The sequence below is a fragment of the Chitinophaga sp. GbtcB8 genome, from assembly GCF_019091455.1.
Classification (GTDB): Bacteria; Bacteroidota; Bacteroidia; order Chitinophagales; family Chitinophagaceae; genus Chitinophaga.
In genome coordinates this window covers 1-43,860 of sequence record NZ_JAGXJN010000051.1, presented here as the reverse complement: position 1 = coordinate 43,860, position 43,860 = coordinate 1, and the positions used below count along the sequence as shown (strand labels likewise).

Below are 43,860 nucleotides of genomic sequence, written 5' to 3'. Positions count from 1 at the left end.
CCCTGCTATGGCAGTGCCGGTATCCCTGATCGGAACTTTTATGTTCATGCAGTTCTTCGGCATTACACTCAACCTCATTACCTTATTTGCATTGGTGCTTGCAATTGGTGTGGTGGTGGATGATGCCATTGTGGTAATTGAAGCGGTGCATGCAAAAATGGAGGAAGAGCATCTTTCGCCGTTAAAGGCTACCAAAAAAGCCATGCATGAGATCAGCGGGGCCATTATTGCTATCACCTTTCTAATGGCAGCGGGATTTATTCCGGTGGCATTTATGTATGGCCCGGTGGGCACCTTCAACCGGAAGTTTTCCATCACCATGGCCACCGCCATCATTCTTTCAGGTATAGTGGCCTTGACCCTTACCCCGGCTCTTTGTGCCATGATATTGAAGAATAATCATGGAAAGCCCAAAAAGAAAACGGTGGTAGACAAGTTCCTGGATGGCTTCAATAACTCATTTAACCGTACGCAGGGAAAATACCAGCAGCTGCTGGGAAAAATTGTCAGCAGGAGGGCGGTCACCTTTGCGGTGCTCATCGCTTTCTGCGCCGGCATATGGTTCCTGAATAAGAGCGTGCCTTCTGGTTTTATCCCGAATGAAGACCAGGGCATGTTCTATGCTATTATTCAAACACCCCCCGGATCCTCACTGGAAAGAACAAACGAAGTTGCGGAAAGGCTTCAAAAGCTTGCAGAGCACATTGAAGGTGTACAATCCGTTTCCTCCCTGGGAGGGTATGAGATCCTTACAGGAGGTACCGGGTCCCACTCGGGAACCTGCCTGATCAACCTGGAAAGCTGGGAAGACCGCAAACATTCTGTACAGGAAATCATTAGTGAGCTGGAAGAAAAATCGAAAGATATTACCGGCGCCACTATTGAGTTCTTTCAACCGCCAGCTGTACCGGGTTACGGTGCTGCCGGTGGTTTTGAATTGCGTTTGCTGGATAAAGCAGGATCAGGCGATTATAAAAAGATGGAAACCGTGAGCCGTGACTTTGTAAAGGAATTGAGCAAACGTCCTGAGCTGGCATCCGTATTTACCTTTTATAGCGCCAGCTTCCCGCAATACATGCTGCGGGTGGATAATGACATTGCACAGCAAAAAGGCGTGACCATTGACAATGCCATGAACACGCTTTCTACATTAATAGGAAGTAACTACGAGATCAGCTTTATTAAATATGACCGCCAGTATAAGGTGATCGTGCAGGCATCGCCGCAATACAGGGCATTGCCGGACGATATCCTGAAGCTGTACGTGAAAAATGACCGTGATGAAATGGTGCCTTTCTCCGCTTTCATGAAAATGGAAAAGGTGTATGGTTTGTCAGAGATCACCCGGCATAACATGTACAATGCATCGGAAATAAGCGGTTCATCCGCACCGGGATACAGTAGCGGTGAAGCTATTAAGGTGATTAACGAAGTAGCGCAAAAAACTTTGCCAAGAGGATTTGGGATTGACTGGGCCGGTATTTCAAAAGATGAAGTAGCCCAGGGTAACCAGGCAATTTATATCTTCCTGATCTGTCTTGGTTTCGTATACCTGATCCTGTCTGCACAGTATGAAAGTTTCATCCTGCCTTTATCGGTAATTCTTTCATTGCCGGCCGGGATCTTCGGCGCATTCCTGTTGCTGAAATTATTAGGATTGGAAAATAACATCTATGCACAGGTGGCCATGGTAATGCTGATCGGGTTACTGGGTAAGAATGCCGTATTGATCGTGGAGTTTGCGGTGCAGAAACACCGTTCAGGCGCCACCGTATTACAGGCTGCCATGGAAGGCTCAAAGGTGAGGTTCCGCCCTATCCTGATGACCTCATTCGCATTCATTGCGGGTTTGATCCCGTTGGTGTTTGCCTCCGGTCCTGGTAAGATCGGTAACAGAACCATCGGTACTGCTGCAGCAGGCGGTATGCTTTTCGGAACAGTTTTCGGCGTGCTGGTTATACCCGGGTTATACTACATATTCGGCAGAATTGCAGAAAGACGTATGCTTGTTAAAGAAGAAGAAGAAAATCCATTAACTGAAGAAATTGATCACAATGTATAAATCAAGGATACAACGATGGATTGGCCCACTGAGTATTTGCCTGGCTGTAGCAAGCTGCAAGATCCCCGCGATCATGCCGTCAAATGAGAACAGATCGGTTCCCGGATCCTACAATGATAGCCAGGATACGGTTAATATGTCGGCCACTCAATGGCGCAGCTTTTTTACGGATCAGAACCTGGTAAGCCTGATTGACACCGCGCTGAAGAACAACCAGGAGATGAAGATCACCCTGCAGGAAATTGAGATCGCTAAGAATGATATCCGGTCAAGGCACGCGGCATTACTGCCCACCGTGAATTTAAGGGCCGGGGCCGAGCTGGAAAAAGTGGGCAGGTATACCAGCCAGGGTGCAGGTGATGCATCTACTGATATCAAGCCAGGGACAGAAGTGCCGGAGAACCTGCCGAATTATATGATAGGCGCTTATGCGAACTGGGAAGCGGATATCTGGAAAAAATTGCACAACGCTAAGAAAGCTGCGGTTACCAGGTATCTGTCAACAGTGGAAGGCAGGAACTTTGCGCTGACAAACCTGGTAGCTGAAGTGGCCAATTCTTATTATGAGCTGCTGGCGCTGGACAACCAGCTGGGCATCGTAAAACAGAACATTGAGCTGCAAAAAAGCGCACTGGAAATTGTAAAGGTGCAGAAAGAAGCTGCCAGGGCAACTGAGCTGGGTGTTCAGAAATTTGAGGCGGAAGTGTTGAAATCCCAAAGCATGGAGTTTGACATTCTGCAAAGCATAAAGGAAACAGAGAACAAGATCAACTTCCTGTTAGGCCGGTATCCGCAGGAAATACCCAGGGATAAAAGCGACTTCCTGGGTTTGCTGCCACAGGCCGTTAGCTCCGGGATCCCTTCGCAGCTGCTGGCTAACCGCCCGGATATTAAACAGGCGGAGCTGGACTTAACCGCTGCAAAACTGGATGTAAAAGTAGCGCGGGCGGAATTTTATCCTTCACTCGGCATTTCAGCCGGAGTAGGGCTTGAAGCGTTTAAGCCTTCTTACCTGGTGAAATACCCTGTTGAATCGCTGCTTTATTCCCTGGCCGGTGATCTTGTGGCGCCGCTTATAAACCGGAATGCCATCAAAGCGGAGTTTAACAGCGCCAATGCACGGCAGCTGCAGGCTATATATAACTATGAGCGTACCATTTTAAATGCGTACCTGGAAGTTTCCACACAGCTTTCCAACATCAGTAACCTGGAACACAGTTATGATCTGAAGTCAAAGCAGGTGGATGCGCTCACCAGGTCAATCGATATTTCCAATGACCTGTTCAAGTCTGCCAGGGCAGATTACTTTGAAGTGCTGATGACCCAGCGCGATGCGCTGGAAGCTAAGCTGGAGCTGGTTGAAACTAAAAAAGAGCAGCTGAATGCTGTGGTTAATATTTACAGGGATCTGGGAGGTGGATGGAAGTAAGATGATCTTATCGTAAATGAAAAGAGCCGGCAAGTTATTGACCGGCTCTTTTTTTAAAAAAAAACTATTTAAGCTTTTTCTCTATCCATTTATTTGTTTCATCTACCAGCAATGACATCACATCTTTTTTGCCTGCCTTAAAAGAATGATCTGCCCCTTCCAGTTTTACCAGGGTTGCTTTTTTCAAAGACGCACATACTGTTTCAATCAGCTCCCAGGTAGCCAGGGTATCTTTGCTGCCCTGTAAAAAAAGCATCGGTATTTTCAGCGCTTTTAAATGGTCGGCGCGCTCCGTGGAGGGCTTGCCGGAAGGATGCAATGGAAAACCATAGAAAACAATGCCGCTAACGGCACTCTCCGGATGGGCTGCCAGGTATTGTGAGCTCATTCTTCCTCCGAAAGATTTGCCGGCAGCAAATAACGGCAGTTTGGGAGCTAGTTCACGCGCCTTTGCAATAGCCGCTTCTATTGTGGCGTGGGCAACTGCGGGAGTATCAGGCCGGCCTTTTTTTCCTTCAGCAAAGGGGAAATTAAACCGCAGCGTGGCAATGCCTGCCGCTGAAAGTGCATTGGCCAGCGTTTCCATAAACGAATGATCCATGCCCGCTCCTGCTCCATGTGCCAGCGTGAAAATGCACTTCGGTTTGTCCGGAGCGGTATATTTGGCAGAAACGGTGCCTGCCGTAGGGGAAACCGTTAGCTTTAAGGATTGTATACTCATGGTAAGATCAAAATTAATTCATCTCCACGTTAACCTTTCACCCTTTTTATCACGACGTTGATATACGTTTGGCTGCAGTTCATCAATCGGTTTTGTTTCGTTAAGGGTGAATAGCTACATTTAAGAAGGGCTAAGACCTGATTGTCCTTATACGCTAAACTTCCAGCAATGAAACACAGACAGGATCTTTCAAGGAGAGTTTTCCTGCGGAATGCCGGCTTATCCGGTATTGCCTTAACGATCGGCTATTATTGGCCGGCATTGGGGAAAAGTGTTGGCGAAATTATTCATGCAGGGAATGCGGAAAATGCAGCAACAGAGCTAATGTCGTGGATCTCAATAGACAATAGCGGCAAAGTAACCATTTTTAATCACCGTTCAGAAATGGGACAGGGCACCTGGCAATCCATCCCGCAAATTATTGCAGAAGAGCTGGAAGTTAGCATGGATCAGATAAGTATACGGTTTGCTGCTGCCAACAAAAAATATGGTCCGCAGCCGCAGGAAGGAAGTTTTTCCATACGTGGCTGGTACCAGCAGCTGTTGCGCATGGGCGCCAGTGCCCGGGAAATGTTGATTGAAGCAGCTGCAAAACAATGGGGTGTTGAGGCAACGGAATGTTATGCCGAAAATGCAGAGGTAATACATCGCAGCACGGGAAGAAAGCTCAGCTACGCTGAACTGGTAAAAGACGCTTCGCAAATAAAACCTCCAGAGCAGGTTAAGCTAAAGGAGCGCAAAGATTATAAAGTGATCGGCAAATCCCTGCGCCGTAATGATACCATGGCTAAGGTCAACGGCGCTGCGGTATTTGGGCTGGATAAAAAGCTGCGGGGTATGTTATATGCGGTGGTGGAGCGCAGCCCGCGTTTCAGGGGAAAAGTAAAAAGCTTTGATGATTCGGCCACAAGATCCGTTAGCGGTGTAAAACATGTATTTAAGGTACAACGGCCTGTTTTTGGTATGCTGTATGAAGGTGTGGCCGTAGTGGCAGATTCATTATGGACAGCTATGCGCGCACGCAAGCTGCTGAAGGTTGAATGGAATGATGATGGTTTTGAACACCTGGATTCCGAAATGCTTATTGCCAGGATGCAGGAGGATCTCCATAAGCCCTTGCCATCAGCTGTTTTTGAAACAGCTTTACAAAATACTGCTACCACTATTGAAGCGGAGTATGAAATGCCTTACCAATCGCATAGCTGCATGGAGCCGCTCAACTGCATAGCTGATGTAAAAGACAACAGCATTGAGATATGGGGTCCTATACAGGAAGCCCTCTGGATACAGGCAGATCTGAGTGAAAGAATGCACATTCCCATTGAAAACATTACAGTGAATATGACCTTTCTCGGCGGTGGTTTTGGAAGAAAGGCATTTCCGGATTACCCATATGAAGCGGCATTGATATCAAAAGAAATGAAAGCGCCGGTACAGGTAATGTGGACAAGAGAAGATGATATGAGCATGGGGCCTTTTCGTGGCGGAGCATTATACCGGTGCAGGGGTGGGGTGGATGCACAAAAGAAGATAGCTGCATTTCAAATTGTTACTGCTGCACAATACATGGGTGCAGGAACAGATAACGATGCGGAGCAGCAAACTGTAACAACGAATAGCGGCGGAATTGCCGGCCTTGCAAGTGACTATTATCAATCAATACCGCATTATAGTTTTGGAACGCTCCCCACAAAATCTCCTATACCCACCATGTGGTGGCGGGCTCCAGGCGCCAATGTTGATGCATTTGCCGCAGAATGTTTTATAGACGAGCTGGCGCACCTTGCTTCGCAGGATCCGCTTGCATTCAGAAAAGCGCATCTTAACTCGCCTCGTTACCAGGCTTTGGTAAATAAGCTGGCAGCCATCAGCAGCTGGCAATCGCGGCGCAGGAACGATGGATGGGGCGTAGCCATCACAGAATGTTTTGGCAGCATGGTAGGGCAGGTAGTGAAAATATCCCGCCGGCCGGATCAGAAGATTAAAATTGATAAGGTATTTGCCCTGATAGATTGTGGCTGGTATGTAAACCCCGATATTATCCGTGCCCAGATTGAAGGCAGCATTATAATGGGGCTGGGCGCAGCAATAAACCACGCCACACATTTTAAAGAAGGTAAAGCAGTGGAAAGGAATTTCAATACCTATTTAATGCCACGCATTAATGAAATTCCGGAAATAGAAGTGCATATTATGGAGAATGATGAAAAGCCCGGTGGTGTTGGTGAACCGGGGTTACCAGCCTTTGCACCGGCGTTATGTAATGCCATTTTTGATCTTACCGGTAAGCGTGTTCGTAAGCTGCCTTTTAGGTTGGAGGAGGTGTGAGGTTTTATGCATTACCAAAATTTCCACCAGGGTTTATTTTTTATTTGGACCTCTTTTGAAGAACTGTCCCTGTTTGGTGCCGTGTTCTTTGAGAAACGATAGCCTGTAAGAATAGTTTCAAATAGTAGATCGTCTGCGCTATCGAGTGATGTTCCAAAATAGCGGCTACTTATTTCAAAAACAAAATTTTCACCTACCTGGTCTTCTGTGAAAGGTTCCCCGGGAAATTCATCAAGTAAGTATATTCTATTGCCATGATCATCAATAGTTGATTTACTTAGTAATGCTTCTTCTTCTATTAAAGGGTCGCCATATTCCAGGAATGTACCATCGTCACTTGCTCCTGCTCTTGCCCGTATTTTTTGTCCGTTCTTTATTACAGCATATCCCCAGAGATTTACGGTACTATGTAATACAATGGCACAGATCTCAGCTTCCGGGCATTCGCGTATTAAAATTTTTTCAGCATCGGAGATGTGTTCTGTTAAAAAGGATGCTGGTATGTCAGGTACTGAAATGATCAGGCTGTCCTTATAAGAGCCTATATATACACTGTTGCCTTTGGGATTCAATGCAATCTCGAAGGGTTCGTCGTCAATGCTTTTCAGATCTGTGAGGCCCAAATTATTAAGCAGGCTTTCAACAGGTAAATTAGGCCGGGGTGTGATGATGATTGTTGATGTTTTCCATCCCATGGTATAGTGTTATAAGTAAGATGAAAAGTAATAAAAATTGAGCTTCCGGAACATAGGGAGAAGATTTAATAACTGTGTAAATAATAATTATCGAGCCATGAAAATTCATTCATAAACCCGTTAAATGATCGTCTAAATTTAGTACCATGTGGACTTCTGGTGCTTTTGAAGCAAAACAGGGGTTACAAAATCTGCTGTCCCAGATTGTTTACCACGATTTAGAAAACAGACATTATGGAACAGAAAAACAAATACTGTTTTGCATGTATTATACGCCAGTCACGGTTTTCGGCAGATGGGAAACAAAAAAGCCAGCAATTTGCTGACTTTTTTCCTTCGTAGCCCGGACAAGAATCGAACTTGTATCTAAAGTTTAGGAAACTTCTATTCTATCCATTGAACTACCGGGCCATTCCCAATACCCCTTTCAGCCAGGGCCAAAAGGAAAAGGGAGTGCAAAAGTATGTTTTTTCATGTCAAAATCCAACTCTCAAACAGCGGCACCGTCAAATGCTGCTTAAGCCAGCCGTATTACTGCAAATACCAACCATCTGCACATCTGCATATCCGCACATTTGCACATTTCTAGTTATACATCCCCTCAATCACCTTCCCATACTTCTCTAATATCACCTTGCGCTTCAGCTTCATGGTAGGCGTCAGCTCTCCGCCATCCACTGTCCACTCCTGCGGCATCAGCTCAAATTTTTTCAGCTGCTCCACATGGCTGAAGAACTGGTTATATTTTTCCAGCGCCTGCTGGAACAGCTCCTTCACTTCCGGGTTTTTCACCAGTGATTCATGCGTGGTAACGGCAATGCCCCGTTTCTCGCACCAGCCTTTCAGGTTGGTAAAAGAAGGTACGATCAGTGCTGAGGTGAATTTCTGATCCGCCCCTACTACCATGATCTGCTCTATATAAGGCGATTCTTTGAACTTATTTTCAATGGGCTGCGGCGCTACAAATTTGCCGCCGGAGGTTTTGAACAGCTCCTTTTTCCGGTCAGTGATCTTCAGGAATTTATCATTTACGATCACACCAATATCACCGGTATGGAACCAGCCGTCCTTGATGGCATCTGCTGTCAGATCCGGACGTTTGTAGTAGCCAAGGGTAATATTGGGGCCTTTGCAAAGGATCTCGCCATCCTCCGCTATTTTAACGGTTATACCGCTGATAATAGGTCCTACGGTGCCAAACATCCGGTCCTGCACATCCACGCGGTTCACGCTGATCACGGGGGAGGTTTCTGTTAACCCATAACCTTCCAGCACAGGGATACGGCCGGCGGTGAACACCTTCAGCAAGCGCACCTGGCAGGCCGCTGCACCGTTCACAATGGCCTGGATATTACCGCCCAGGGCCTCCCGCCATTTTTTGAACACCAGCGCATTGGCAATGGAAAGCTGCAGGTTATACCACCAGCCCTGGTCCTTATTGATCTCGTATTTTTTACCTAATTCAATAGCCCAGAAGAACAGCGCACGTTTTATGCCTTTCAGCTCCAGGCCTTTGGCCATGATCTTTTCATATACCTTTTCCAGCAAACGCGGTACAGTGGTGAAAATGGTAGGTTTCACCTCCCGCAGGTTGTCGGCAATGGTATCCATACTTTCTGCATAATAAATAGGCACCCCTGCAGTGAGGTAAACATAGGTTACCATGCGTTCAAAAATATGGTTCAGGGGCAGGAAGCTGAGCGCGCGGGCGCTGCTGTGTACCGGCAGGTAAGGGATACAGGCCGTTACATTGCTCATAATGTTATGGTGGGTCAGCATTACGCCTTTGGGTGTGCCGGTGGTGCCGGAGGTGTAAATGATGGTCACCAGCTCTTCCGGGTCTGTATTCTTTTTAATGGCCTCAATGGTGGCATAATCCTCCTGTTTGGCCATGGCCGGCACCTCTGTCCAGTGGCGTGCGCCGGGTAATTTATCAAAGGAAAAGATCTCTTTCAGCGCAGGCAGCTGATCGCGGATGGCGATCACCTTTTCCAGTATCTCCTCGCTGCTAACGAAGAGAATGCGTGCACCTGCGTCATTTAATACAAAGGCCAGCTCATGCTGGCTGATAGTAGGGTAAATAGGGGTCAATACGGCGCCCACTTGCTGGCAGGCCAGGTCCGTGATCATCCACTCCGGCCGGTTGGCAGAAATAACGGCTATTTTATCTTTGCCTTCCAGGCTGCCATCGCCACGGCTAATGCCCAGCTGCAACAAGCCGGAGCTGAATTGCATGGTCAGATCTGCTACTTCCCGGGTGCTGTACTTCTTCCATTGCCCATCTATTTTGCCTGCCAGCATATCCTCTTTAGGATATTTTTCCAGCTGCCAGGCGAGTACGTCAAATAATCGGCTCGGTTGATCCATCATGCTTTAGTTTGCTTTTTGCCATTTTCACAGGCCACGACTCTGCTGTTCGTTTTGTAATTTTTCATATTCGCGGATAGTATTTCCATGGGGATCGTTGTGGTAGGCGCCAAAATAGTGAAAAGCCAGGCCAATACCCCAACCAAAAGCAGGCCATATGGGCCAGGGAGTACCGCCCCGGTTGCCGCCGGTTGTGATCAGCCATAGCGCCCACAAACCAGCATTCACTACCAGGTAGGTGATCAGGTGCGACTTAAACGCAGTCCGGGCCTTGGCAATGCGCCAGAGCCGTTCATCCCGTTGTTGTGTATTTTCCATGAGAACAGGTTTTAGTGATAATAGAGGCAATTAAATTTAAATAATTTTATTTGAATTTGATTGCCTATTCTACTACCGCTCCGCCTTAATGGAGAACTGGATGTTTACCAGGGAATTGATCAGTTTATCCTGCACAGATTTATCTGCGCGGTAGGTCATGCCCCATAACGTGCGGTCCAGGTTGAAATTGGCCGTAGCAGTAACCTCATTCTTCTGCAATACTATTTTGGCAGGGAAGGAAATATTTTTACTGATCTGTTTAATGGTCAGGTTGCCCTGTATGGTATGCGTAGCATCTTTTAGCAGCACTTCATTACCGTCTGATACAAAGGGTTTTACCCCGGTAATAGCAAATTCCGCTTCGGGGAATTGTGCTACATCAAAGAACATGGCGCCCTTCAGCTCACGCTCCAGCTTATTTTTCATGGAGGTATCCGCTTTCAGGTCCAGATCTTCCAGGGAAGTAACGTCAATCACAAACTTGCCGCCGGTAATAGCGCTGTCCTGAACATTCAGGGTGCCGTTCTTTATTTTAAAACGGCCGGTATGCTGGCCGGTGGGTTTAGTACCTATCCATTGCACATAACTTTCGCTGGTGTTTAAGCGGTAAGCCGCGCCTTCGCCTTCCTGTACGGATTGGGCATCGGAGATCGTTGCCTTATCCGCTTTGGGCGCTTGCTGGCAAGCCACTATCAAACATCCCATGATCAGTAAAATATATCGCATACATGTAAATATTAGTCCGCAGGTTGTAGTGGCAACTAACTTCCCGTTACTTCCCGGTTGCCTACCCACACAAATCTTTTCAAAATAAACTCCTGGTTGGTAAAGCTGGCATTGCCCGCCGGGTTGCCGCCTGTAACATGAAAATCTGAAAAAGCGGCATGCTGGTTCACCCATATAAACCCGGTAAAGTTGAAGGATACCGGTGTGAACACGCTGTTCATTTCCTCGGCAATTTTTTCCTTCATCACCGCATCATTCGTATAGGCGCCACAGGTAATAGCTCCATGTTGCTGGGCCAGTTGTTTGGCCAGCTGTATAGAATGGCTGGTATCTTTTGTTTTAATGATCAGGATCACCGGCCCAAACAATTCCCTTTCATAAATATTCTGGTCGGCGCTGGTTACTTCCAATACGGTAGGGGAGCATACCCGCGCGTTGCTGAACTCTTCATTCACCACAGGGCCGCCCTGCAGCAGCACTTTACCGCCCAGCGTGTAGGCGTCCTGTGCGAGGCGCAGTGTAACATCATTCTGTACCGCACCCAGGGTGCCGGCGCCCATTTTAGGATTATTTACCAAAGCGGAAATAGCATCCTTAATTTTCTGCGCTGCTTCATTAAAGCTCAGGTTACCATTGGCGGTGCTGATGCCCTGCTCTGGTATAAAAAAGTTCTGCGGCGCAGTACACATCTGACCCGAATACAGGCATACGGCAAAGGCCAGGTTCTGTGCCACCGCGTCCATATCCTGCACGCTGTCCAGTATCACGGAATTAACGCCTGCTTTTTCAGTAAAAACGGTTTTGTGCTTTAGTGATTCTACATAATCACCAAAAGCAGTGCCACCGGTATAATCGATCAGGGTAATAAGCGGGTGTTCGCACAGCTCTTTGGTAATAGGCTCCTCGCTGCTGTCAGCTGCCAGCTGGCACAGGTGCGGATCAAAACCATTCTCCTGCAATACCTTTTGTATGGCGCTAATGGCAATGGCAATGGGCAGCACTGCCTTTGGATGCGGTTTTACGATCACCGGGTTGCCCGTGATCAGATCTGCGTATATACCTGGCAGTGAGTTCCATACCGGGAAGGTAGAGCATCCAATTACCAGGCCAATACCTTTGGGCACTGCCTTAAAGGTTTTATGCAGCTGCAGGCTGGTTTTGCCCATGGGTTTTTCCCATACCTGCTCTGCGGGAAAACGTTGTAATTCCTCATACCCCATGGCAATGGCTTCCAGCGCACGGTCATTGGCATGCGGGCCGGAGGCCTGGAAGCTCATCATATAACTTTGCCCGGTGGTATGCATGGTAGCATGCGCTATTTCAAAGAAATAACCTTTGATCCTTTCCAGGGTCTCTACCAGTATATCGGCGCGGTTGGTAGCAGAGGTATTGGCCCATTGCCTGGCTGCGTTTGTTGCATTGGTTACCAGCTCGCTCACGGTAAAGGCAGGATAGGTGATGCCCAGCTTTTCCAGGGTGTAAGGAGAGTTTTCTTCGCCTACACGGCTACCGGCGCCGGTTTGCAGCAGCTGGTCAAAAGGCTGTTGCAGCATTTTCTTAAAATTGTCGGCGCCTTTGGCAGGGGCTTCTTCTCCATAAGCTTTGGGGTGCTCGGGGTACTGCGAGTAAAACCGCCGTTCGTGGTTGGCTTTTACCGCGTTGTCAATTGTGTTTTGGTGTTTTGTTGCAAGCATATAATAATTAATAATTAACAATGAATAATTAATAACCACGTGGAATCATCGGCACTTGCATTCTCAATTTTTTAAAGCATATAAAACAAAAACAAACCAGCACATCAGTGCCTTCTATTCATTTGCACATTTATTCCCATACATCCGTACATCCCTATCTGCTGAGTGTAAACCGGCCATCATTGTAATACTCATCGGGGCGTAATTTAAACGGATGGTTGCGCTGGTACTGCATAAACTTATCGTATTCTGTTTTGTGCAGGTTGGTCCAGGCGCGATAGCTGGCCTGGCTGGCTACCGGTCCAAAGATCCATTGGTTATACGCTTCAAACATACCCTCTTTCAGCAGGGTACGCTGCATGTCAAATAACGCAAACGGGTATTTGAAGCTATAAAAATTATACCAGTCCAGTATAAAACGGGTGCGCAGCATAATAAGCGTTTCAGGGTCAATACCGTTGCTGATAACGCCGGTTTGCTTGGCCAGCAGCTGCCGGAATACATTTACAAAGTCCGAATGCTCAGCGGTTTTACCACGGCGTCCTTTTTTGCCGCTTTCCATATCTGCCGGAATGCTGTTTAGCATAGACGGGTCGTTAAACAGCTTTTTGTAGGATTCAATTAATATATCGCGGATCTCTGCGGTACGCGTGGTATAGCTTTCCAGGTTCACAAATATCTCCCCGTACAGGATGGCCCATACCGGGTCTTTGCTATAATAATAGGTGCGGGCGGCATTGTAATAATTGCCGGGGAAATTGGGATCTTTTTCAATGCCTTTGAGCCAGTTGTTCAAAGCCCCGTCAAACATTTTAAGGGAAATGAGCAGCTGCCCGTTATCGTTATACAGCTCCCCGCTTTCCGGGAATTTGCGGATCCCTTTATCATATAATCTTTGCGCGCCTTTCCAGTCCTGCCGGGATTGATAGATATTGCCGGCTATCTGGTACAGCTGTGCATCCGTATCTTTTTTATCCAGCAAAGGCTCAATGATCTTTTGCGCTTTGGGCATTTCCCCACGCAGGTAATAGGCAAAGCCCAGCTGTTTGCGGAACTGCGTGTTGTCCGGCTCCAGCTGTAAGGCCTGGTTTAATACCAGTATAGCATTGGCATAATCGCCGCTGCGTATAAAGTTATTGGCGGTGCTGAACAGCTCATTCGCATCCTGTGCCCAGGCTACCTGGGTAAATAACAAGAATCCACTTATTAGTATTTTTTTCAATAAAGAAAATCGCCGGTTCATGCCTGTCTTTGCTTTGTTGTAAATGTAAAGAAAATGTACAAATGAATGCGCTAATGTGCTGATATGCTAATGTGCTGAGCGTCTGGAATTAAAAAGGTCCCGGGGGCTATTCCGGGACCTTTTTAAGTAAAAAACATATTAATGCGCCTGATGATCATCACCGGCATATGAGTATCCTGATCAGATCAGCTGCGTGATCAGCCCATCCCTCAGCTTGGGCTCAAACCAGGTGGATTTGGGAGGCATTACATTGCCGCTGTCCGCAATATCAAACAGCTGCTGTATAGTAACAGGGTAGAGGGCAAAGGCTACTTTCATTTCGCCGCTGTTCACCCGTTTTACCAGCTCTTCCAGTCCGCGGATACCGCCCACGAAATCAATGCGTTTATCGGTCCGCGGGTCTTTAATACCCAGCAGCTTATCCAGTACATTATTTTGCAGGATGGTTACATCCAGTATGCCAATAGGATCGGTGGTGTAGGTGCCTTCGCGGGCTACCAGGCGGTACCACCTGTTTTCCAGGTACATGCTGAACTCATGCAGCATAGCTGGCTTTTGCGGCAGGTGGCCTACCTCCTCGACCGTGAAATCATAATCCAGGCGGGAGAGCAGGTCTGCCGCTGTAAGGCCGTTCAGGTCTTTTACCAGGCGGTTATAATCCAGGATAGCCAGCTGGCTGGCCGGGAAAATAGTGGTCAGGAAAAAGTTGGCTGCATCTTCTTCAGATTTAACCAGTCCCTTAGCGGCAAACTCCTTTTGTACCAGGGAGGCAGAAGCTGCACGGTGGTGTCCGTCGGCAATGTAGGTAAAGGGCACTTTTTCGGCAAAAAGGCTGGTGATCTGCGCTGTCACAGCGGCATCGTCCACCACCCAAATGGTGTGCTGTATGCCATCATCAGCGGTAAAATCGTAAGCGGGTGTTTTGTGCTGCCAGTGCTCTATTACCACATTCAGCTCCGGCACATCATTATAAGCCAGGAACACATTACCGGTTTGCGCACGGGTGGTTTTTATATGATTAATACGGTCCTGCTCTTTCTCGGGACGCGTAAATTCATGCTTTTTAATAATGCCGTTGTTATAATCTGTAATGGACGAAGCGCATACCAGGCCTACCTGTGCACGCTCATCCATTACCAGCTTGTAGATATAGTAACAGGGCTGGGCATCCTGGAACAGGGTACCTTCTTTAATGAACTTCTGCAGGTTCTCGGCCGCTTTTTCATACACGGCCTGGCTATGAATATCCGAACCGTCCGGCAGATCTATTTCAGATTTTGAAACGTGGTAATAAGAATTAGGATTACCGGCGGCTGCCACTTTAGCTTCTGCAGAGCTAAGCACATCATAGGGCCGTGCGGCCACCTGGGCAGCCAATGCGGCTTGCGGTCTTAATCCTTTGAACGGTCTGATGATTGCCATGATTATGTGATTGTTGAGGGGGCAAAAATAATAATAATGTGCAAATGTGCTAATGTGCAAATGTGCAAATGAATACAGGCGGAGTAAATAATGTCAGCATATCCACAAATTAAAAAATCCCGTTCGTCTGCAGACGAAACGGGACTTTAAGCATTATAGCGGTTAATCAAATAACTAAGTTATCCGCACAAATATCATTCTCACCACATTATTACGCCTTCTTCAGGCTGAAGTATTTCATCGCTTCTACCATTACCTCTACGCTTTCGTAGGGCAGGGCATTGTACAGCGATGCGCGGAAACCGCCTACACTGCGGTGGCCTTTGATGCCCACTATATCTTCTTTCTTACAGAATTTCAGGAATTCTTCTTCCAGCTCCGGTTTATCCATAATAAAGCACACGTTCATGCGGCTGCGGTCTTCTTTGGCTACCGTACCACGGAACAGCGGGTTATTATCAATTTCGCTGTATAGCATGCCGGCTTTCTTTTCATTGAGGCGTTCCATTGCAGCTGCACCGCCCTGCTCTTTTAACCAGCGTAACGTAAGCATGGAAATATAGATCGCAAATACCGGCGGGGTATTGTACATAGATCCGTTTTCAATGTGCACGCGGTAATCCAGTATGGTGGGTATTTTACGCGTTACCTTACCCAGCGCGCTTTTACGCACCGCTACCATGGTAGTACCGGCAGCGCCCATATTCTTTTGTACCCCGGCATAGATCAGCGCAAACTTGTTAAAGTCCAGCTGGCGGCTCAGGATGTCTGAGCTCATATCTGCTACCAGCGGCAGGTCTGTTACCGGCATTTTCTGCCACTGCGTACCATAAATGGTATTGTTAGTGGTAATATGCAGGAACTTGGCCTGTGGCGGAATTATGAATTGCTTGGGAATGTGGTTATAGTTGCTTTCACGTGAGCTGGCCACGGCATCTACATATCCAAAAGACTTGGCTTCCTTCATAGCTTTGTATGACCATACACCGGTGTCTACATATGCAGCCGTTTCTCCGTTTTCCAACAGATTCATAGGCACCTGCATAAACTGTGTGCTGGCACCTCCGTGTAAATACAGTACTTCAAAGTCATCCTCTAGTTGCATTAACTCCTTTACCAGGCTGCGTGCCTCATCCAACACGTTCATGAACAGTTCTGTTCTATGACCTATCTCTAAAATTGACATGCCCGATCCTTCGAAATCAATCAACGCTTTGCTGGCTTTGTATAATACCTCGTTCGGTAATACAGAAGGCCCGGCGTTAAAGTTGTGCACCTTCATGTTGCGATCCTGATTAAATAAATTATTAGCTTCTTCCACTTTTATTGGTTTTTCTAAGGAACGGATAAAAAAAGTAAGGTGTTTCTGTTAAGTGGTGTAGGATAAAGGTTAAAAAGATAGTGCCAACAAAGATAATTTAACTTTTCTTAAAAACCGTTTTTTATTTTAAATGGTATAACACGTGAAAAGTTAAATTGAAAATAGTAATATGCTAATGGCTGAGAGTGAATGCCACACCGGGTTTCATGGCTTGTTATTTTATAGTTAATACAGTCATTCTTCTTCGTGCCCGCGGCCCAAAGAACGCCTCTTTTGCCAGGCCTGGTCCAGCTGCTGAAACTCCTGCAGCTGGGTGGCGGTAAAGGATCTGCCGGCCAGCTCCTGCAGGGAGGGCTGCCCGGCATTTACCCAGGCTGTGTACCAGCAGCTGGCCGCTGCCTGCATAGCACCGCGCATGCGCCGCTCCACCATATTGCCCAATAACCGGTGATAGGCCAGGGTATAGGCTTTTGAATAATTCCGCGCCAGCACGCCATTCCGTTTTTCATAAGCATAACGCTGCGCCGGCGGGAAGCGCCCGCTTAATTCCTTTTCCAGCCTTAATACCGTATCGGCTGCCAGCGCGCTGCTTATAATAATTTCCCATGCAAAGTCCTGCACATCTGTTATATAAGTGGCTTTGCCCGCCCAGTAGTTAAAAGCCTTATCTGCCACCAGCTCCGGTATGCGCGATTCCCACAGGCCATGAATGCCCTGCTGGTTGGTTAATTGCCCGTTATGATTGGAGCTGGCATGCAAAGGCACATGCGCATCGGCAACGTAATGTCCCAGCTCCGCAGAAAGTTTCAGGATCTGCGCCGCATCCTTTTCCTCAAAGGCACAGCTTAAACGGGCCACCATACGGGGAATATGCCAGGGCAGTATGCCATGCTGCTGTAATGTATCTGCTGTATATTTTACCATGGCAGCCTGCCAGGAACGGGGCAGACTGTCAAAAGGCGGTGGTCCGTAATGATCAATATCTATATAATGCCGGGGCGCTTCCGCGGCTACAGCATACCTTCTTTTATCAGGGTCAACAGCATGCTGCGTTATAAATTCCAGGTGTGGTTTATAGAACACCAGCATTTCCGGTGGCAGGGAAAATACCGCCAGCCGGTTAATACGCTGATGCGCAAAAAATCCCCAGCTATTTCCTTGTAACGGTAATAATAATACTAACAGTATAAACGGTAAAAGCCGCTGGTACATACAGGTTGAGCATTTAGCATTAAGTAATTTGAAAACTACACTGAGAGAGGATTGCAGCCGCTAAAATAAGCATAAAAATTATGCGTGCACACACATAATCTTGTTTTGTTAATGGTTGGTTAAACAAATGGTATGATCGCTGACGGGTTTTATATTTAGCATAAATATCCCACATCAGGCACGACCAAATATGAAAACAGCAGCGCCTTAAATCCAATGCCGTGAAGAAGGGGACTAACTCAATTATGGAAAATTTTACGACCATTCCGGTAAATGGTATGCCCATTTTTACCCGCAGCACCGGTGAATCTGATAAAGCCATTATTTTCATTCATGGGGGATTGCAACAATCCGATATCTGGGACGAGCAATTAAAAGATGAATTATTGCAGGAGCAGTTCCGACTTATAGCGCCGGATCTGCCTGGCCACGGACGTTCAGGGCGTAGCACCGCACCGGAGCGTGATTATAGTATTGCCGGTATGGCCCGGCAGCTGGCCGATTATATTAATGCCAGCACCCTGGAAAATTATGTGCTGGTAGGCATTTCATCAGGCACAAACCTCATCAGCGAAGCGCTGCCTCTTTTATTGCAGCCGCCTAAAGGATTATTTTTTGCCGGTGCAGCTATTGGCAATCATGATACGCCGTGGGCCTCCGTACTACTGTCATCCCCGTACGAACAGGTGCTTACAGAAACCCCTTCGGATGCTGCTTTAACCGCTTACAGCAAAAAGCTGGTGTACCGGCCTACAGACCAGTTCATAGCCGGCTGCAAGCAATATTATTATGATACAGATCCTGTGTTCCGCACCACTTTTGGCCGGTATATGCGGGCCGATGGCGCCAATCATATAGATGGCCTGCAGCATAGCGAGCTGCCTTTATGCCTGGTAATGGGGCAGCAGGAGAATGTGGTAAGGCTCAATTACCTGGATGGGGTTTCTTTTAAACGTAAGTGGAAAGATACCATCTTCAAAGTGCCCGCAGCCGGGCATTTGGTGAACTATGACCAGCCGCAGATCTTCAATCACCTGTTATGGCAGTTTGCAGAAGAAGTGTTGAATAAGTAAAAATTAAAAAGAAGCTCTTTTGGTTGAACATAACATCCCAAGGCCGGGAGTTCTTTAACTTTTAATTTTTCACTTGGTATGGTGGTCAATAGAAGTAACGCCGCCGCTTACTGCAAACTTCATGGCTTCACCCGCGGAAATATTCTCCAGCGGTTTCACTCTTTCTTTAGGCACCATAAATACTTTGCCGGTAATGGCATAGGCATGAGGTACGTACACGGCCATATAGCCTTCAAGCCCTAAATAGCTCACGTCCGTTTGGGTGATAAAGCCCATTTCCCATACATCCAGCCCGTATAGCTGTACCAGCACGGGGTGGTCAAATTTCTTTTTCTCGCCCACAAACGCATCAAACACATCTTTTACAGAGCTGTAAATGTATTTGATGAAAGGAGTACGTTCCATCAGGCGGTCAAACATATCAAACAGGCGGCCTACAATAAACGAGGAGCTCAGGTAGCCTACCATAATGATCAACAGCAGCACCAGCACAAAACCTACCCCTTTATAATGCAGGTATTTATATACAAGCGTATTTTCCGGAAGCAGTGAAGTGGGCAGCAGGTTATCCACCGTCATAAAGGCCCAGTAAATGGTAAACGCAGTAATGCCAATAGGGGCCAGGATCAGTAAACCCTGGAAAAAGTACCGCAGCATACGGGCGGCAATGGCTTTCATTTTAAGTTCGGGAGACATAATATTAAAGTGCTAGGTGCGGATGAGCGAATGTGTAACGGTGATTCCAATTTCCGGGCGCAAATTAGCTAGATTATTCCAGATTAGGTTTACTTACATAAGCACATCTCAGCCCCGGAGCCTGTGCCACCGCCGGCCTGCTCCTTATCCCAGAACCATTCACTGTGCGGGCCAGGGTGCGTTTCCCCTTGGCTTAACCCAGAGTATACGGCCCAAAGCCCCGTTTTGCATGCTTTCCAGCGCTTCTTAATTGTGGGAGTTTGAACAGATGTAAACTTCAGACAGGATTATTTAACAAAGGCGTAAACCTATATTAGGACGACACCCTCATAATTGCTCCGTAATTGCTGCGCAATTCGTGCGCAACCCGTGCGCAATTCGGGTCGGGGTTTTGGAATATAGCTATTGGGAATAAACCTGCCGCAAATTTCTATGTCTTTCCCATGTGTTTCTCATGTCTTTCTCATGTGTTTCCCTACTAAATCCCATGTTTTTCCCTAGTGAATCCCTAGTGAAGTTCATGTCACGTACCATAAATGCCGGTTTCTAACGTCCAATATCCCACCGCCTATCGCCGCCAACACATTACTTCTCCAACTCCCTCAAACCATCGCAACCCACTGATACCTGGATCTTCACATCCCCGGCCCCTCTATTCCCCATACTTTCCCATCAGTACCACACCATTCCCCCGAAGTCATCAGCACACCGGCACATTCTCCCTTATCCGCTCATCCACCCATCCACCCATCCACATTCATTCCCCCAAACCCATCAGCCCACCGGCACATTCTCCCCCCAATCCGCACATCTCCCCCCTCCCTCCCCCAAACACGACAATTTCTATTTTTTTATTATGGAAACTTTTGTAGTTTAAAAAGTTTCCCTAGTTTTGTCCGGGCTTTGTATATCTCTCAACGCCCATTTGAACCATGGAAGTACAGGAAAGAATATTAGATACCGCCTTTGGCCTGTTCCGGCAATACGGCACCAGGTCCATTACCATGGACGATATTGCCACCCGCATGGGCATTTCCAAAAAAACCTTGTACGCCCATTTTGTAGATAAGGACGATATGGTGGTACACGCCATCAGGCGATACCTGGAAATTATCCAGGAAGAGGAGCGCACCATCATCAGCAAAGCCGATAACGCCATAGAAGAGCTGTTTGAGATCATGAACATGATGGACGAAAAGCTGCGCAACATGAACCCGGTGATCATGCTGGACCTGCAAAAGTTCCATTCCCGGGCATTCCTGGTATTCCAGGAATACCGTAACAGCTCCCTGCGTACCACCATCCGCACTAACCTGGAACGGGGCATCCGGGAAGGGCTGTACCGGAAAGACCTGGATGTCCACATCCTTACCCAGTTCCGCATAGCCTCTGCCATGGTGTGTTTTCAGCCGGAAGTGTTCCCGATGGAAGGTTATGATATGGGAAAGGTACAGCGCGTATTACTGGAGCATTTTTTATACGGAGTATCGTCAGCAGAAGGTTTCCGCTTAATAGAAAAGTACAGGCAACAACAACTATCGCTAAACAAATAGATACAACTGTATGCAATCAGAACGAAAGCAAATTATCCTGGCCGGTTCATTGCTACTGCTAATGGCACTTACCACCACCCTGCGCGCGCAGCAAGCAGCGCCGCAGCCACAGGGGCCCTTGCAGCTAAGCGCCAAACAGGCCGTGGATTATGCACTCGCTAATCAAACAACAATTAAAAATGCCAGGCTGGATGAGCTTATTCAGCTGGCCAAGAACAAAGAAGTAAGCGGGCTGGCATTACCCACCGTTACCGCTAACGGCGCTTACTCCTATTCACCCGTACTGCAAAAGTCGCAGATAGACCTGCACAACTTTGATCCCAGCGCGCCGGAAGGCACTTACCAGGCCGTAGCTTTTGGGCTCACCCATAACATGACCGGTGACATAAAGCTTAACCAAACCCTGTTTGATCCCAGCGTACTGGTAGCCTTACAGGCCCGCAAAACGTTGGAGGAGCTGGTAGCGCGCAATGTGCAAAAATCAGAGGTAGACGTAAAGGTGGCCGTATACAAAGCATATTATAACGTGCTCTCCGCCAATAAAGCGCTCACCATTCTGAAAGGGAATATTGCCACACTGGATAAAACCCTTTCCGATACCCGCGAAACCTATAAGAACGGGTTGGCAGAGAAGCTGGATGTAGACCGCTTAACCGTACAAATGGCCAACCTCAGTACGGAGATCACCAAGCTGCGTAACCTCATAGAGGTAGGCACCGCTGCCCTGAAATTCCAGATGGGCATGCCCATGGCGCAAACCATAGAATTAACAGACACGCTCTCTACCGAAGCCATTGCAGCGCAAACTGTGAATGTGGATGGTTTCAATTACGATCAGCGGATAGAGTACCAGGTATTACAGTCGCAGAAACATGCAAACGAATATGATCTGAAACGGTATAAGCTGAAAGGGCTGCCCACGCTTTCCTTTAACGCTTCTGCCGGTTCTTTGAGAGGTTCCAGCCAGTTCGATTATTTCAAGAATCCCACCTGGTATGGTTATAGTACCCTGGGCCTGAACCTTTCCGTACCCATTTTTGCCGGCTTTCAGCGCAAACGGCAGGTAGATCAGGCCTTCCTGGCCCTGAAAAAAACAGAGCAGAATGTAGAGAACCTGAAGCTGTCTATTGACCTGGAACAATCACAATCCGCCTCCACCTTCCGCAATAACCTGCTTACCCTGCAATCGCAGGAGCAGAATATGCAGCTGGCGCAGGAAGTATATACCACTACCCAGGTGAAGTATCGTGAAGGGGTAGGCAGCAGCCTGGAAATGAGCACCGCGGAAAATGATCTGCTCACCGCACAGAAGAATTATTTCGATGCCTTGTACAATACGATAGTGGCGAAGATTGATTACATGAAGGCCTACGGAAAATTGTAAAAGCTAAACCTAAACTGATCTTTTAAAATTCGAGTTATATGACCAAAAGATATTTCGTTATTCCCTTCGCTACCCTTATACTGGCCGCTTGCGGCGGGGGCGCTCCCAATAAGGAAGCCCAGCTGCAGAAATTAAAGGATGAGAGATCAAAGCTGGAATCACAGATAGCCGCCCTGGAAAAAGAGGTAGGTAAAACAGATACCGTAGAAAGAGTAAAAACCGTTACCCTGGCTACCCTGGAGGATACTACATTCCAGCACTATATTGATGTGCAGGGCAGCGTGGATGCACGTGAAAATGTGAACGTAACCTCCAAAGTACCCGGTGTGGTAACCGCCATCCTGGTAAAGGAAGGCCAGCAGGTAAGCAAAGGCCAAACCCTGGGCCAGGTGGATGATCAGCTGGCACGCTCCGGTATATCAGAGCTGAAAACACAGCTGGAGCTGGCCACTACTACCTACGAAAAACAAAAGCGCCTCTGGGATCAGAAAATAGGCAGTGAAATGCAGTTCCTGACCGCAAAGAGCAATAAAGAAAGCCTGGAAAGAAAGCTGGGTACCTTAAATGAACAGCTGGCGCAAACCCGCATTGTTTCCCCCATCAACGGAACGGTAGATGCGGTAATAGCCAAGCTGGGTGATAACATTGGCCCCTCTTCCCCAACGGCTGCTTTCCGCGTGGTGAACAGCAATGCATTAAAAGTGGTAGCCAATGTAGCGGAAGGTTATGCAGGTAATGTGAAAACCGGCGATGCAGTGCTCATCAGTTTCCCGGACATTAATAGAGATATCCGCGCTAAAATAGGTTTTGCATCCCGCACCATTGATCCGCAAAGCCGTACCATTAAAATTGAAGTACCGCTGCCGGCCGACCAGGCCCTGCGCCCTAACATGATAGCCCATGTGAAGATCATAGATTACACTGCAAAAAATGCAGTAGTGATACCCGTGAATGTAATACAGTACACCATGGGCAAACCCTTTGTGGTAGTGGCTAAAGAAGCGGGTGGTAAAATACTGGCCCAGCGCCGGGATATTGAAATGGGACGCACCTATAATGATATAGCCGAAATAAAGAACGGACTGCAGGTGGGCGAGAAGCTGGTGACAACCGGTTACCAGGGATTAAATGATAACGACCTGATTAAACTCTAGCTATCAGCTAAGCTAAAAGCTAATGTATGCAAGACAACCTGAATAAAGAATTTAAGCCTACCAGCTGGTCCATTGATAATAAGGTGAGCATTTATGTAGCCACCATTATCATAGCCTTTGCCGGTATCCTTTCCTACATATCATTACCCAAGGAGCAATTCCCGGAAGTAGTGTTTCCGCAGTTCTATATTAATACACTGTACCCCGGTACTGCACCGGAAGATATGGAAACGCTGGTGACCAAGCCCATTGAAAAACAGCTGGGCGGTATCTCCGGTGTAAAGGAAATTAAAAGCACCTCCCTGCAGGACTATTCCATCATCACCATAGAATTTAATACGGATGTGGATATAGAAACCGCGCGGCAGGAAGTGCGCGAGAAGGTGGATGAAGCCAAGGCCGACCTGCCTTCTGACCTCACCGTAAATGGTAAGGAACCGCAGATCATTAAGATAGATGTATCGCAGATCCCTATCATGAACGTGAACCTGTCCGGCGATTTTGACCTGCAATCCTTAAAGAAGTATGCAGATGAAATGCAGGACCGCATTGAAGCGCTCACAGAAATCACCCGTGTGGATATTGTGGGTGCGCTGGACCGTGAGATCCAGATCAACGTGGATAAATACAAGATGGACGCCGCCCGCATCAGCTTTGATGATATCATTAATGCAGTAGGCGCGGAGAACCGTACCATCTCCGGCGGCCTGGTATCTATGGACGGGCAAAAACGTACCCTGAGCGTAAAAGGTGAATACAAGGATGCCAGTAAGATCGGCAACATTGTAGTGCGCGGTATGTCCGGTGCCGTAGTTTACCTGAGAGATGTAGCAGATGTGGTAGATGGTTTTAAAGAGCAGGAAAGTTATGCGCGTTTGAATGGCAAGAATGTAATTACGCTGAACGTAATTAAACAAAGCGGTAAGAACCTGATAGATGCCTCTGACAAGATCCACGCCATCATTGCCGACATGCAAAAGACCTACCTGCCCCAAAACCTGAAAGTAGATATTACGGCAGACCAGTCTAAATCCACCCGCGTAACCCTGCATGATCTGATCAATACCATCATCATTGGTTTTGTGCTGGTAACAATAATCCTCATGTTCTTTATGGGTGCCATAAATGCCATCTTCGTGGCCATGTCGGTACCCATCTCCATGTTCATTGCATTTTTGATCCTGCCCACATTCGACTTTACGTTGAACATGATGGTGCTGTTCTCCTTCCTGTTAGCATTGGGGATAGTGGTGGATGATGCCATTGTGGTGATAGAGAACGTGCACCGCATCTTTCATGAACGGCACGACCTGGGAATTGTGAAAGCCGCTAAAATAGCGGCGGGCGAGGTGTTCCTGCCGGTATTATCCGGTACCCTTACAGTGCTGGCGCCTTTTGTGCCGCTGCTGTTCTGGCCCGGTGTAATAGGTAGTTTCATGTTCTTCCTGCCGGTAACGTTGATCGTTACACTGGGCGCCTCACTGGTAGTAGCCTATATCATCAACCCTGTGTTTGCGGTTGATTTTATGGACCGCCATGAAGGAGATGAGCATCCTAAACCTAAGTTTGACAAGAAGTTCAAAATACTCACTGCTGTATTTGCAGTAATAGCGCTCATTGCATATGCCAATAGTTTTGGCGTGGGCAACTTTGTAGTGTTCATGTATCTGCTGATCGTGCTGGAACGTTTCTGGCTGGGCGGTGTAGCACGCCGTTTCCAGCAGCACACCTGGCCCAGGGTACAGGAATGGTATCACCGCCGTTTGGAATGGTGTTTAAAAGGCTGGCGTCCTATAGGGATCCTGTTTGCTACGTTTGGCCTGCTGATCTTCAGCATTATCTTAACCGGTATCCGTAACCCTAAAGTGGTGTTCTTCCCGCAGGCAGATCCCAACTTTATTTACGCTTACCTGGAGCTGCCTAATGGCACCGATCAGAAGTACACGGATTCTATTACGCATATTGTAGAAGAGCGGATCACTAAAACAGTAGGCGCCAACAATCCGATCGTGGAATCCATTATCTCCAACGTGGCAAAAGGCGCCGGAGATCCCAGCCAGATGGATCAGAGCGTGCAGCCGCAAAAAGGTAAGGTAACTGTAGCCTTTGTGGAGTTTGGCGCACGTAAAGGCCAGTCTACCAAAGCTTACCTGGGCAAGATCCGCGATGCGGTGAAAGGCATACCCGGTGCGGATATTACAGTAGAGCAGGAGCAGGGCGGTCCCCCCACAGGCAAGCCGGTTAACATAGAGATCAGCGGCGATGATTTTAATGAATTAACGCTTACCTCTATGCGCTTAAAACGTTACCTGGATTCTTTACAGATAGGTGGCGTGGAAGAGCTGAAAAGTGATTTTGAAAGTAACAAGCCGGAAATACTGGTGAATATAGACCGTGAAAGAGCGAACAAGGAAGGCATTTCCACAGGGGTAATAGGCATGGCTTTGCGCAATGCCTTGTATGGTGCAGAAGCCTCCAAGTTCCGGGATCCGGAAGATGATTACCAGATCATGGTGCGTTTCAGGGAAGATCAGCGTAATAATATTAATACGCTCATGAACCTGAACATTACCTACCGCGATATGAACATGGGCGGCGCTATCCGCCAGGTGCCCTTATCGGCAGTAGCCAATATCACTTATTCCAATACTTACGCCAGCGTAAAACGTATAGATCAGAAACGGGTGGTAACGCTGTACTCCAATGTGCTGACCGGTTTTAATACCAACGAGGTAGTGCAGAAAGTACAAGGCGCCATCAACCAGTTCAGCAAGCCGGATAGTGTAATTGTAAAAATGACCGGTGAGCAGGAAGATCAGCAGGAAACCATGAACTTCCTGGTAATGGCTATGCTGGGCGCAGTAGGCCTGATGTTTATGATCATGGTAACGCAGTTCAACTCAGTAGGCCGTCCTTTGGTAATTGCTATGGAGATTGTATTTAGTATCATCGGCGTGTTCCTGGGTTTCTCCATCTTTGGTATGGATATATCCATTGTAATGACCGGTGTAGGTATTATGGCGCTGGCAGGTGTTGTGGTACGTAATGGTATAGTGCTGGTAGAGTTTATTGATCTGCTGATCAAGCAGGGTACGCCGGTGTATGATGCCGTGGTAGAAGGTGGCAGAACGCGTATGACGCCGGTATTGCTTACCGCCATAGCCGCCATCCTGGGCCTGATACCGCTGGCCGTAGGGTTGAACATTGACTTTGCCACCCTGTTTTCCGAAGGTAACCCGCACCTGTTCTTTGGGGGCGATAACGTAGCCTTCTGGGGCCCGCTGGCCTGGACCATGGTGTTCGGGTTGATCTTTGCCACTTTCCTTACGCTGATCCTGGTGCCTGTAATGTACGCCATGAACAAGCGTTCCATTGATGTGCTGGACCATTACAAGCTGCCGCGCAGTTTAAAATATGTACCCTTCCTGGTGCTGCTCCTGAAAGTGTTCAGCAAGCGGGAAACCGTACGCAGGCTGCATGATCCGCATTATGTATCGGCCAAACCGTATGCATTTTTCTCTGATGAGGAAATGGTAGCTAAAGAAGACAAACATGCGCGCAGTATAAAAACGAATGTTTCAATGAATTAAAATAGCTAGCTATTAAACAATAGCTATACAGTGTAACAGTTGTAGGTTTAACAGATCACCGTTCCGATATCTATCGGGACGGTTTTTTTTTGTAATATTTAACAGTTGTTTAGTTGCTGCATTTATTACTTTTGACACAGAAATCCCGAAACAAGATCAAAGTCATATGCGGAACCACGAAATCGATTATAAGATATACGGGGAGGAGATACAGATAGTAGAAATAGAGTTAGACCCCCAGGAAACGGCCGTTGCAGAAAGCGGAAGCTTTATGATGATGGACCAGGAAATACAAATGCAAACCATGTTTGGAGATGGCTCCCAGGCCAACCAGGGGCTTTTCGGGAAGCTGCTTTCCGCCGGCAAACGCATGATCACAGGAGAAAGCCTGTTCATGACCGCCTTTACAAATGTGGGACAAGGAAAGAAGAGAGTGAGTTTTGCAGCCCCTTACCCCGGTAAAATTATTCCCATGGACCTGGCCCTGATGGGGGGCAAGGTAATTTGCCAGAAAGATGCTTTCCTCTGCGCCGCCAAAGGTGTGAGTATAGGAATAGAGTGGCAGCGCAGGCTGGGCACCGGCATTTTTGGTGGGGAAGGTTTTATAATGCAGAAGCTGGAAGGCGATGGTCTGGCCTTTGTACACGCCGGCGGCCTGGTAATAGAAAAGGAATTACAGCCCGGCGAAGTGCTGAAAATAGATACCGGTTGCGTAGTGGCCTACACCCAGAATGTGGATTTTGACATTGAGTTTATTAAAGGAATAAAGAATATGGTTTTTGGTGGCGAAGGCTTGTTCTTTGCCACGCTCAGAGGCCCCGGTAAAGTATGGATCCAGTCCCTGCCCATTAGCCGTTTGGCTGGCCGCATTATTGCGTATGGCACAGGACCCCGTAAAGAAGAGGGTAGCATACTGGGCGGCCTGGGAAATTTACTGGATGGAGATTGAGCGGCTTAGGCGCACTGGTGGTAGAAAAATTTTGTTATTTAAAAGATAATTTACAGAAAATTCACCAACAAAGTAGTAGCTTAGCTTAATAATTACTGTTGAAAAACCATTTACCTATGCCAGCCGGTACTTTGAACAGGAAAATGAAAAAAGTTTGTTATGAAACGACTGACAGTGTAAAATAAATGGGGTGGATCAGTGAATGACGTCGATATTCCCGTATATTTGATATCAGGTAGCATCAATCTGTCGTTCTGAGCTAAAATGGATTCGCCAAAACACTAATGAGAAAATAATATGATAGGTGCGGAATAATATAAGGAATGCGCACCGTAATTAATTGTAGGAATGCGGCACTCAATTATCTTTGTTCTTCCAGAAAGAGGTAATTCTTCCAGCTAAAACTAAGAAACAGGTAAAGAGAATTTTAAACACAAAAATGATAAAGCCGGTATATTAATGTGGACTGGAGAAAACCCGGGATGACCATACCTGGGAATCATCGGCACTAACTATATCACTCACCATGGAGATGAATTTCATTTTTATGAAATCATAGCTATTATTGCTTCAAACGCTTAATTAAGTAAGATGAATTTTGAGAGAAACGAACGCCCCCGCAAGCCCTACTCTTCAGATGTTAACAAAGAGTATGATCCCAAGGACAAGCCGGGCGGTTATAACCGACCTGACTTTAACAACAACAATGAGCGGGAGGGAAGACCCAATTTTAACCGGGAAAACAGACCGGACTACAACAGAGATGGCGGCGGCGAATCCAGGCCCCGCGAAAATTACAACCGGGAAGGTGGAGGAGGATATGATCGCGGCGGCGGCGGCGGTGGTTACAACCGTGGCGGTGGCGGCGGTGGTTACGATCGCGGCGGTGGCGGCGGTGGTTACGATCGTGGCGGCGGCGGCGGTGGTTACAATCGCGGCGGTGGCGGCGGTGGTTACGACCGTGGCGGTGGCGGCGGTGGTTACGATCGCGGCGGCGGCGGTGGTGGTTACAATCGCGGCGGTGGCGGCGGTGGTTACGATCGCGGCGGTGGCGGCGGTGGTTACAATCGCGGCGGTGGCGGCGGTGGTTACGATCGCGGCGGCGGCGGAGGAGGTTACAATCGCGGCGGTGGCGGCGGTGGTGGATACAACCGCGGCGGTGGCGGCGGATACGGTGGCGGTGGTGGATACGGCGGCGGCCAGAGAAGACCTGGCGGCGGCGGCATGAGAAGGCCTTTCACGCCCAAACCCGATAACAAAATTTACTTTATTGCCCTGCTGCCTACTGCCGAAGTAGGTAAGGAGATCATTAAAATAAAACAGGAATTTGCAGAACAATACGGTCCTACTTACGCACTGAAAGTATTACCCCATATTACACTGCAGGTACCTTTCACGGCTGATCCTGCACTGGAAAAAGCCTTCTGCGATGAGCTGGCAGAATTTGCTAAAACTCAGGGGCCTTTTGAAGTATCCCTGAATGGTTTTGGTACCTTCCCCAATAAGCAGAACCGTGTACTGTTCATTAACGTAGAAAAGAGTGAAACCATGTCTGCTATGCACCGGCAGCTGATCAACTTCCTGCGCAAGGAATTTGGTTTCAGCACCATGCTGGCCCGCACCGGTTTTACCCCGCACGTTACCGTGGCCTTTAAAGACCTGGAAGATGATCAGTTCAACAAAGCATGGCCGGAGTATGAGAACAAAGAATACCAGGCCAGCTTTAAAGTAAACAATCTGTACTTCCTGCGCCATAACGGCAAATCATGGGAAGTGCTGCAGAAATGCAAACTGGGTGGTGGTACAACCCCTGCCTGATCTGAGTAAGATATGATCTTATATAAAAAAGCCCCCTGATAACATCGGGGGGCTTTTTATTGCTGTTTATGTGGTTGTGTTAAAGGTCTATTTGTTTGCGTAAGGTATATTCATTCTGCTGGTTCTTAGTCCAGCGCAGGTTCATGGTAGGACATATTACTTCCAGCACGCTCTCCACATTCCCAAGTTGTTCCGGATCAAAGGTGCCATTGTAGCGGAAACGCGCCATATCACTATCTGACAAGGTTATGCGCACATCAAAATAATTCTGCAAAGTATTGATCACATCACCCAGGCGGGTATCCTGGAAAGAAAGGCGGTTCTCTTTCCACGCCATAAAATTGGGATCTTCAATACGCATTTGCTCCGGGCCTTTGGTATCTTTTAACACACCGCGGCTGCCACTGGAGAGCAGTAGTTTTTCCAGCTGGTTATCACGTTTGGAAAAAGCCACCTTACCCGTTACCACAGCCACTTCTACCTGGCTTACATCATAAGCCTTTACATCAAAAGCAGTACCCAGCACCTGTGTTTGCGTATGGCTGGCATATACAACAAAAGGCTGCGCAGTATGTTGTGTTACCTCAAAAAATGCTTCTCCTTCCAAATGCACGGCACGTTCTTTTCCTTCAAAATTAGCAGCGTAGGTAAGCTTACTGTTCTGGTTCAGGTAAGCCTTGCTCCCATCCGGCAGGGTAACGGTTCTCTTCTCATGTGCAAGGGTGGCAACCGATACCTCCGGGTGTCTGAAGAACACGAAATACGCTGTAGCTGCGCCGCTTAGCAGTATAACGCTGGCCGCTATACGCAGTACGTGCCGGTAGGTATGGAATATACTACGTGTGGGCGTAGCAGTTATTTGCTGTCTGAAAGCTTCCCAGTTCTTTTCCGTGGAGGGGGTAAAATCCGTATCTGCCTTGCCGGTGAGCGCCCAGGTGCTTTTCAGCGCAGCATAGTATTGCCGGTTGGTCTCATCCTCAGCCAGCCAGGCTTGTAACACCTCTTTTTCAGCGGGGCTCAGGCTGTTATCAATATCACGGGCAATAAGCGTTTCTATATGGTCTAACTCGTAAGACATACCATTAAAATTGTAAGAGTAAAAGATATAAGGAACTGCATGCTACCAATAATATCACAGCCAGGTAATCCTGCAGGGATACTCTTAGTTTCTTTAACGCGGTGATCATCTGGTTCTCGACTGTTTTTATAGAGATATTGAGCGTAGCGGCTATTTCCCGGTAGGTCATTTCCTCAAAACGGCTCAGGATAAATATTTCCCGGCACTTCTCCGGCAGGCGGTCAATAGCCTGGTGAATGTGCGCGGTGGTTTGTTTCAGACGGTGTGGACTTTCCGCAGTGCCGGAGCTGGCCGGCAGCTGTATCATATCCTCTTCTATAGACAGGTGTTTGCCCTGCCGTTTATGCTTGTCCAGGTGGTCCAATGCCATATTAATTGCTGCTCTGTGCAGGTACGCTTTAAAATACACCTCCTGTAAAGCGCTGCGCCGGTTCCATATCCGTATGAACACTTCCTGGGCAAGGTCTTCTGCAGTGGCGGTATCTTGTACCAGCCGGTAAATGGTTTTACAAACAAGGGGAAAGAAGGATTTAAAGAGCAGTTCCATAAAGGCCTGTTCATCTTCCTGTAATAATTCGTGTAACCTGGCATTATCGGGCATAGCACAAAAATAGCTTTTGTTACCATTTGGTAGGCTATCACTTATGCCAGCTCCTGCAAGGGCAGGTGTACTTTGTGTGTGCATAGTGTGACGATTTTGGCGGCATTTACAGGATGTAGCTGAAAATGACGATCAATAAAAGCAGGCAGGTGATGCAAAGGCTGCCGTTTACGACAAGGACATCCTTTTTTATAATCATAACTGTTGCTTTAATACTATAACGGAGAAGGGGAATGGTACCCCTACAAGGAAAGGAAAATTAGTTGGCAGTGGGCAGTCATAAAGCAGCACATAAGTAAAAGACCTGTAGGTTACAGGCCTTTTTATATGAATACTTTCTTTTACTTGAACTCCTTTATAGCTAACAGCTAATAGGCCAACCGCCAACTGCTAAAAAAAGAAGCCGGTGATACAGACGTATCTAACCGGCTTTTTGATTAACCCCTATGAAAACCAACTATTGCTCTTGGTTATTGTTGTAAATTGATCTCGCCCAGGTCAGTGGCTTTCCCATCTTCTACTTTCACATCGTTAATGGTGGCGTCCTTAAAAGGATCCTTGGCATCTATCACCACAGTGTAGGTACCAGCCCTGGCACCGGTGAAGGTAAATGCGCCATCAGAAACCGCTGTTTTCAACGTATCTGACCCTTGTACCGCCCATGCTTCTGTAGCCCCATCTGCCGGCCTTACTTTGCCTGTAATGGAACCATCTACGCCTTTAAATGCATACGCACTGAAGGCAACGGCGGCGAGTGCTAACAGGCTTACTTTGATCTTATTCATAACACACACGTTTAATTGTTTTAAAAGCTGATCTGTTGTAAGCGGTGTATAGCGGATTTTAAAAGAACTTTTGCTGATTATCAAGCAACCAGCCTGCATAGAATTTTACAATTACCATGCCACAGTGGCCCCTGAAATTGTGTGTGCTTTATTTAACATTTCTTTAGCTAAACCCGCCCTTGTGGCCTGTTTTAAGCGTTTCAAGAAAAACGCAGGCGCGTTGGTTTTGTTGTGTTATAGACTTGTTAAAACAGAAAGGGCTGCCATCGTATTTAAGATAGCAGCCCTTACGGATGAGTTATAAACAGCTTGTTTAGCGGCGGTTTAACTTAGATAATAAGCGTAATATTTCCAGGTATAACCAAACCAGCGTTACCAATAAACCAAAGGATGCATACCACTCAAAGTATTTAGGCGCACCCTGCGCTACACCATTGTCTATCAGGTCAAAATCCAGGATCAGGTTTAAGGCAGCAATAGCTACCACTACCAGTGAAAAGATCAAACCTATGGTGCTGCCTTCATGCAGGAAAGGAATATTGATGTTGAAAAAGCGCAGTGCAAAAGCAATCAGGTAAAATACAGCGATCCCCGCAGTTGCAGTGAATACAATAGCCTTAAACTTTTGCGTAGCGCGGATCACACCGGTACGGTATAAAACCAGCATAGCTATAAAAGTACCAAAAGTAAGGCCCACAGCCTGCAGCACAATACCTTCATATAAGCTGCTGTACATGGCGGAAATACCACCCAGGAACAAACCTTCGCACAAAGCGTAGGCAGGGGCCAGGTAGGGCGCCCATTCTTTTTTGAAAACAATTACCAGCGCCAGCACAAAACCGCCAATACCGCCGCCGGCCAGGTAAGGCAGGATGGGTGCGCCTTTGGCAAAAATACCCCAGGAGTAAACAGCGGATGCCATTACCAGCAGGAGTAAAAAGACCATTTTGTTTACGGTACCGCGCAGGGTCATAGCGTTGCCGTCCTGCACGAGTGTAGCCTGTTGAAAAGTACTCTCTTTCAGTACAGGGTTGTTGGATTGAAATAATGCCATAGTGTAAATGTTGTGTTTACCGATTAACACCTCAAAAATACAAAGAATAGTTGGTATGCCTTACTTCACAGGCGTGATCACGATCTTCCGGAACTCAATAGGACCATGATCTCCCTGGATATAAATAGGCCCGGGCTCGCCTTCATTGCTGTCCAGCGCACCGCCGGTAATGCCGGGTATTTCCTGGTTGGTGATCACGGTTTTGCCGTTCACCACTACAGTTACCATGCGGCCAATTAAGGTAATATCATAGGTCTGCCATTTATCAGGCCCCAGGGCTGCAATTTCGCTGGGCGCCAGGAAACCGTATATGCCGCTGAACAGCACACTGGCAGGGTGTGCATCTACCGGGCTATCCTCTATCTGTGTTTCATAACGGCCTCTCAGGTATACGCCGCTGTTGCTGCCTTTCTGGTAGCGGAACTCAACATGCAGCTTAAAATCTGTAAAGGTTTTTTCGGAGATCAGGTTGGCGCCGGAATGCGGGCTGGTAAGCACCCCGTCTTTTACTACCCACTGGTTTTCGCCCAGCGCTTTCCAGCCGCTCAGGTCTTTTCCGTTAAAAAGGTTAATGGCTTTATCCCAAACCGGGGCGCCGGCCCTTTTCAGGTATGGCGCTTTTACGCCTTTCCAGTTATAGGTTTTGCCTTCGCTGGTGGTAATAGTACCCTGTATGCCTTCCCCGGCCAGCTCTCCCTCGATCACAAAATCCTGGTCGCCTTTTTCCCATTGTGGCGGAATGGTAAAGCGGAACTTACCATTATCAAAATACACATGGGATACCGGGCGCGCGCTGCCGGAAACGCCTACAAAATAACCTACCAGCGCACGGTTGCCGGAAAGTTTTACTTCCAGCCAGGAGGGGGCAGGTTTACCGTTTTGGTCAATGGTAAGGTCCCAGCGTCCGATCAGTTTGGAGGAATCGGCCATAACATGCGCCGGAGCAGTAGTAGTAAGGGTTGTGGCCTGTGCAGCGCCTGCAGCCAGCAAACAGCTCATTCCCAGTACAAGAAATTTTTTATGCATAGAATTGATTTTTTTAGTTGAAGCTGCGTGGAACCAGCTTTTATGAACAGGCGAATAAGGTAAGATTTATCTGCATTTTATGCAAATACAGAAAGATGGTTAACTTTATAACATGATGATGATGGCTCCCACACTTTAAGCTTCCTTTTATACCGCAGGTATAATACCTCCCTCCCCGGGAGGTAAGTTTAGTCATTGTATTTGTTCATCTATACTCATTATCATCATGCAGGAAGTTTTAAGTAAAGAACAGCTCACCGCTTTTATCAATAATGGTTTTGTACGTATTGACCATGCATTTTCCGCCACGCTGGCGGAAGAAGTGCGGCATATACTCTGGAAAGATATTAACGCCGATCCCCATGATCCGGCAACCTGGACAAACCCCGTTATAAGGCTGGGTATGTATACGCAGGCGCCTTTTATACAATCTGCCGGCACGCCGGTATTACAGAGTGCTTTTGATCAGCTCTTAGGGGCAGGGAAATGGATACCACTGCGCGCTATGGGCACTTTTCCCGTGCGTTTTCCCTCTCCGCAGGACCCTGGTGATGCAGGCTGGCATGTGGACGCCGGGTTTCCGGGCAAAGATCCCGGCAATTATTTTGACTGGCGTATTAATATACGGTCAAAAGGGAGGGGCCTGCTCATGTTATTCCTTTATTCAGATGTAGGAGTGCATGACGCGCCTACCAGGATCCGTACCGGTTCTCACCTGGATGTGGCCCGTTTGTTACAGCCTGCCGGCGAACAGGGGCTTTCCTTTATGGAGCTGGCCCGCAGCTTGGACAACCTGCCGGCAAGGGATGAAATATTGGCTACAGGCAAAGCAGGCACCGTATACCTGTGCCACCCCTTCCTGGTACATGCCGCCCAGCCTCACCATGGTACGGAGCCCCGCTTTTTAGCCCAGCCTCCGCTGCTGCTGAAAGAGGACCTGGTTATTGAAAGCCGGGATGGGGCCTATAGCCCGGTGGAGCAGGCCATACGTGCAGGCTTAAAAGACTCGCATCTTCCATAACTTTAAGTTATTACCCATAACCAGAAGCAATGCCCATAAACGTTTCAGCCGATTAAAGTCTACCGTCTTTGTGTACTTTTGTGGTGAATACGTATTATTCCGCATATGAGTAGGATTACTCCCTTGTGAAATGCTACATTTGCACTTTAATAAACAGTAGGTTCAATGTCTAACACTCCTATTCAACAGATAGAAGACGTAGTAATAAAATTTGCCGGCGACAGTGGTGACGGGATGCAGCTTACCGGCAGCCAGTTTTCAAATAACACTGCCCTGATCGGGAATGATCTGAGCACCTTCCCGGATTTCCCCGCCGAAATACGCGCCCCCCAGGGCACCCTGGCCGGTGTGAGCGGCTTCCAGTTGCACTTTTCCTCTAACCGTATATTTACCCCGGGCGATGCCTGTGATGTGCTGGTAGCAATGAACGCCGCCGCTTTAAAAGCCAACCTGAAAGCGCTGAAAAAAGGCGGTATTGTAATAGCCAATACAGACGGGTTTGATTCCAAGAACCTGCGCCTGGCTAACTACCCGGAAGGCGTAAATCCCCTGGAAGATGGCTCCCTGGTAAATTACCAGCTGCATACCATGGATGTTACCAAAATGACGCGCGAAGCGCTGAAGGAAACCACCATGGGTATGAAGGAAAAGGACCGTGCCAAGAACATGTTCGTGCTGGGCTTCCTGTACTGGTTATATAACCGCAGCATGGAAAGCACAGAGAATTTCCTGAAAGAAAAGTTTGGAAAGAAACCGGAGATCTTTGACAGCAACATGAAGGTGCTGCATGCCGGCTATAATTTTGGCGATACGGTAGAAGCCTCTTTCAGCACCCGTTTTAAGGTAGAAAAGGCCCGCATGGAGCCGGGCACCTACCGCAGCATTACCGGTAACACGGCGCTGGCGTATGGGTTGATAGCTGCTTCACAAAAAGCAAACCTGCCGCTGTTCCTGGGTACTTACCCTATTACACCGGCATCCGATATCCTGCATGAGCTGAGCCGGTACAAGAACTTCGGCATCCGCACCTTCCAGGCAGAGGATGAAATTGCCGGTATTACCTCTGCCATTGGCGCCTCTTACGGCGGACAAATGGGAGTAACCACCACCTCCGGCCCGGGTATGGCCCTGAAAGGGGAAGCCATGGGCCTGGCTGTAATGCTGGAAATACCCTTACTGATCGTAGATATTCAACGCGGTGGCCCTTCCACAGGCTTACCTACCAAAACAGAACAAAGCGACCTGTTACAGGCTTATTACGGCCGTAACGGGGAGTGCCCGATGCCCATCGTATCTGCCTCCACACCTTCTGATTGTTTTGAGGCGATCTTTGAAGCATTCCGCATTGCAGTAAAACATATGACGCCGGTGATCTTCCTGAGCGATGGTTATATTGCCAACGGTTCTGAACCCTGGCGTTTTCCTAAAAGCGCCGACCTGCAGCCGATAGAAGTGAAATTCAAGACCGGCCTGGCAGAAGGAGAGGAGCAGTTCCTGCCTTACCACCGCGATGAAAACCTGGTACGCCCCTGGGCAGTACCCGGCACACCCGGCCTGGAACACCGTATAGGCGGCCTGGAAAAACAGAACATTACCGGTAACGTAAGCTACGACCCGGAAAACCACCAGCTGATGGTGAAGATCCGCCAGGAAAAAGTAGACCGTATTGCCGATCATATACCCTTGCAAACTATTGAGCTGGGACCGGATACCGGCAAGGTGCTGGTGCTGGGATGGGGCTCCACCTATGGCGCCATTAAGAGCGCGGTACTGGACCTGCTGGAAGAAGGCCACCAGGTAGCGCACGCACACCTCCGCCACCTGCGCCCCTTCCCCAAGAACCTGGGCGACCTGTTAAGCAGCTTTGACAAGGTATTGATCCCCGAGATCAATAACGGGCAGCTGATCAAAATTATCCGCGACCAGTACCTGATCGATGCGCAGGGTTACCACAAGATCATGGGCGTACCCATTACCAAGGGCGAGCTGGTGGTAAAGATCAAAGAAATGCTGGCCTAAACGCTGTTTACCGGCTTTATATTGCATGAATTGAAATAATTATTTTTTTAAATATTTTAGGTGAATCCTGCCCATCCGGGCAGGATTTTTCGTATTTTCCATATTGTAGTACAGGAGTATTTTTTATGAATCGTCTTATCCGCCTGTGTTTTATAATTGGATCTTGTTTAGTGGCCAGCAACCCGCTTCAGGCACAGGTACATACATTTGAGATAAGACTGGGCTCGCACCCGGTAGGAACCGTGGAGGCGCGTTGTAATATAAATGGCGCTGCCAAACACATGGAAATAAAAAGCAGCCTGGAAACCCGCTTTGTATCCAAGTTCACGGACATATCCTGCGACTACAACAACAATGTGCTGGTACAGTCGCTGGTAACCCGCAGCTCCGGCAAGAACAGTGATGATGCCAAGGCTACCATTACCCGCCGGGAAGGCGCCCGTTACCTGATAAATGTAGAAGGGGAACAAAGCGCGCTCAATAATACAGAGATCCTGCATTCCGTATCTGATCTGTACTTTGCAGAACCCAAACAGATCAATCGTGTTTATTCCGAAACCCTGGGGAAATTCCTGGTGCTGAAAGCCCTGGGTAATGGCGAATATGAGCTTACACTACCGGATGGTAAAAAGAACTTTTACCGCTACCAGAAAGGGGCCTTAAAAGAGGTAGAGGTAAATCATACACTGGGGAAAGCGTTTATTGTGAGAACGGGTTGATGAGATGTGCAGGTGTGCAAATATGCAGATGGGCAGATGAATTGATCCTAGCGGAAAACTTTGCCACAATATAAAAGCCCTGACAAGTAAGATCTGGCAGGGGTGTTTGCTTTTTTATCAGGAATGTCAGCGCATTATTTTATTCATCTGCACATCTGCATATTTGCCCATCCGCACATCTACAGCGTTTTCTCAATAATCTGCCCGCTCTTTTTATCTTTCAATATCACTTTCTTAGCGCCAAAGTGGGTCATTTCTTCTTTTACCAGGTAGTACTGCTCATCATATTCCGTATAACCTTTTCCTTTTTCCACACCGGTTTTTCCGCGCCACACATCCAGCTGCACAGGCTCCCATAATTTGCTTTTTGCGCTGCGGTAAGCGGCATCCAGCACGGCATTCACCACATACCCGTCATAAAAGGTTTCACGGGCGGGTTTGCCGCTTTCCATGGAGTTGAACATATCAGTGAACATATGGTTATAACCCAGCTCATTCAGCTCATCGCCCACCGGGAACAACCAGCCGGTATTACTTTCTGCTTTTTCCGCCACATAATCCGCGCCCTTGCCGGTGGTGAACATATCAAAACCGGTACGCAAAAAGCTGTTCAGCCAAATGGTGCCTTCCGTGCCCATTACTTCATCGCGCAGGTCCAGGCCGCCGCGGAAGGTCCAGCTTACTTCAAACTGCCCTATAGCGCCATTCTCATACTTTACCAGGCCAATGGCATGGTCTTCTGCATCAATGGGTTTTACCTGCGTATCGGCCCAGCACATTACCTCAATGGGTTTAATATCCTTGCCAATAAAGCTGCGGGCTATTTCCACGCAATGGCAGCCCAGGTCCAGGATACAGCCGCCGCCGGCCTGCTCCTTATCCCAGAACCATTCACTGTGCGGGCCAGGGTGCGTTTCCCTTGACTTAGCCCAGAGTATGCGGCCCAAAGCCCCGTTTTGCACGCTTTCCAGCGCTTTCAGGAATTTGGGGGTATACACCAGGTCCTCCAGGTAACCGTTAAAAATACCGGCCTTTTCTACGGCCTCCATCATACGTTTGGCTTCTTCCGCATTACGGCCCAGGGGTTTGGTGCAGATAACGCCTTTTTTATGTTTGCAGCATAACAGCACGGCTGCCTCGTGCAGGTTGTTGGGCAGGGAAATACATACTACCTCTACCTCCGGGTGCGAAATAGAAGCCTCCATTTCGATAGTCCAGTGGGCTACCTGGTAATCTTCCGCAAACTTCTTTGCGCTTTCTTCCCGGCGGGAATAAATACTAACGATCTTGTCCCTGCTTCTTTGCCCTTGCAGGGAATCTGCATAGAAGCGCCCGATAAAACCGGAGCCTAACATTGATATTTTAGCCATAGTATGAAGAGATTTAGATGTACGATTTACGATTTAGATCTGATGACCGTGGATGATTAACCTATACGATCCCCAAATCTAAGATCGTAAATCTAAAATCGTAAATAGAATCATTTCGTTGTTTTGCTTTCGCGGAAAAACAGCACAAAGTACACCAGCACAGCCGCCGCAATATAAACAGGCACCATCCAGATGGGTTTCCAGCTATAGGCATGATTAACGGTATAGTGTTCAGCTACAAAACCGGAGAACCAGGTACCGATGAACATGCCTAAGCCATAAGTAGCAAAGGTAAACATGCCCTGTGCAGCATTCTTTATATTTTCGCCGGCTTTCTTTTCCGTGTACATATAACCGGTTACAAAGAAAAAGTCGTAACAGATGCCATGCAGCACTATACCGGCATATAACATCCACAGGCCCGTCCCGCTGTCGCCATAGGCAAAGCAGATGTAACGCAGTATCCAGGCAGCCATGCCCAGTAACAGCATGTTCTTAACGCCAATGCGGTTAAACAGTAATGGAATAGCCAGTATGAACAGGCCTTCGGAGATCTGCCCCAGGATCATTTTACCGGCAGCATTATGCATGCCTGCATCATTGAGGAACAGGTTGGCAAAGCCATAATAGAAAGACAGTGGTATGCAAACTAATATGGCAGCAATGAAGAAGATAACGTAAGACCTGTCTTTAAACAGCACAAAGGCCTCTGTACCCAATGCTTTGGCAGCGCTTACACCACTGGCTTCCCTGGCTTTGGGCTGCGTTTTGGGCAGCATGAAGCTGAACAGGCCCAGTAAAACAGAGGCGCCGGCAGCAATGTAAAAAGTGATGGAAGTAGTTTCTATACCCAGATTGCCTACCAATGCACCGGCGGCAATCCACCCAATGGTGCCAAATACCCGTATGAACGGGAACTGTTTGCCCGGATCGCTCATCTGCGAAAAAGCCACCGTGTTGGAAAGGGCTATGGTAGGCATATACAGCAGGGAGTACAATAATATCACCCAGTAAAATACCAGTGTATTAGTTATTTGCGGAGTTAGGAAAAGTACAAGGCCGCCCACCAGGTGCAGCACCCCCATGAGCTTTTCCGCTGCAAAAAAGCGGTCAGCTATCATCCCTACAAAAAAGGGAGAGATCATGGTGGCAATGGCCAGCGCGCTATAGGCAGAGCCTATCTGCACCCCATTAGCCTGCAGGTGTACAGACATGTAAGTGCTCATAGTTACATACCATGCGCACCATACAAAGTACTCAAGGAACATCATGAGGGCTAGCTGCAATATAACGGCTGGTTTCATACATTGGACCTTTAGCTTGTTCTAGGAATGAGGGTTGACGATTAAGGCATTTAAGATAGTAAAAAAGATTTACGATCTGTACTACAAATTAAAACATACCGGCAGCTTATAAACGCAGCTTGGGCTGCACACTGATCTCAGAACCTTCTGCCAGTAACGCAGATACCGGCTTTTGTGCAAGCGCCTCCGCAAACGCAGGCCCATACAGTACTTCCGCGTTACAGTGGTAGTCATAATCATATACTTCATGCACGCGCCATTGCGGGTGCGTTACTTCATATACTGAAGTAAGTTCAGGGCCGCTTTGCGTATAACCCCAGTAATGTTCTGTAATAAATTCAGCTTCGCCGCCGGGTATAATAGCGGTGGGGGCCGCGGCTGCATTAGCTTTCAGGAAGTTCCATTCATTGCCTACTTTCCATTCATAGGCCACGTGTAAAGTATTTTCATCCGGCGAATGCCAGCGGTGCCGCATAGGCAGTGTAGCATACTTTTCTTTATACAAAGTATTGGCTACAAAAGTGATCAGGTGTTTGGGCACCAGCTCCTTAATGAATACCACACCACGTTTCCAGCTGCTACCATCTTTATAACGCACATAAAAACGCAGGTTCACCTCCTCAAATGTGCGGTGCATGGGAAAACCAATACCTTTTACTTTGGTATCCTGGAAAAGAAAACCCACAAGACTTATGTAGTATGTATCGTTCCAGGTATCCAGCTCCGTACGGTGCGGCACATACTTTTGCAGCAGGGCAGGTCTAACGGCAAAATTGATCATGAGCAAATTGCGCCATTGTGCTGTGAGGAAGGGTTTGGCCATGTGTTATTGTTGTTTGCTGATCACCTGCTGGTAATACTTACACACCTTTCTTAAACCGCATTCCCCGCACTTTGGTGTACGCGCCACGCAAATGTAACGGCCATGCAGTATCAGCCAGTGGTGGGCAATATGCACCTTTTCTACAGGAATGTATTGCAGTAATTGCTGTTCCGTTTGCAGCGGTGTTTTGGCATTAGTGGTTAAGCCTATCCGGGCCGATACGCGGAATACATGCGTATCTACCGCCATGTTAGGTTGCTGGTGCACTACAGAAGTGATCACATTGGCTGTTTTGCGCCCTACACCCGGCAGGGTTATCAGTTCAGCTACTGTGGCCGGTATTTCCCCGTTAAAATTTTCCACCACCATATTGGCCATGCCAATGAGGTGCTTGGTTTTATTGTTGGGATAACTGATGCTTCTGATGTAAGGGAATAATTCGTCAAACGTGGCTTTGCTTAAGGCATAAACATCGGGATACTTTTCAAAAATGGCAGGGGTGGTCATATTCACCCGCTTATCGGTACACTGTGCAGACAGGATCACGGCTACCAGCAGCTGGTAGGGATTGTCATAGATAAGTTCCGTTTCAGCATTGGGTGCGTGCTCTTCAAAGTAGTGCAGCACGAATGCGAAGCGCTCTTTTTTCGTCATGCTGTAAAAATAGCTTACAGCCAGCAAATTGCAATTATTTCACGTTGGCTTGTAGTACCGCCGCTTCCGCTTAGCCTTTTTTCCGGGCGTGCTCGAAAATAGCCTTTAGGGTTTCAGCGCGGGGAGAGAACTTAATGGTGTTCAAAGCCTTTTTGGTTTGGGTATGACAAACCCGCTCCTCACGGGGGAGCTCCTGATCTTTAGACATATCCTGAAAATTGTTTTTGCTATCAGCCACAGAACGTAAAACAGCAGAGAAGGATAGAGTAGAATTGCCCATGCAAATTTGTTTTAATACAATAAACTAATATTCAGCTTAATAACGGAGAACACGCGGAATCTATTGTTAAGGTATAGCAATTTTTTAGAAAAGTGCAAGCTTATTTATCGGTGGTGGCTTCTTCCCTGATAATGAACAGGTCTTCATTATCTTTTTTCATCAGGTATTGTTCCCGGGCAAATTTTTCCAGTTTTTCGGGGCTGGAAAGCAGCTCCCGTTGTTCTTCGCGGGTTTTGTCTATTTCCGTTCTAAAAAATGCTTTCTGGGACTCCAGCTTGTTCACTTCAGTTTGTAACTGGTACTGGGAGAGCAGGTTATTACGGTCCAGGAAACCCAGCCATATTACAAAGGCTGCAATAGCTATCACAAACTTGTTGCGCAGCAGCGGGTGTATTTTTATGGACTTGGGTAGCGTCAAAATGTACTGGTTTAGGTGGCAAAGGTCTTAAAAGATCCGGGTTCTGGAATAACCCAGGACCCGGACGTATTGACCACTAAAATTGAGATCTGGTTTATTTCTTACCAAATTTAACGGATTTTCCCGGATAAAAGCCAACATTGCCCAGCGCTTCTTCAATACGCAGCAGCTGGTTGTATTTGGCCATACGGTCGGTACGGGAAGCAGAACCGGTTTTGATCTGTCCGCAGTTCAGGGCTACGGCCAGGTCAGCGATGGTAGTATCTTCCGTTTCGCCGGAACGGTGGCTCATGATGGAGGTATAACCGGCTTTATGCGCCATGTTCACCGCATCAATGGTTTCCGTTACAGTACCGATCTGGTTTACTTTGATCAGGATGCTGTTGGCAATATCCTGGTCAATGCCTTGTTTCAGGCGTTTTACGTTGGTTACGAACAGGTCGTCGCCTACCAGCTGTACAGTGCTGCCTACAGCCTGGGTCAGTTTTTTCCAGCCATCCCAATCATCTTCAGCCATACCGTCTTCAATAGACAGGATAGGGTATTTCTTACACCACTCCGCCCAGTAAGCAACCATTTCATCGCTGCTGATCACTTTCTGAGAGCTTTTGTAGAATTTGTAAGTTTTGTCAGCATCGTTAAACATTTCGCTGCTGGCGGCATCCAGGGCAATACCTATCTGCTCGCCTGCTTTGTAACCGGCAGCTTCAATAGCCTGCAGTACGGTTTCAATAGCTTCTTCGTTGCTCTGAATATCCGGCGCAAAACCACCTTCATCACCTACGTTGGTGCTGTAACCTTTCTTCTTCAGTACGGATTTCAGGGTATGGAAGATCTCAACACCCCAGCGCAGGCCTTCAGAGAAGGAGGACGCGCCTACCGGGATGATCATAAATTCCTGGTAATCGATCTTGTTATCAGCATGCACACCACCGTTCAGGATGTTCATCAGC

General features: G+C 47.8%; 36 protein-coding genes and 1 tRNA gene. 13 read left to right on the top strand and 24 right to left on the bottom strand.

From position 1 onward, the window contains the following. On the top strand, positions 1-2,062 hold a 2,062-nt coding region (locus KVT36_RS29140; RefSeq protein ID WP_217606958.1), incomplete at its 5' end, for an efflux RND transporter permease subunit. Between the two features lie 73 nt (positions 2,063-2,135). Then, entirely contained in the window at positions 2,136-3,491 is a 1,356-nt protein-coding gene (locus KVT36_RS29135; RefSeq protein ID WP_254640244.1) for a TolC family protein, read from the top strand. Between the two features lie 64 nt (positions 3,492-3,555). Here the strand turns inward: KVT36_RS29135 and KVT36_RS29130 are convergent, their stop codons facing one another. Further along, positions 3,556-4,212 carry an alpha/beta fold hydrolase gene (locus tag KVT36_RS29130; RefSeq protein WP_217606956.1) on the bottom strand — a complete coding sequence of 219 codons (657 nt, stop codon included), beginning with the start codon at positions 4,210-4,212 and terminating at the stop codon, positions 3,556-3,558. Positions 4,213-4,380: 168 nt separating this feature from the next. Here KVT36_RS29130 and KVT36_RS29125 point away from each other — a divergent pair, with 168 nt between their 5' ends. Then, positions 4,381-6,540, top strand: a complete 2,160-nt coding sequence (locus KVT36_RS29125; RefSeq protein ID WP_217606955.1) for a molybdopterin cofactor-binding domain-containing protein — start codon at positions 4,381-4,383, stop codon at positions 6,538-6,540. An 11-nt stretch (positions 6,541-6,551) separates the two neighbouring features. Here the strand turns inward: KVT36_RS29125 and KVT36_RS29120 are convergent, their stop codons facing one another. The 10 genes from KVT36_RS29120 to KVT36_RS29075 all read right to left on the bottom strand — a co-directional run bounded on the left by KVT36_RS29120 (position 6,552) and on the right by KVT36_RS29075 (position 17,538). Next, a complete protein-coding gene (locus KVT36_RS29120) occupies positions 6,552-7,235 on the bottom strand; it encodes a hypothetical protein (RefSeq protein WP_217606954.1) in 684 nt (227 codons plus the stop codon). Positions 7,236-7,574: 339 nt separating this feature from the next. After that, positions 7,575-7,646: transfer RNA gene (locus tag KVT36_RS29115), tRNA-Arg, on the bottom strand. A 174-nt stretch (positions 7,647-7,820) separates the two neighbouring features. Continuing rightward, entirely contained in the window at positions 7,821-9,605 is a 1,785-nt protein-coding gene (locus KVT36_RS29110; RefSeq protein WP_254640243.1) for a long-chain fatty acid--CoA ligase, read from the bottom strand. A 24-nt stretch (positions 9,606-9,629) separates the two neighbouring features. Then, entirely contained in the window at positions 9,630-9,920 is a 291-nt protein-coding gene (locus KVT36_RS29105; protein WP_217606953.1) for a 2TM domain-containing protein, read from the bottom strand. A gap of 72 nt (positions 9,921-9,992) precedes the next feature. Beyond that, positions 9,993-10,646, bottom strand: a complete 654-nt coding sequence (locus tag KVT36_RS29100) for a YceI family protein (RefSeq protein WP_217606952.1) — start codon at positions 10,644-10,646, stop codon at positions 9,993-9,995. 35 nt (positions 10,647-10,681) lie between these two features. Then, positions 10,682-12,340 carry a phenylacetic acid degradation protein PaaN gene (paaN, locus tag KVT36_RS29095; RefSeq protein ID WP_217606951.1) on the bottom strand — a complete coding sequence of 553 codons (1,659 nt, stop codon included), beginning with the start codon at positions 12,338-12,340 and terminating at the stop codon, positions 10,682-10,684. A 154-nt stretch (positions 12,341-12,494) separates the two neighbouring features. Next, on the bottom strand, positions 12,495-13,535 hold the full coding sequence (locus KVT36_RS29090; protein WP_217606950.1) for a lipopolysaccharide assembly protein LapB: 1,041 nt from the start codon (positions 13,533-13,535) through the stop codon (positions 12,495-12,497). A 228-nt stretch (positions 13,536-13,763) separates the two neighbouring features. Continuing rightward, positions 13,764-15,005: a DUF1015 domain-containing protein gene (locus KVT36_RS29085; RefSeq protein ID WP_217606949.1), complete on the bottom strand. Its 1,242-nt coding sequence runs from the start codon at positions 15,003-15,005 to the stop codon at positions 13,764-13,766. A 211-nt stretch (positions 15,006-15,216) separates the two neighbouring features. Further along, the gene (serC, locus tag KVT36_RS29080; protein WP_089908465.1) at positions 15,217-16,287 is read right to left on the bottom strand and encodes a 3-phosphoserine/phosphohydroxythreonine transaminase; all 1,071 of its coding nucleotides are present in this window, start codon (positions 16,285-16,287) and stop codon (positions 15,217-15,219) included. 273 nt (positions 16,288-16,560) lie between these two features. Continuing rightward, positions 16,561-17,538 carry a zinc dependent phospholipase C family protein gene (locus tag KVT36_RS29075; protein WP_217606948.1) on the bottom strand — a complete coding sequence of 326 codons (978 nt, stop codon included), beginning with the start codon at positions 17,536-17,538 and terminating at the stop codon, positions 16,561-16,563. Between the two features lie 245 nt (positions 17,539-17,783). Between KVT36_RS29075 and KVT36_RS29070 the strand changes: the two genes are divergently transcribed. After that, positions 17,784-18,611 (top strand): alpha/beta fold hydrolase, encoded by an 828-nt coding sequence (locus KVT36_RS29070; RefSeq protein ID WP_217606947.1) that lies wholly within the window; start codon positions 17,784-17,786, stop codon positions 18,609-18,611. A 69-nt stretch (positions 18,612-18,680) separates the two neighbouring features. On the opposite strand, the gene KVT36_RS29065 is transcribed toward KVT36_RS29070, so the two are convergent. Continuing rightward, on the bottom strand, positions 18,681-19,307 hold the full coding sequence (locus tag KVT36_RS29065) for a DUF502 domain-containing protein (RefSeq protein WP_217606946.1): 627 nt from the start codon (positions 19,305-19,307) through the stop codon (positions 18,681-18,683). A 932-nt stretch (positions 19,308-20,239) separates the two neighbouring features. Here KVT36_RS29065 and KVT36_RS29060 point away from each other — a divergent pair. The 6 genes from KVT36_RS29060 to KVT36_RS32870 all read left to right on the top strand — a co-directional run bounded on the left by KVT36_RS29060 (position 20,240) and on the right by KVT36_RS32870 (position 29,755). After that, positions 20,240-20,860 carry a TetR/AcrR family transcriptional regulator gene (locus KVT36_RS29060; RefSeq protein WP_217606945.1) on the top strand — a complete coding sequence of 207 codons (621 nt, stop codon included), beginning with the start codon at positions 20,240-20,242 and terminating at the stop codon, positions 20,858-20,860. Between the two features lie 10 nt (positions 20,861-20,870). Beyond that, entirely contained in the window at positions 20,871-22,244 is a 1,374-nt protein-coding gene (locus tag KVT36_RS29055; RefSeq protein WP_217606944.1) for a TolC family protein, read from the top strand. Between the two features lie 38 nt (positions 22,245-22,282). Then, on the top strand, positions 22,283-23,398 hold the full coding sequence (locus tag KVT36_RS29050) for an efflux RND transporter periplasmic adaptor subunit (protein ID WP_217606943.1): 1,116 nt from the start codon (positions 22,283-22,285) through the stop codon (positions 23,396-23,398). 26 nt (positions 23,399-23,424) lie between these two features. Then, entirely contained in the window at positions 23,425-26,988 is a 3,564-nt protein-coding gene (locus KVT36_RS29045) for an efflux RND transporter permease subunit (protein ID WP_217606942.1), read from the top strand. Between the two features lie 166 nt (positions 26,989-27,154). Then, positions 27,155-27,937, top strand: a complete 783-nt coding sequence (locus KVT36_RS29040) for a TIGR00266 family protein (protein WP_217606941.1) — start codon at positions 27,155-27,157, stop codon at positions 27,935-27,937. Positions 27,938-28,528: 591 nt separating this feature from the next. Continuing rightward, positions 28,529-29,755, top strand: coding sequence for a 2'-5' RNA ligase family protein (locus tag KVT36_RS32870; protein ID WP_254640242.1), 1,227 nt, complete (start codon positions 28,529-28,531; stop codon positions 29,753-29,755). Between the two features lie 79 nt (positions 29,756-29,834). Here the strand turns inward: KVT36_RS32870 and KVT36_RS29030 are convergent, their stop codons facing one another. From KVT36_RS29030 to KVT36_RS29010, 5 genes are all read right to left on the bottom strand, one after another. Beyond that, on the bottom strand, positions 29,835-30,833 hold the full coding sequence (locus tag KVT36_RS29030) for a FecR domain-containing protein (protein WP_217606940.1): 999 nt from the start codon (positions 30,831-30,833) through the stop codon (positions 29,835-29,837). Between the two features lie 4 nt (positions 30,834-30,837). Then, entirely contained in the window at positions 30,838-31,518 is a 681-nt protein-coding gene (locus KVT36_RS29025; protein WP_217606939.1) for an RNA polymerase sigma factor, read from the bottom strand. Between the two features lie 386 nt (positions 31,519-31,904). Beyond that, complete coding sequence (locus tag KVT36_RS29020; protein ID WP_089920494.1) at positions 31,905-32,219, bottom strand: carboxypeptidase-like regulatory domain-containing protein; 315 nt, start codon at positions 32,217-32,219, stop codon at positions 31,905-31,907. Positions 32,220-32,532: 313 nt separating this feature from the next. Further along, positions 32,533-33,273 carry a Bax inhibitor-1/YccA family protein gene (locus KVT36_RS29015; RefSeq protein WP_217606938.1) on the bottom strand — a complete coding sequence of 247 codons (741 nt, stop codon included), beginning with the start codon at positions 33,271-33,273 and terminating at the stop codon, positions 32,533-32,535. 60 nt (positions 33,274-33,333) lie between these two features. Continuing rightward, complete coding sequence (locus tag KVT36_RS29010; RefSeq protein ID WP_217606937.1) at positions 33,334-34,299, bottom strand: DUF1080 domain-containing protein; 966 nt, start codon at positions 34,297-34,299, stop codon at positions 33,334-33,336. Positions 34,300-34,525: 226 nt separating this feature from the next. On the opposite strand from KVT36_RS29010, the gene KVT36_RS29005 reads away from it, so the two are divergent. From KVT36_RS29005 to KVT36_RS28995, 3 genes are all read left to right on the top strand, one after another. Continuing rightward, entirely contained in the window at positions 34,526-35,320 is a 795-nt protein-coding gene (locus KVT36_RS29005; protein ID WP_217606936.1) for a phytanoyl-CoA dioxygenase family protein, read from the top strand. A 165-nt stretch (positions 35,321-35,485) separates the two neighbouring features. After that, positions 35,486-37,339 (top strand): 2-oxoacid:acceptor oxidoreductase subunit alpha, encoded by a 1,854-nt coding sequence (locus tag KVT36_RS29000; protein WP_217606935.1) that lies wholly within the window; start codon positions 35,486-35,488, stop codon positions 37,337-37,339. A gap of 125 nt (positions 37,340-37,464) precedes the next feature. Continuing rightward, the gene (locus KVT36_RS28995) at positions 37,465-38,058 is read left to right on the top strand and encodes a DUF6134 family protein (protein WP_217606934.1); all 594 of its coding nucleotides are present in this window, start codon (positions 37,465-37,467) and stop codon (positions 38,056-38,058) included. A 179-nt stretch (positions 38,059-38,237) separates the two neighbouring features. On the opposite strand, the gene KVT36_RS28990 is transcribed toward KVT36_RS28995, so the two are convergent. The 7 genes from KVT36_RS28990 to eno form a co-directional block, all read right to left on the bottom strand. Further along, complete coding sequence (locus tag KVT36_RS28990) at positions 38,238-39,428, bottom strand: Gfo/Idh/MocA family protein (RefSeq protein WP_217606933.1); 1,191 nt, start codon at positions 39,426-39,428, stop codon at positions 38,238-38,240. A gap of 110 nt (positions 39,429-39,538) precedes the next feature. Beyond that, complete coding sequence (locus KVT36_RS28985; protein WP_217606932.1) at positions 39,539-40,732, bottom strand: nucleoside permease; 1,194 nt, start codon at positions 40,730-40,732, stop codon at positions 39,539-39,541. A 106-nt stretch (positions 40,733-40,838) separates the two neighbouring features. Next, positions 40,839-41,555 (bottom strand): YqjF family protein, encoded by a 717-nt coding sequence (locus KVT36_RS28980; protein ID WP_217606931.1) that lies wholly within the window; start codon positions 41,553-41,555, stop codon positions 40,839-40,841. 3 nt (positions 41,556-41,558) lie between these two features. After that, on the bottom strand, positions 41,559-42,209 hold the full coding sequence (nth, locus tag KVT36_RS28975; RefSeq protein ID WP_217606930.1) for an endonuclease III: 651 nt from the start codon (positions 42,207-42,209) through the stop codon (positions 41,559-41,561). Between the two features lie 70 nt (positions 42,210-42,279). Continuing rightward, entirely contained in the window at positions 42,280-42,489 is a 210-nt protein-coding gene (locus tag KVT36_RS28970) for a hypothetical protein (protein ID WP_089920476.1), read from the bottom strand. Between the two features lie 100 nt (positions 42,490-42,589). Then, a complete protein-coding gene (locus tag KVT36_RS28965) occupies positions 42,590-42,907 on the bottom strand; it encodes a septum formation initiator family protein (RefSeq protein ID WP_217606929.1) in 318 nt (105 codons plus the stop codon). A gap of 94 nt (positions 42,908-43,001) precedes the next feature. Beyond that, a partial coding sequence (eno, locus tag KVT36_RS28960) for a phosphopyruvate hydratase (protein ID WP_217606928.1) occupies positions 43,002-43,860 on the bottom strand: 859 nt, incomplete at its 5' end.

Coding starts and splice junctions, on each gene's coding strand:
- KVT36_RS29135 (WP_254640244.1), top strand. CDS start 2,136: ATGCCGTCAAATGAGAACAGATCGGTTCCCGGATCCTACAATGATAGC.
- KVT36_RS29130 (WP_217606956.1), bottom strand. CDS start 4,212: ATGAGTATACAATCCTTAAAGCTAACGGTTTCCCCTACGGCAGGCACC.
- KVT36_RS29125 (WP_217606955.1), top strand. CDS start 4,381: ATGAAACACAGACAGGATCTTTCAAGGAGAGTTTTCCTGCGGAATGCC.
- KVT36_RS29120 (WP_217606954.1), bottom strand. CDS start 7,235: ATGGGATGGAAAACATCAACAATCATCATCACACCCCGGCCTAATTTA.
- KVT36_RS29110 (WP_254640243.1), bottom strand. CDS start 9,605: ATGATGGATCAACCGAGCCGATTATTTGACGTACTCGCCTGGCAGCTG.
- KVT36_RS29105 (WP_217606953.1), bottom strand. CDS start 9,920: ATGGAAAATACACAACAACGGGATGAACGGCTCTGGCGCATTGCCAAG.
- KVT36_RS29100 (WP_217606952.1), bottom strand. CDS start 10,646: ATGCGATATATTTTACTGATCATGGGATGTTTGATAGTGGCTTGCCAG.
- paaN (WP_217606951.1), bottom strand. CDS start 12,340: ATGCTTGCAACAAAACACCAAAACACAATTGACAACGCGGTAAAAGCC.
- KVT36_RS29085 (WP_217606949.1), bottom strand. CDS start 15,005: ATGGCAATCATCAGACCGTTCAAAGGATTAAGACCGCAAGCCGCATTG.
- serC (WP_089908465.1), bottom strand. CDS start 16,287: ATGAAGGTGCACAACTTTAACGCCGGGCCTTCTGTATTACCGAACGAG.
- KVT36_RS29075 (WP_217606948.1), bottom strand. CDS start 17,538: ATGTACCAGCGGCTTTTACCGTTTATACTGTTAGTATTATTATTACCG.
- KVT36_RS29070 (WP_217606947.1), top strand. CDS start 17,784: ATGGAAAATTTTACGACCATTCCGGTAAATGGTATGCCCATTTTTACC.
- KVT36_RS29065 (WP_217606946.1), bottom strand. CDS start 19,307: ATGTCTCCCGAACTTAAAATGAAAGCCATTGCCGCCCGTATGCTGCGG.
- KVT36_RS29060 (WP_217606945.1), top strand. CDS start 20,240: ATGGAAGTACAGGAAAGAATATTAGATACCGCCTTTGGCCTGTTCCGG.
- KVT36_RS29055 (WP_217606944.1), top strand. CDS start 20,871: ATGCAATCAGAACGAAAGCAAATTATCCTGGCCGGTTCATTGCTACTG.
- KVT36_RS29050 (WP_217606943.1), top strand. CDS start 22,283: ATGACCAAAAGATATTTCGTTATTCCCTTCGCTACCCTTATACTGGCC.
- KVT36_RS29045 (WP_217606942.1), top strand. CDS start 23,425: ATGCAAGACAACCTGAATAAAGAATTTAAGCCTACCAGCTGGTCCATT.
- KVT36_RS29040 (WP_217606941.1), top strand. CDS start 27,155: ATGCGGAACCACGAAATCGATTATAAGATATACGGGGAGGAGATACAG.
- KVT36_RS32870 (WP_254640242.1), top strand. CDS start 28,529: ATGAATTTTGAGAGAAACGAACGCCCCCGCAAGCCCTACTCTTCAGAT.
- KVT36_RS29030 (WP_217606940.1), bottom strand. CDS start 30,833: ATGTCTTACGAGTTAGACCATATAGAAACGCTTATTGCCCGTGATATT.
- KVT36_RS29025 (WP_217606939.1), bottom strand. CDS start 31,518: ATGCACACACAAAGTACACCTGCCCTTGCAGGAGCTGGCATAAGTGAT.
- KVT36_RS29020 (WP_089920494.1), bottom strand. CDS start 32,219: ATGAATAAGATCAAAGTAAGCCTGTTAGCACTCGCCGCCGTTGCCTTC.
- KVT36_RS29015 (WP_217606938.1), bottom strand. CDS start 33,273: ATGGCATTATTTCAATCCAACAACCCTGTACTGAAAGAGAGTACTTTT.
- KVT36_RS29010 (WP_217606937.1), bottom strand. CDS start 34,299: ATGCATAAAAAATTTCTTGTACTGGGAATGAGCTGTTTGCTGGCTGCA.
- KVT36_RS29005 (WP_217606936.1), top strand. CDS start 34,526: ATGCAGGAAGTTTTAAGTAAAGAACAGCTCACCGCTTTTATCAATAAT.
- KVT36_RS29000 (WP_217606935.1), top strand. CDS start 35,486: ATGTCTAACACTCCTATTCAACAGATAGAAGACGTAGTAATAAAATTT.
- KVT36_RS28995 (WP_217606934.1), top strand. CDS start 37,465: ATGAATCGTCTTATCCGCCTGTGTTTTATAATTGGATCTTGTTTAGTG.
- KVT36_RS28990 (WP_217606933.1), bottom strand. CDS start 39,428: ATGGCTAAAATATCAATGTTAGGCTCCGGTTTTATCGGGCGCTTCTAT.
- KVT36_RS28985 (WP_217606932.1), bottom strand. CDS start 40,732: ATGAAACCAGCCGTTATATTGCAGCTAGCCCTCATGATGTTCCTTGAG.
- KVT36_RS28980 (WP_217606931.1), bottom strand. CDS start 41,555: ATGGCCAAACCCTTCCTCACAGCACAATGGCGCAATTTGCTCATGATC.
- nth (WP_217606930.1), bottom strand. CDS start 42,209: ATGACGAAAAAAGAGCGCTTCGCATTCGTGCTGCACTACTTTGAAGAG.
- KVT36_RS28970 (WP_089920476.1), bottom strand. CDS start 42,489: ATGGGCAATTCTACTCTATCCTTCTCTGCTGTTTTACGTTCTGTGGCT.